38 protein-coding genes and 1 riboswitch (1 of these 39 running past the window's edge) are annotated in these 57,671 nt (G+C 68.2%); of the genes, 18 read left to right on the top strand and 20 right to left on the bottom strand.

Annotation, left to right across the window (positions count from 1 at the left end; translation table 11 throughout):
* A protein-coding gene (locus CEP50_RS13500; RefSeq protein WP_106114309.1) for a hemolysin family protein crosses the window boundary here: on the top strand, positions 1-686 show its 3' portion. Its footprint begins 682 nt before the window's first position; the window shows 686 of its 1,368 coding nt (coding positions 683-1,368); its start codon lies off the left edge, out of view; its stop codon occupies positions 684-686.
* The gene (locus CEP50_RS13495) at positions 683-1,723 is read left to right on the top strand and encodes a hemolysin family protein (protein WP_106114308.1); all 1,041 of its coding nucleotides are present in this window, start codon (positions 683-685) and stop codon (positions 1,721-1,723) included. Before CEP50_RS13500 ends, CEP50_RS13495 begins: the two co-directional genes overlap by 4 nt.
* A gap of 95 nt (positions 1,724-1,818) precedes the next feature.
* Here CEP50_RS13495 and CEP50_RS13490 read toward each other — a convergent pair whose 3' ends face one another.
* Positions 1,819-3,024, bottom strand: a complete 1,206-nt coding sequence (locus CEP50_RS13490; RefSeq protein ID WP_219905467.1) for a M20 metallopeptidase family protein — start codon at positions 3,022-3,024, stop codon at positions 1,819-1,821.
* 148 nt (positions 3,025-3,172) lie between these two features.
* On the opposite strand from CEP50_RS13490, the gene CEP50_RS13485 reads away from it, so the two are divergent.
* Positions 3,173-4,039: a 3-methyladenine DNA glycosylase gene (locus tag CEP50_RS13485; RefSeq protein WP_106114307.1), complete on the top strand. Its 867-nt coding sequence runs from the start codon at positions 3,173-3,175 to the stop codon at positions 4,037-4,039.
* Positions 4,040-4,090: 51 nt separating this feature from the next.
* Here CEP50_RS13485 and CEP50_RS13480 read toward each other — a convergent pair whose 3' ends face one another.
* The 6 genes from CEP50_RS13480 to CEP50_RS13455 form a co-directional block, all read right to left on the bottom strand.
* Positions 4,091-4,375 carry a hypothetical protein gene (locus tag CEP50_RS13480; RefSeq protein WP_026449049.1) on the bottom strand — a complete coding sequence of 95 codons (285 nt, stop codon included), beginning with the start codon at positions 4,373-4,375 and terminating at the stop codon, positions 4,091-4,093.
* Positions 4,376-4,443: 68 nt separating this feature from the next.
* Positions 4,444-7,341, bottom strand: a complete 2,898-nt coding sequence (gene gcvP / locus CEP50_RS13475) for an aminomethyl-transferring glycine dehydrogenase (RefSeq protein WP_106114306.1) — start codon at positions 7,339-7,341, stop codon at positions 4,444-4,446.
* Positions 7,342-7,529: 188 nt separating this feature from the next.
* Positions 7,530-7,631: riboswitch (glycine riboswitch) on the bottom strand.
* 103 nt (positions 7,632-7,734) lie between these two features.
* A complete protein-coding gene (locus tag CEP50_RS13470) occupies positions 7,735-8,307 on the bottom strand; it encodes a MerR family transcriptional regulator (protein ID WP_106114305.1) in 573 nt (190 codons plus the stop codon).
* Positions 8,308-8,594: 287 nt separating this feature from the next.
* Positions 8,595-9,071 carry a bifunctional nuclease family protein gene (locus tag CEP50_RS13465; RefSeq protein ID WP_019854479.1) on the bottom strand — a complete coding sequence of 159 codons (477 nt, stop codon included), beginning with the start codon at positions 9,069-9,071 and terminating at the stop codon, positions 8,595-8,597.
* A gap of 344 nt (positions 9,072-9,415) precedes the next feature.
* Entirely contained in the window at positions 9,416-9,886 is a 471-nt protein-coding gene (garA, locus tag CEP50_RS13460; RefSeq protein ID WP_019854480.1) for a glycogen accumulation regulator GarA, read from the bottom strand.
* 267 nt (positions 9,887-10,153) lie between these two features.
* Complete coding sequence (locus CEP50_RS13455) at positions 10,154-10,828, bottom strand: CDP-alcohol phosphatidyltransferase family protein (protein WP_181188381.1); 675 nt, start codon at positions 10,826-10,828, stop codon at positions 10,154-10,156.
* A gap of 1,194 nt (positions 10,829-12,022) precedes the next feature.
* Between CEP50_RS13455 and CEP50_RS13445 the strand changes: the two genes are divergently transcribed.
* The 3 genes from CEP50_RS13445 (at position 12,023) to CEP50_RS13435 (ending at position 17,887) form a co-directional block, all read left to right on the top strand.
* Entirely contained in the window at positions 12,023-13,687 is a 1,665-nt protein-coding gene (locus CEP50_RS13445; RefSeq protein WP_181188380.1) for a sodium:solute symporter family protein, read from the top strand.
* A gap of 185 nt (positions 13,688-13,872) precedes the next feature.
* Positions 13,873-15,519, top strand: coding sequence for a beta-N-acetylhexosaminidase (locus tag CEP50_RS13440; RefSeq protein WP_106114302.1), 1,647 nt, complete (start codon positions 13,873-13,875; stop codon positions 15,517-15,519).
* 253 nt (positions 15,520-15,772) lie between these two features.
* Positions 15,773-17,887, top strand: coding sequence for a catalase (locus CEP50_RS13435; RefSeq protein ID WP_106114301.1), 2,115 nt, complete (start codon positions 15,773-15,775; stop codon positions 17,885-17,887).
* Positions 17,888-18,001: 114 nt separating this feature from the next.
* Here CEP50_RS13435 and CEP50_RS13430 read toward each other — a convergent pair whose 3' ends face one another.
* A complete protein-coding gene (locus tag CEP50_RS13430) occupies positions 18,002-21,130 on the bottom strand; it encodes a non-ribosomal peptide synthetase (RefSeq protein WP_106114300.1) in 3,129 nt (1,042 codons plus the stop codon).
* A gap of 34 nt (positions 21,131-21,164) precedes the next feature.
* Positions 21,165-21,848, bottom strand: a complete 684-nt coding sequence (locus tag CEP50_RS13425; RefSeq protein WP_106114299.1) for a hypothetical protein — start codon at positions 21,846-21,848, stop codon at positions 21,165-21,167.
* A 154-nt stretch (positions 21,849-22,002) separates the two neighbouring features.
* Here CEP50_RS13425 and CEP50_RS13420 point away from each other — a divergent pair, with 154 nt between their 5' ends.
* Complete coding sequence (locus CEP50_RS13420; RefSeq protein ID WP_106114298.1) at positions 22,003-23,865, top strand: non-ribosomal peptide synthetase; 1,863 nt, start codon at positions 22,003-22,005, stop codon at positions 23,863-23,865.
* Positions 23,865-27,500, top strand: a complete 3,636-nt coding sequence (locus CEP50_RS13415; protein WP_106114297.1) for a type I polyketide synthase — start codon at positions 23,865-23,867, stop codon at positions 27,498-27,500. Before CEP50_RS13420 ends, CEP50_RS13415 begins: the two co-directional genes overlap by 1 nt.
* A 43-nt stretch (positions 27,501-27,543) precedes the next feature.
* On the opposite strand, the gene CEP50_RS13410 is transcribed toward CEP50_RS13415, so the two are convergent.
* A complete protein-coding gene (locus CEP50_RS13410; protein ID WP_106114296.1) occupies positions 27,544-28,977 on the bottom strand; it encodes an MFS transporter in 1,434 nt (477 codons plus the stop codon).
* Positions 28,978-29,347: 370 nt separating this feature from the next.
* Here CEP50_RS13410 and CEP50_RS13405 point away from each other — a divergent pair, with 370 nt between their 5' ends.
* Together CEP50_RS13405 and CEP50_RS13400 are read left to right on the top strand one after the other, a co-directional pair.
* Positions 29,348-30,118: an enoyl-CoA hydratase-related protein gene (locus tag CEP50_RS13405; protein WP_106114295.1), complete on the top strand. Its 771-nt coding sequence runs from the start codon at positions 29,348-29,350 to the stop codon at positions 30,116-30,118.
* 111 nt (positions 30,119-30,229) lie between these two features.
* Entirely contained in the window at positions 30,230-30,412 is a 183-nt protein-coding gene (locus CEP50_RS13400) for a hypothetical protein (protein ID WP_106114294.1), read from the top strand.
* A 27-nt stretch (positions 30,413-30,439) separates the two neighbouring features.
* Here CEP50_RS13400 and CEP50_RS13395 read toward each other — a convergent pair whose 3' ends face one another.
* A complete protein-coding gene (locus CEP50_RS13395; protein ID WP_258175221.1) occupies positions 30,440-31,366 on the bottom strand; it encodes an NAD-dependent epimerase/dehydratase family protein in 927 nt (308 codons plus the stop codon).
* 307 nt (positions 31,367-31,673) lie between these two features.
* On the opposite strand from CEP50_RS13395, the gene CEP50_RS13390 reads away from it, so the two are divergent.
* From CEP50_RS13390 to CEP50_RS13365, 6 genes are all read left to right on the top strand, one after another.
* The gene (locus tag CEP50_RS13390; protein WP_106114292.1) at positions 31,674-32,543 is read left to right on the top strand and encodes a hypothetical protein; all 870 of its coding nucleotides are present in this window, start codon (positions 31,674-31,676) and stop codon (positions 32,541-32,543) included.
* The gene (locus CEP50_RS13385; protein WP_106114291.1) at positions 32,543-34,168 is read left to right on the top strand and encodes an amidohydrolase; all 1,626 of its coding nucleotides are present in this window, start codon (positions 32,543-32,545) and stop codon (positions 34,166-34,168) included. The genes CEP50_RS13390 and CEP50_RS13385 overlap by 1 nt, the downstream gene beginning before the upstream one ends.
* A 167-nt stretch (positions 34,169-34,335) precedes the next feature.
* Complete coding sequence (locus CEP50_RS13380) at positions 34,336-36,039, top strand: aldehyde dehydrogenase family protein (protein ID WP_106114290.1); 1,704 nt, start codon at positions 34,336-34,338, stop codon at positions 36,037-36,039.
* Between the two features lie 23 nt (positions 36,040-36,062).
* Complete coding sequence (locus tag CEP50_RS13375; RefSeq protein ID WP_106114289.1) at positions 36,063-36,986, top strand: LysR family transcriptional regulator; 924 nt, start codon at positions 36,063-36,065, stop codon at positions 36,984-36,986.
* Positions 36,987-37,067: 81 nt separating this feature from the next.
* Positions 37,068-39,275: a thiamine pyrophosphate-dependent enzyme gene (locus tag CEP50_RS13370; protein WP_106114288.1), complete on the top strand. Its 2,208-nt coding sequence runs from the start codon at positions 37,068-37,070 to the stop codon at positions 39,273-39,275.
* Positions 39,272-39,709, top strand: coding sequence for an ester cyclase (locus CEP50_RS13365; RefSeq protein ID WP_106114287.1), 438 nt, complete (start codon positions 39,272-39,274; stop codon positions 39,707-39,709). Before CEP50_RS13370 ends, CEP50_RS13365 begins: the two co-directional genes overlap by 4 nt.
* A gap of 97 nt (positions 39,710-39,806) precedes the next feature.
* Here CEP50_RS13365 and CEP50_RS13360 read toward each other — a convergent pair whose 3' ends face one another.
* The 7 genes from CEP50_RS13360 to CEP50_RS13330 form a co-directional block, all read right to left on the bottom strand.
* Positions 39,807-40,700 carry a methylenetetrahydrofolate reductase gene (locus tag CEP50_RS13360; protein ID WP_106114286.1) on the bottom strand — a complete coding sequence of 298 codons (894 nt, stop codon included), beginning with the start codon at positions 40,698-40,700 and terminating at the stop codon, positions 39,807-39,809.
* A 97-nt stretch (positions 40,701-40,797) separates the two neighbouring features.
* A complete protein-coding gene (gene ahcY / locus CEP50_RS13355; protein ID WP_106114285.1) occupies positions 40,798-42,261 on the bottom strand; it encodes an adenosylhomocysteinase in 1,464 nt (487 codons plus the stop codon).
* Positions 42,262-42,319: 58 nt separating this feature from the next.
* The gene (metH, locus tag CEP50_RS13350) at positions 42,320-45,925 is read right to left on the bottom strand and encodes a methionine synthase (RefSeq protein ID WP_106114284.1); all 3,606 of its coding nucleotides are present in this window, start codon (positions 45,923-45,925) and stop codon (positions 42,320-42,322) included.
* Between the two features lie 20 nt (positions 45,926-45,945).
* Positions 45,946-46,920 carry a carbohydrate kinase family protein gene (locus tag CEP50_RS13345; protein ID WP_106114283.1) on the bottom strand — a complete coding sequence of 325 codons (975 nt, stop codon included), beginning with the start codon at positions 46,918-46,920 and terminating at the stop codon, positions 45,946-45,948.
* Between the two features lie 158 nt (positions 46,921-47,078).
* Positions 47,079-48,272, bottom strand: a complete 1,194-nt coding sequence (gene metK / locus CEP50_RS13340) for a methionine adenosyltransferase (protein ID WP_106114282.1) — start codon at positions 48,270-48,272, stop codon at positions 47,079-47,081.
* 65 nt (positions 48,273-48,337) lie between these two features.
* Positions 48,338-50,035 carry a glycine/sarcosine N-methyltransferase gene (locus tag CEP50_RS13335; RefSeq protein WP_106114281.1) on the bottom strand — a complete coding sequence of 566 codons (1,698 nt, stop codon included), beginning with the start codon at positions 50,033-50,035 and terminating at the stop codon, positions 48,338-48,340.
* An 817-nt stretch (positions 50,036-50,852) separates the two neighbouring features.
* The gene (locus CEP50_RS13330; RefSeq protein WP_181188379.1) at positions 50,853-52,595 is read right to left on the bottom strand and encodes an AMP-binding protein; all 1,743 of its coding nucleotides are present in this window, start codon (positions 52,593-52,595) and stop codon (positions 50,853-50,855) included.
* A gap of 214 nt (positions 52,596-52,809) precedes the next feature.
* On the opposite strand from CEP50_RS13330, the gene CEP50_RS13325 reads away from it, so the two are divergent.
* Positions 52,810-54,675: a glycoside hydrolase family 2 protein gene (locus CEP50_RS13325; RefSeq protein ID WP_258175215.1), complete on the top strand. Its 1,866-nt coding sequence runs from the start codon at positions 52,810-52,812 to the stop codon at positions 54,673-54,675.
* Between the two features lie 89 nt (positions 54,676-54,764).
* Positions 54,765-55,598, top strand: a complete 834-nt coding sequence (locus tag CEP50_RS13320) for an alpha/beta fold hydrolase (protein ID WP_106114279.1) — start codon at positions 54,765-54,767, stop codon at positions 55,596-55,598.
* A gap of 39 nt (positions 55,599-55,637) precedes the next feature.
* On the opposite strand, the gene CEP50_RS13315 is transcribed toward CEP50_RS13320, so the two are convergent.
* Both CEP50_RS13315 and CEP50_RS13310 read right to left on the bottom strand, forming a co-directional pair.
* A complete protein-coding gene (locus CEP50_RS13315) occupies positions 55,638-56,297 on the bottom strand; it encodes a response regulator transcription factor (RefSeq protein ID WP_106114278.1) in 660 nt (219 codons plus the stop codon).
* 216 nt (positions 56,298-56,513) lie between these two features.
* Positions 56,514-57,641, bottom strand: coding sequence for a glycosyltransferase family 4 protein (locus CEP50_RS13310; RefSeq protein WP_258175220.1), 1,128 nt, complete (start codon positions 57,639-57,641; stop codon positions 56,514-56,516).
* Between the last annotated feature and the right edge of the window lie 30 nt (positions 57,642-57,671).

Below are 57,671 nucleotides of genomic sequence, written 5' to 3'. Positions count from 1 at the left end.
GGGTGCGGGTGGAGTCGCTCGAGGTCACCGACAACGTGCTCGAACTGCTCGGCAAAGCCCGGCGCACCGGCTTCTCACGTTTTCCGGTGCACAGCGGCGACCTGGACAACGTGCACGGCGTGGTCCACGTCAAGCAGGCCTTCGGGGTGCCGCTGGAGGAACGCGCCGAGACCTCCGTCGGAGGGCTCACCAAGCCCGTTCCCACCGTCCCGGAAACCCTGGAGGGGGACGCACTGCTCGAACGGTTACGGGGCTCCGGGCTGCAACTGGCCCTGGTCGTCGACGAGTACGGCGGCACCGCGGGCATCGTCACCCTGGAGGACGTGGTCGAGGAGATCATCGGGGACGTGCGGGACGAGCACGACCCGAGGGAGGCCGCTGCCGTACGCCGCACCGGCGGAACGAGCTGGACCATCTCCGGGCTGCTGCGGGCCGACGAGGTCGAGGAAGCCACCGGCTTCGCCATGCCCGACGGGGACTACGAAACCGTCGCGGGACTGGTGCTCGCCCGGTTGGGGCGTATCCCCTCCCCCGGGGACCGGATCCGTGAGGGCGAGTGGACGCTGACCGTGGCCGCGATGGACCGGCACCGGATCGCCGAGCTGCGACTGCAACGCGTTCCCACCGACCGCGAACCGCGTGAGTTACCCACTCAGGAGAGCCGGGCACGGGAGGTGGCCCGATGACCGACGGAACGGCTATCGGCCTCACGGCGCTGCTGCTGTTGCTGAACGCGCTGTTCGTCGGCGCCGAGTTCTCCCTGCTGTCCTCCCGGCGGGACCGGCTGGAGGCGCTGCGCGAGCAGGGGGTGCACCGGGCCAGGACCGTGATCCGGGCGAGCCAGGAGGGCTCGCTGATGCTGACCAGCGCACAGCTGGGGATCACCCTCTGCTCGCTGGGGCTGGGACGGCTCGGCGAGCCGGCGGTGGCGCACCAGCTGGAGCGACTGCTGGGGCCGGTTCCCGTTCCGGCCGTGCTGCTGCACACTGTGGCCTTCGCGGTCGCGCTGGCTGTGGTGGTCGTGCTGCACGTGCTGATCGGCGAGATGGTGCCGAAGAACTTCGCGATCGCCGAACCCGAGCGGCTGGCGCTGTGGCTGGTCCCGGTGCTGGTGGGCTTCGTCAAGATCGCCCGACCGTTCATCGCGCTGTTCAACATGCTGGCCAACGGGGTGCTGCGGCTGCTGCGCGTCCAGCCCAAGGAGGACCTGGAGACCGCATACACCTCCTCCGAGCTGGCCGAGCTGCTCGTGGAGTCCCGCAGGGAGGGGCTGCTGGACCAGTCCGAGCACCGCAGGCTGGCCAAGACGCTGTCCTCGGTGGAGAGCACCGTCGCCGACGTGCTGGTTCCCCTCGGGGAGCTGACCACGCTTCCCGGTGAGCCGACGCTGGCCGACGTGGAGCACGCCGTCTCCTCCACGGGCTTCTCCCGCTTCCCCGTGCGGGGGCAGGACGGCAGACTGTTGGGCTACCTGCACGTCAAGGACGTGCTGGACCAGGCGGACCAGCCCGCCCGCACACCCGTCTCCCCCGCGCGGGTGCGGGCCCTGCCCAGTGTGCGCACCGGGGACCGGCTCGACGACGCGCTGACGGCGCTGCGCCGCACCGGCAGCCATCTGGCCACCGCCGTCGACGACGGCGGCAGACCGCGGGGCGTGGTCGCCCTGGAGGATCTGGTCGAGGAGTACGTGGGCACCGTCCGCGACGGCACCCACGTGGCCTGAAAGGGCTGCCGTCACGGCACAGCCCCGCTACGGCGGTGCGGGTCACGACCGACGGCGGGCCGCCGGTGTCGCGGCGACGAACCCGGACGGCGCCCTCAGGCGGCTCCGGCGGCCGCGGCCAGGCGGCGCTCGGCCAACTCCACCAGCAGGGCCACCCCCTCGGGCATCACCGCCTCGTCGAAGACCGCCAGCGGCGAGTGGTTCATCGCCGCGCTCGCCGGATCGGTGTTCTCGGCGCACGCCCCGAGCCACAGGAAACAACCGGGAACCCTCTCCAGGACCCTGGAGAAGTCCTCCGAGCCCATCATCGGGTTCTCGGCACGCACGAAGTGCTCGTCGCCGACCACCTCCGCCACCACGTGCTCGGCGAACGCGGTCTCGGCGTCGTCGTTGGCCGTGACCGGATACTCCTCGGCGTAGTCGACCTCGGCCGTGAGGCCGTAGCCTTCGGCGATCGAGTGGATCAGGCCCGTGGTGGTCTCCCTGAGCCGTGCCCGGGACTGCTCGGAGAACGAACGCACCGTCGCCTCGAACCGGGCCGCCTCGGGGATCACGTTGTGCCGCGAGCCCGCGTGCAACGAGCCGACCGTGAGCACCACCGGGTCGAACGGATCGAAGGTGCGGGTGAGCATCGTCTGCAGGGCGGTGACGATCTCGCAGGTCGCCGGAATCGGATCCTTGGCCAGGTACGGGGAGGATCCGTGCCCTCCCGCCCCGCGCACCGTGACCGTCAGCCGGTCGGAGGCCGCCATCCACGGCCCCGGCCTGGTGACGAACGTGCCGCGCGGGTACAGCCCCGAGGCCACGTGCAGGCCGTACGCGGCCACCGGGGGTGCTCCGGCGGCCTCCAGCACCCCTTCCTCGATCATGTGGCTCGCGCCGTCCCACCCGGACTCCTCTCCGGGCTGGAACATGAACACCACGTCGCCGACCAGTTCGTCGCGCCGCGCGGCCAGGAGCCGGGCCGCTGCCACCAGCATGGCCGTGTGCAGGTCGTGCCCGCAGGCGTGCATCGCCCCGTTCGTGGCGGCGTAGTCCAGACCGGTCCTCTCGGTCACCGGCAGGGCGTCCATATCGCCGCGCAGCAGCACGCACGGCCCCCGGCCACCGCCGCGCAGCACGGCCGTCACCGAGCTCAGGCTCTCCCCCGTGCGGATCTCCAGTCCCAGCCCCCGCAACGCGGCCAGCACCTTCTCCCGGGTGCGCGGCAGCTCCAACCCCACTTCCGGCTCGGCGTGCAGCCGACGCCGCAGGTCGACCATGTCCCCCTGGATCTCCCGCGCCTGCTGGTACGAGTTCACGCGCGCACCTTCCGGACACCACGAGCAACGTCACCGTCGAGGACATCCAACGTCACCCACCGCCGCCCACGCAAGATCATCCACGGTCGGTCGCGGTGTTTGCCGCCTGCCTCACCCGCCTCGCGAACAGGCCCCTAGGCTGGGAGCCATGACCCCCACGGTGCTTTCCGAGCAGGAATGGCGCGCCCGCGCGAGCGAGCACCAACGGCGTGTCCGGCGCTGGACCGAACCGCACCGCCAACGACGGGAGCGGGGCGAGAAGCACCCGGTGATGGACTTCATGTTCACCTACTACACCCAGCGCCCCTCCCGCCTGGAGCGCTGGCAGCCCGGTTTCGGGGTGGCGCTGGAGAACGGCGAGGACTTCCTGCGGCGCAAGGGCTACGTCCGAACACCACACGGGGTCGTGGTCGATCCGGAGGAACTGACGCCCCAGCGGCGTGAGACCGTGCAATTCGTCCATCGACTGCTCAGCGCCACGGAATCGCGCCCACCGCAGCTGGGCTGCTTCGGGCTGCACGAATGGGCGATGGTCTATCGTCTGCCCCACGACGATCTCAGGCACTCCGAATGGCCGTTACGCCTCGGAAGCAGGGGAACCGACGAGTTCGTCGAGTCCATGCGCATCCAGTGCAGCCACTACGACGCGTTCCGCTTCTTCAGCCGGCAGGCACGCCCGAGGAACACGCTGCAACCGACCCAGCGGGACCGTGTGCGTCTGGAACAGCCCGGCTGTCTGCACAACAACATGGACGTTTTCAAATGGTGCTACAAACTCGACCCGTTCGTGCCCGCCGAGCTGATGGCCGACTCCTTCGAGCTCGCCGCCCGCATCCGGGAGCTCGACATGAGGGCCAGCCCTTATGACCTGCGCGAGCTCGGCTACTCACCGATCGAGATAGAGACCCCGCAGGGCAGGGCCGAGTACGTCCGCCAGCAGCGGGACTTCGGCCTGCGAGCCTCACGGCTGCGGGAACGGCTCATCGAGCTGTGTGAACGGCTGCTGGACCAGTAGGCGGGGCGGTCGTTCGTCGTCCCGACCGCCCCGCCGGCACACTGTGCGGGCTCACCCGCTGACCGTCAGGCCCAGTTCCCCGTTGTCGTCCCGCTCGGCGTCCAGGGTCTTGTCGCCGAGCACGACGGCGGCCTGCTCGTCCAGGAAGACGCGCACACCGCTCTGTTCGACGACCTCGTCGTTGTCCTCGGGGATGGTCGCGACCGTCGCCTCCAGGCTCTCGGCCGCGGCCTGCCCGTCCGGCGAACTGATACGCAGACCGGCCCCCTCGGGGGACTCTCCGCCGACCAGGATCAACTTGATGACCTCGGCCGCGTTTTCACTGATGGTGAGCATGCTGCTCCTACCCCTCTCGGAGTCGGTCACGTAAAGCGTCCACCGTAGTAGACGAGCCGCCGTCGCGCTCACTGGCCCTCGTAGGCCGACAGCGGCGGGCAGGAGCACACCAGGTTACGGTCCCCGCGTGCCTGGTCGATCCGCCGCACCGGCGGCCAGATCTTGCTCTCCGGCACGCCCATCGGGTAGACGGCTTCCCACCGACCATAGGCGTGTTCCCAGTCCCCCGCCAGCGCCGAGGCCGTGTGCGGGGCGTTGACCAGCGGATTGTCCTCGACGGGCCAGGATCCGGCCGCCACCTTGTCGATCTCCGCCCGGATCGCGATCATGGCGTCGCAGAACCGGTCCAGCTCCTCCAGGTTCTCGCTCTCGGTGGGCTCCACCATCAGCGTCCCCGCCACGGGGAAGGACATCGTCGGGGCGTGCAGTCCGTAGTCGGCCAGTCGTTTGGCCACGTCGTCCACACTCAGCCCCGCGTTCTTGGTGACCTCCCGCAGGTCGAGGATGCACTCGTGGGCGACGAAACCACCCTTGCCGGTGTAGAGCACCGGGAAGTAGTCGTGCAGCCGCCGTGCCACGTAGTTGGCCGCGGCCACGGCGGTGAGCGTGGCCCGGCGCAGCCCGTCCTCACCCATCATGCGGATGTAGGCCCAGGAGATCGGCAGGATCGAGGCGCTTCCCCACGGGGCCGCGCTGATCGGCCCCACCCCGGTCTCGGGGCCGGCCTGCGGCTGGAGCGGGTGGTTCGGCAGGAAGGGGGCGAGGTGCTCGCGCACCCCGATCGGCCCCACACCGGGTCCGCCGCCGCCGTGCGGGATGCAGAACGTCTTGTGCAGGTTCAGGTGGGAGACGTCGGCGCCGAACTTGCCCATCCGGGCCAGGCCGATCAGCGCGTTCAGGTTCGCGCCGTCCACGTAGACCTGCCCGCCTGCGTCGTGCACGAGCCCGCAGACCTCCTGGACGGTGTCCTCGTAGACACCGTGGGTGGAGGGGTAGGTGACCATGATCGCGGCCAGGTCGTCGCGGTGCTTGTCCACCAGCTCACGCAGGTGGTCCATCTCGATGTTGCCCTCGTCGTCGCAGCGCACCACGACCACCCGCAGCCCGGCCATCACGGCGCTGGCCGCGTTGGTTCCGTGCGCGCTGGCCGGGATCAGGCAGACCTCGCGCTGCTGCTGGCCGCGCTGGCGGTGGTAGGCGCGGATGGCCAGCAGCCCGGCGAACTCGCCCTGGCTGCCCGCGTTCGGTTGCAGGCTCACCGCGTCGTAGCCGGTGATCTCGGACAGCCAGTTCCGCAGGTCCTCCATCACGCTGAGCAGTCCGGCCGCGTCCTCGGCGGGCGCGAAGGGGTGCAGCTCCGCGATGGAGGGCCAGGTGATCGGCTCCATCTCCGCGGCGGCGTTGAGCTTCATGGTGCACGAGCCCAGCGGGATCATGCTGCGGTCCAACGCCACGTCGGAGTCGGACAGCCTGCGCAGGTAACGCAGCAGCGCGGTCTCCGAGCGGTGCCGGTGGAACACCGGGTGGGTCAGGTACTCGCTGTCCCGCAGCAGGCCGCTCGGCAGGGCGTCGGGCACCTCCGTGTCCAACCGGTCCACCGGCGTGCGGTCGCCCTCGGCGAGGCCAAAGGCCTCCCACACCAGCGCCAGCCGCTGCCGCGTGGTGGTCTCGTCACAGCTGACGCCGACGTGGTCGGCGTCCACCCTGCGCAGGTTGACCCCGTTGCGACGGGCGGCGGCGACGATCTCGTCGGCCCGGCCCGGAACCCGGGTGAGCACCGTGTCGAAGAACCGGTCGTGGCGGACCTCAACCCCGCCCCGACGCAGCTGCTCGGCCAGCACGGCGGCCATGCGGTGCGTGCGCGTGGCGATCGAGCGCAGCCCGGAGGGACCGTGGTAGACAGCGTACATCGAGGCCACCACGGCCAGCAGCACCTGGGCGGTGCAGATGTTACTGGTCGCCTTCTCCCGGCGGATGTGCTGTTCCCTGGTCTGCAGCGCCAGCCGGTAGGCCTGATTGCCGTCGGCGTCCACACTGACCCCGACCAGCCGGCCGGGCAACTGCCGTTCCACGCCCTTGCGGACAGCCATGTACCCCGCGTGCGGGCCGCCGAAGCCCATGGGAACGCCGAAACGCTGGGTGGTTCCCACCACCACGTCCGCCCCCATCTCGCCGGGGGCGCGCAGCAGGGTCAGCGCCAACAGGTCCGCCGAGACCACGGCCATGCCCCCACGCCGGTGGATCTCGGCGATGACCTCCTCGTGGTCGCGGACGGCCCCGGAGGCACCGGGGTAGGCGAGCAGCGCCCCGAAGAACTCCCCCTCGGGCAGTCCCTCGACACCCCGGGAGAGGTCGGCGCGCACGATCTCGATACCCAGCGGCTCGGCCCGGGTCTCGATCACCGAGAGGGTCTGCGGGAAGGCGTCGGTGTCCACCACGAAACGGGGGGACTTGGAACGCCCGGCGCGCCGGACCAGGGTCATCCCCTCGGCGGCGGCCGTGGACTCGTCCAGCATCGAGGCGTTCGACACCGGGACACCGGTGAGGTCGGCGACCACGGTCTGGAAGTTCAGCAGCGCTTCGAGCCGCCCCTGGGAGATCTCGGGCTGGTACGGGGTGTAGGCCGTGTACCAGGCGGGGTTCTCCAGCACGTTGCGGCGGATCACCGGCGGGGTGACGGTCGGGTAGTAGCCGAGCCCGATCATCTCCACGTGCGGAGTGTTGCGCTCGGCCAGCCGGGTCAGCTCCTCCAGCGACTCGGCCTCGGTGGCCGGCTCGGGCAGATCCAGTCGCCCGTCGCGTTCACGGATACCGGCGGGTACTGCCTGTTCACCGAGCTCCTCCAGCGAACCGACCCCCACCACGTCGAGCATGCGCGCCAGCTCGGCGGGCATGGGACCGACGTGACGATCCGCGAAAGGAGTTCCGTGTTCCAGGGCAGCCAGCGGTATACGGTCCTCCGTCATCGCCAAAACCTCAATCGTCGCGGGCATCTCGGACAGAGCAGACGGCACTCCACGCGGAAGTACCGGCCTCCCCCTCTGTCAATGCCCGCGCGAAGCGGACGCCTGAGAGCTTCGCCCATGCATCCGGGCTTGCACCGTCGGCGGGGTTCCACCACTCCGTTGTGGCGAAGCCCTCTTTCCAGAGGTATCTCGCCCGTACGGTCCCATGGCCTGAGAGGTTATCGGGGAGGGGTTGCTCCTTCGGCGCCGTACCGGAGCCCTTCCGGCACGGACTCTCCCGTACGGGGTCAGCGACAGCTGTGAGCGTACCTCATTCACGCCGGCTCGGAAATCGTACGAGGTCTCCTCTCGGCACCGTTTTCCCACAGTCCGGACCGCGGATCCGGCCGACGGTCACGAACTCTCCGGCTGACGCGTCCGTCGCCTGCGCGAGAGCTCGTCCTCGGTCTCGCTGTCCCGTCCGGCCTCGTCGGCCCGCTCCGCGGGAAACTCACTGATCGTTCCGCTGATCTCGCGCATGGCACCGCTGACCGCTATACCGAACACCCCCTGTCCGCCCCGCAACAGGTCCACGACCTCCTCGGCCGAGGTGCACTCGTAAACGGTCGTGCCGTCGCTGAACAACGTCACCCCGGCCAGGTCGCGCACTCCCCGGCTGCGCAGGTGTTCGACGGCGGTACGGATGTTGTGCAGCGACACCCCGGCGTCGAGCAGTCGCTTGACGACCTTGAGCACGAGGATGTCCTTGAAGGAGTACAGTCGCTGCGAACCGGATCCCTCGGCCAACCGGATCGAGGGCCCCACCAGGTCGGTGCGCGCCCAGTAGTCCAACTGCCGGTAGGTGATCCCCGCGATCTGACAGGCCGCACGCCCGCGGTAACCGACCAGTTCGTCCGGCAACGCGGCGTCCGGGAAAAGTTCGTCCCCGCCCTGCTCGGTGTCAAGCCATGATGCGTTCTCGACCACGCGCGCCTCCCCTCGGCCGCTGCACCGGCGACTGCCGGATCAGGAGGAGGCAGCACATCCTCCCTTGGTCCCGGAGCCGGGCCCGTCGTCGCCCCGTCCGCCCGAACACCGTGCGCACGACCTTCGCGTGTCCTTCGACAGTAGGACCGTCGGCGAACAGGGTCAACGCGACGCGCGGCTCGTCGGATCCGACCGGAGAGGAACTCCCCCACACGTCTCGGAACGTGTCGTCGTCCGGAGGCACGGCGGCGGGCCCGTCACCGCCGTGACCGGCCGTGCCGAACGCCTCAGGTGTCGGCTCCCCGAAAGTCCTCGGGCGAGACCGAGTCCAGGAACTCCTTGAACTTCTCGACCTCGTCCTCCTGCTCGTCGGGGATCAGCAGCCCCGCCTCGTCGAGCACGGACTGCTCGGCGTGGATCGGAACTCCCGTGCGCAGGGCCAGAGCAACGGAGTCGCTCGGCCTCGCCGAGACACGCACGTCCCCGTCGAAGACCAGCTCCGCGTAGAACGTCCCCTCTTGGAGATCCGTAACTCGCACCTGCTCCAGTTCCCGCCCGAGTGCGCCGATCACGTCCTTGAGCAGGTCATGAGTCAGCGGCCTCGCGGGCCGGACCCCCTGCTGTTCCAGAGCGATCGCGGTCGCCTCCACCGATCCGATCCAGATCGGCAGATACCGCTCGCCGTCGGTCTCGCGCAACAGCAGGATCGGCTGGTTGGCCGGCAGTTCCACTCGCACGCCGACGACGCGCATCTCGCTGCTCATCGTCAAATCGCCTCCTCCAGCGCGCCGAAGCGTGACATCTCCTTCGAGGATCGCGCACCGACGCCTTCGACGCTACCCGCGATACGGCGAAGACGCCGCCCACGGGACACACGGCTGCTCCCCTCGTTGCCCCGGATCGCCCGATGGGACGCGCCCAACCGTGGTTCCGAGCCACTCGACGGGAACACATCGCGCACCCGGGCCGGGGTGTCTTCCTCCGGACGTCGCGCACGAGTCCGCTGCCGCACGTGCGTCACCACGCCACGCCCGGCAGCCGTATCAACGGCCCTGGTTCCCCGTGACAACACGGCGGTGTCCCTCCACCGCTCGCGTCCGGGCTCTGCTCATCGGGTTTCCTGCTGACCACCCTCGGCCGACGCACCGGTCAGGAACACCAGACGGAACTTGCCGATCTGAACCTCGTCCCCGTTGGCCAGCACCGAGGTGTCCACGGGCTCACGGTTCACATACGTTCCGTTGAGGCTTCCCACGTCGACGACGACGTACTCGGTCCCCTCCTTGCGGAACTCGGCGTGCCTGCGGGAGACGGTGACGTCGTCCAGGAAGATGTCGCTGTCCGGATGCCGTCCGGAACTGGTCGTCTCCCGGTCCAGCAGGAAACGGGATCCGGCGTTGGGACCACGCTTGACCACCAGGAGGGCGGACCCGGCTGGCAGCGCGTCGACACCGGACGCGGCGGCCTCAGAAGGTGCGCTCTCGGCGTTCTCCTGTTCCGAGAGGAAGGGCTTGAAGACCGACGTGGTCTCCGATGACTGCTCCGGCGGTACGTCGCCGGGCCCGTCGTTGGTGCTCACCTGAGCTCTCCTCCTGCGCATGGGTCGTGCCAGTGCCATCAAACGTACCGCGCCACGCAAAGCTCTGGACGGCCTGTCCCGGGATCCGTACCGGCTCATGTCGAGATCACCGCCCTATTCCCACAGTAACCGCAACGAAGATCACATCCGTGTGCCCGATCGTCGCCGCACACCCGGTTCCCCGGTCTCACCGGCAACCGGACCTCGCGGACGCGAGACGGCCACCTCGGTACACGACAGCACCCCGTGGAACAGGGGCCCCGGGTGTCAACTGCGTACCCACGACGATCGTACCGCGCTGATCACCTGGCCCAGATAGAGCACACCTGCCCACAGATAGAGCGCCCCGCCCCAGCAGGTGAAGGCGTAGGCCACCGGACGGGCCAGCCAGTCCAGCGCGAAGTCGCCCTGCACCAGCAACAGCAGCGGAAAGGCGTACATCAGACAGAACGTGGCCGCCTTGCCCAGGTAGTGCACCTCGGGCGGTTCGTAGCCATGGTAGCGCAACACCGGCAGGCACAGGGTCAGCACCACGTCACGTCCGACCAACGCGGCCGCAGCCCACCAGGGGATCACTCCCCTCAACACGAACGCCACCAGGGTGGCCACGATGTAGAGCCGGTCGGCGGCGGGGTCGAGCAGTTGCCCCACCCTGCTGTACTGGCCGAGCCAGCGGGCCAGTTTCCCGTCCAGCCAGTCGGTGAGGCCGCTGAGCACGAGCACCAGCAGGGCGAGCAGATCCCAGTGCGGCCCGAGCAGCAGCCACAGGAAGGCGGGCACACCGGCGAGTCGGAGGGCGCTCAGCGCGTTGGGCAGGGTCCACCACGGGTCTCTCCAGACGTCCGCGGCGACCTCCTTGAGACGGTCGATCCCCTGCTCGGGAGGTCTGTCGTCGCCGTTCGGCGCCGATCCCGTAGTGGCGCCGTCGGCGTCCTGCACCACGAGACCCTCCCCTGCACACGCACGGGCCCGAAGCCTGCGGCCGGACCCGCCCTTCACGGCACCGCCCGGGAGGGTCGTCTTCGGAAGCCCCGCCGGACCGCCTTCCCGGGACGCCGTACCCGTCTCACTCTAGTCGGAGGCGACGCCCGACGACGAACGGGCCCACCCCAGTCACCGGGTGGGCGGAGTCCAACCCCTGCGCCGGAGGTCGGCGTCACTGAGGAAGCGTGGACGCCCCTTATCGTCCACTCCCGCCCAGCACCAACGCCCTCCGAGCCCTTCGAGGACGAACGGATGCCCCTCACTCCACACCACGGAGCACGGGGCGGTGGGAAGTTGCCGTTCCCCCGGGGCGTCACCGTCGTCCGCCTCCGGGACCTGTGCCGCGTCACCGCGCATCCGAGCCAACACCTCCGCCGACTCCGGGCTTGTCTCTCACCGCTTTCCCCGCCGATTGTGCGCGGTCGAACCTCCGGTGTCCTGGTGCAACACGTAACACCGCGCCGAGCGGTGGCGCCCGTGCGCCGAGAGGGTGCGGGCCCGAGCGTGGCGCGCCCGTTCCGACCCGCCGGGGTGATCGGCCCCACCCGAGGCGGAGACCTCCCGCGCCGGAGAAGGACGATTCCACTTCCCTACCAGAAAATTGTCGACAATCCGCAATAATCAGGGCCATCGCACGGATCGACCACGGAGACACCCCGCGGAAGCCTTCCGCGGCGACCGAAAAATCAAAAAACTCCGAGTAATTGGCCGAATACGATACGTGGGAAAACAATCCGACGAACGGATGTCGCAAACCCCGGGCAAAACGTTTTCACAAGCATTGGTGACACAGAACACACACTCGTTTTTCCCGTGAGGACCACAACAGTGCACCCCTTGTGCGCCGCCGCTCCGGTCGAGGCCCGAACACGGCCGACCGAACACGAAGAAACGAATCGAAAGTTTTCTGACCTGGTATTTTGACTATCAGGATCACGTGCGAGCACCGAGCGAACACGGCACGGACAGGACGGTCGACAACAAGAGTTCGTTATCCCGACGTAACTAGTACATCTGTACATCCAAGCTATTTCTGGCTATGGTGCCGAACCGTTCTGGCACCAACAGGAAGGGATGAACGTGCCTGCCGAAACACGTACGAACGGTGACGACAGCACCCGACCACCGGTTACTGGCGGGGGCAAACGTGGCATGTTGAAGATCGGCATCTTCGTGACCGTTCTGGCTTTCGCCCTCGGCTACGTGGCCATCGCGGAGCCGAATGTTTCCTGGCCAGGACTGATCGCCATGCTGGCGTTCTACGCCCTGTTCTACTGGCTGGGTGCTTTCGTGGCCGCCCGACGCGGAGGCGGGCTCGGCGACACCATGGTCGCGGGGCGCAACATGCCGCTGTGGATCGGCGTGTTCACGATGACGGCGACCTGGGTCGGTGGAGGCTACATCAGCGGCGCCGCCGAGAGCACGTTCAGCAGCGGCATGGCCTGGGCCCAGGCCCCCTGGGGTTACGCGCTGAGTCTGCTGATCGGCGGTCTCTTCTTCGCGAAGAAGATGCGCAGGGGCCGGTTCACCACGATGCTGGACCCCATCGACATCCGCTTCGGCAAACACGTCGCCGGACTCGGTTCGATCCCGGCGATCCTCGGGGAGATCTTCTGGACCGGTGCCATCCTCACGGCGCTGGGAACCACCTTCGGCACCATCATCGGTCTGGACTTCACCGTCTCGATCATCCTCTCCGCCGTCATCGCGATCGCCTACACGGTGGTCGGCGGCATGTGGTCGGTGGCCATCACCGACGTGGTCCAGGTCGTGCTGATCTTCGTCGGTCTCGTCGTGGCCGTTCCCTTCGCCGCCTCCGCCGTCGGCGGCATGGGAGACGCCTGGGCGAACTATCCCTCGAACTTCGACTTCGAGTCCTACGCCTCCCTCTTCCCGCCGTTGACCGGCTGGGACGATCCGGGCTGGGGGCACGCCTACTGGACCTGGTGGGACTCCGGTCTCGCCCTGATGCTGGGCGGTATTCCCTGGCAGGTGTACTTCCAGCGGGTGCTCTCCTCCAGCAGCCCGCGCAACGCCCGCAGGCTCTCGATCGGCGCCGGCGTCATGTGCGTGCTCGCGGCCATCCCGCCGGTGCTCATCGGGATCGTGGCCACGGCGGCCAACTTCCAGGCGGAGGGGGCTCCCCCGCTGGACAACCCGTCCATGGTGCTGCCCTACGTGCTGCGCTACCTGCTTCCCACCGGGGTGGCCGCCCTCGGGCTCGGCGTGCTCGCCGCCGCCGTGATGTCCAGCGTCGACTCCTCCGTGCTCTCGGCCTCCTCACTGACCGGCTGGAACGTGTACCGCCGCCTGGTGAACCCCAGGGCCGATTCCGACCAGGTGCAGAAGATGATCCGCAGGCTGATCGTGATCATCGGCGCGGCGGCGACCCTGATGGCGCTGCGGGCCAGCAGCGTCTACGACCTGTGGTACCTGGCCAGCGACCTGATCTTCGTGATGCTGTTCCCGATGCTGGTGTGCGCCCTGTTCGTGCCGTGGGCCAACCGTGTCGGGGCCGCCTCCGGCTTCGTCGTCGCCGTGGTGCTGCGCCTGTCCGCGGGCGAGGACCTCTTCGGGATCTCGCCGTTCCTCCCCTGGCCCTGGTACGAGGACGGGGCGGTCCAGTTCCCGTTCCGCACCGTGACGATGGTGGCCTCCCTGCTGACCATCATGGTGGTCTCGGCGATCACCCGACGCAGGAGTGCTCCGGTGCCGATGGCGGCCCTCGAACCGGACACCCCGGAACGCGCCGAGTGGGGCAACGACCTCGACGAGGAACCCTCCCGTGAGGAGAAGGTCTCCCCCGTCAGGGTCTGAACCGGCCCGACCCGTGCGGAGCTCGGCACCGTGGCGCCCGGTAGGGCGAACGGTGCCGAGCTCTTTCGTGTCCGGCGGGTTACTGGTTCCGCGGCAGCAGGCCTACTCCATCCGGGTGATATACCGCACCCGTCACTTTGGTCTATACCTTACCCAACCGTTTCCGAAGAAAGGTACAGACCACCATGAAACGACCTCGGGAGAACACCCGAAAACACCGTCACCGACTGCCCGCCACCCTCGCCCTGGCCACGAGCGCCCTGCTGGCCTGCGGCACGGTCTCGGCCGCGGCACCCCAACCCTCCCCGGACCGGGGTAACGACCAACCTCCGAACGGGGGATCCACGGCGCTGGGCGACGTCATTCCCGCCCCGACCTCGGTCGATCCGATCCCGGGACAGAGGTTCCACATCAGGTGGAACACCGGCATCCACACTCCCAGCGGAAACACGGAAGCCACCGAGGTGGGCCGTTACCTGCAACGACAACTGCGTCCCTCCACCGGTTACGGGCTGTTGCTCAACCGGGGCGAACCCGACCGGGGCGACATCGTGCTGAAGCTGGACGGTTCCGAACGGCGACTGGGCGAGTCCGGCTACCGCATGGACGTGCGGAAACACCGGCTCACGATCCACGCGACCAGTTCCGAAGGGCTCTTCTACGGAACCCAGACGCTACGACAACTGCTGCCCGCCAAGGCCGAAAGCGACTTCCCCCGGCACGGTCCCTGGCCCGTGCCCGCCGGAACGATCGTGGACAAACCACGCTTCGAGCACCGCTCGGCGATGCTGGACGTGGCACGCCACTTCTTCGGGGTGGACCAGCTCAAACGCTATATCGACCAGATCGCCCAGTACAAGATCAACTACCTGCACCTGCACCTGACCGACGACCAGGGCTGGCGGATCCAGATCGACAGCTGGCCCAGGCTGACCACCCACGGAGGAAGCACCGAAGTGGGGGGCGGTGACGGCGGCTACTACACGAAGCGGCAGTTCACCGAGATCGTCCGCTACGCGGCCGAACGCAACATCACGGTGGTCCCCGAAATCGACATGCCCGGGCACACCAACGCGGCGCTGTCCTCCTACGCCGAGCTGAACTGCGACGGCGAGGCCCCACCGCTGTACACCGGGATCGAGGTCGGGTTTAGCTCCCTGTGCGTGGACAAGGAGATCACCTACCGTTTCGTCGAGGACGTCATCCGCGAGGTCGCCGAGCTGACTCCGGGCCGCTACCTGCACATCGGCGGCGACGAGGCCCACTCGACCACCGACGAGGACTACCAGCGGTTCATGTCCCGCGTGCTGCCCCTGGTCGAGAAGTACGGCAAGACCCCCGTGGGATGGCACGAGTACGCCAAGGCCACTCCCTCGAAGGAGGCGATGGTGCAGTACTGGGGCACCTCGACCTCGAACGAGGAAGTCGCCGAGGCGGCCGAACGCGGCAATCCGATCCTGCTCTCCCCCGCCAACCGGAGCTACCTGGACCAGAAGTACAACGAGGACACCGAACTCGGACTGGACTGGGCCGGACCGACCACCGTCCGGGAGGCCTACCAGTGGGACCCCGGCACACACATGGAGTCCGTGCCGGAAAGCGCCGTGGCCGGAGTGGAGGCCCCGCTGTGGAGTGAAACCCTGACCACCTCCGACCACATCGAGTTCATGGCGTTCCCCCGACTGCCCGCCGTCGCCGAGCTCGGGTGGTCCCCGGCCAGCGCACACGACTGGGAGTCCTTCCGGACCCGGGTGGCCCACCAGGCTCCCCGCTGGCAGGAGCAGGGGATCGACTTCTACCGCTCCGAACAGATTCCCTGGTCGGACAACTGACCGTTCCGTTCCCGGACGGAAGGGTCCCCGGCGCATCCCGGCAGGAGGTCGGGATGCGCCGTTTTCGGTCCCGCCGCCCGCGCCGGAAAACGATCACCCGGCCTCCGCAGCACCCCTCCCGGTAGTCTTCCCGGGGGAACACCGACTCCTTCCCTCCCGGAGGGGGCGGAGCTCTCCGTGGGCCACGAATAACGAGCACACCGAGTGGGAACCCGGGACACGAGTCCCGTGTCCGCACTCGGAGGTGACACACATGGCGTCCCAGGACCGGCAGGACGACAAGCAGAACCAACTCGACGGGGTCCGCAAGGATCCCCAGGACGGGTACCTGACGACCCAGCAGGGAGTACGCGTGGACCACACCGACGACTCGGTGTCGGTCGGCGAACGCGGCCCGACCCTCCTGGAGGACTTCCACGCCAGGGAGAAGATCACCCACTTCGACCACGAACGCATCCCCGAACGAGTGGTGCACGCCAGAGGGGCCGGGGCCTACGGCCACTTCCAGCCCTACGACACCTGGTTGGCCGACTACACCACGGCCGGGTTCCTCACCGATCCGGGCAAGCGCACCCCCGTGTTCGTGCGTTTCTCCACCGTGCAGGGCTCCCGGGGATCCAACGACACGGTACGGGACGTTCGCGGGTTCGCCACGAAGTTCTACACGGAGCTGGGCAACTACGACCTGGTCGGCAACAACATGCCCGTGTTCTTCATCCAGGACGGCATCAAGTTCCCCGACTTCGTGCACGCCGTCAAGCCGGAACCGCACAACGAGATCCCCCAGGGGGCCTCCGCGCACGACACTCTGTGGGACTTCGTCTCCCTGCAACCGGAAACCATGCACATGATGATGTGGTTGATGTCCGACCGGGCCATTCCGCGCAGCTACCGCATGATGCAGGGCTTCGGGGTGCACACCTTCCGGCTGGTCAACTCCGCGGGACGGGGAACCTTCGTCAAGTTCCACTGGAAGCCCATGCTGGGAACGCACTCCCTGGTGTGGGACGAGGCCCAGAAGGCGGCCGGCAAGGACCCCGACTTCAACCGGGCGGACCTGTGGGAGGCGATCGAGTCCGGCAACTACCCCGAGTGGGAGCTGGGCGTACAACTGGTCGACGAGTCCAGGGAGTTCGACTTCGACTTCGACCTGCTCGACCCCACCAAGATCATCCCCGAGGAGGAGGTCCCGGTACGGCCGGTCGGGCGCATGCGGCTGGACAGGAACCCCGACAACTTCTTCGCGGAAACGGAACAGGTGGCCTTCCACACGGCGAACGTCGTCCCCGGCATCGACTTCACGAACGACCCGTTGTTGCAGGCCCGCAACTTCTCCTATCTGGACACCCAGCTCATCCGCCTCGGCGGTCCGAACTTCGCGCAGATACCGGTGAACCGCCCCGTCGCCGAGGTGACCAACAACCAGCGGGACGGGTTCGCGCAGACGAGAATCCACCGCGGCCGCACCAGCTACTACGACAACAGCCTCGCCGGGGGCTGCCCGGCACTGGCCGGAGCGGAGAACGGGGCCTTCTCCCACTACCAGGAGAAGGTGGAAGGGGCCAAGATCCGCAAACGCAGCGAGAGCTTCAAGGACCACTACACGCAGGCGACGCTCTTCTGGAACAGCATGGCCGACTGGGAGAAGGAGCACATCGTCGCCGCGTTCCGCTTCGAACTGGGCAAGGTCGAACACACCCACATCCGGGAGCGCACGGTCGAGCACCTCAACCACGTCGACCACGATCTGGCCACCCGCGTGGCCACCGGTATCGGGGTGAGCCCTCCGTCGGCTCCGGCCACCACCAACCACGGGCGCAGCTCACCGGCGCTGAGTCAGGCGAACTCGGCGACCGACTCCATAGCCACCCGGAAGGTGGCGGTGCTGCTCGCCGACGGTGTGCAGGCCGAGGCGGTCGACCAGCTGCGGCGCTATCTCGCCGAACGCGACGCCACGGCCGAACTGCTGGCTCCCCGGGACGGCACGCTGCGCTCGGCCTCCTCCACCGAGGTGACCGTGAACGGGGCGGTCACCACCACCTCCTCGGTGCTGTACGACGCCGTGTTCGTGCCGGGCGGGGCGGACAGCGTGGAGACGCTGCTCGCCGACGGTTATGCCGTGCATTTCGTGGCCGAGGCCTACAAGCACGCCAAACCGGTCGCCGCCAGTGGCGAGGGCACGAGACTGCTGCGGCGCGCCGGTGTCGAGGTGCGCCAGGCCGAGGGACCGGACGTGGTCACCGACCAGGGGGTCGTCACCGTGGCCGAAACCGAGGGCTCCGTCCCCTGGGGATTCCTCTCCGAGTTCGCCGAACTCCTCGCGGGGCACCGGGTGTGGAGCAGGGACACGGCGGCTGTCGTCGCCTGAGGGTCCGGACGGCCGCCCAGCACGCGCCCCGGGGAGCCGGAACGCACCGTCGGTCCCGCCCGACGAGCCGCGGACCCGCCGGGCGGGACCGTGTACCGCCGCGAGAGGGCGTGTTCAGCCCTCCGCTCGAGAACCGTCCGGTTCGGACGGTTCGACCAGCCTTCCCCGGGGGTCCGAGGACATGGCGTCGAGCGCCCGACACATCAACCGTGACGCCCTGTCCACGGTGGAGGCCCCCACCGGGGAGGTCACTCCGGAACGGGCGGTCACGACGGTGGAGTCGCCGATCGGCCCGTGCTGCACCTCGACGCACAGTGGGAAGTTCGTCCTGTTCACGAAAACCCAGTCGTGTTCCCGTGGGGAAGCCCCCTCCGAGCCGCCCAGCACACGAAAGTCCGTGTAGTTGAGCACCACGTGGAACAGCTCGCCGCCCTGTCGGGAGACCAGCTCCGAAAGCGGCGTCCAGCGGTGGGGAAGCAGCTCGACCTCCTGCTCGAAGACGCCGCGCACCAACTCCTCCCACCGCGTGTCCTCGGCGACACGGGCCCCCACGGGAAGCACGTTGAGAAACATCCCCAGCACGCGGTCCCCGTCTCGGGTTTCCGGACGCTGGTGGGTGACCGTACCGACCACCGGGTTCGGATGCCCCGTCAACACCGCCGTGGTCCACAGGCCGGCGGCGAGATGAACCGTTTTCGGTGGCACCGAGAGCCGGCAGGCCGTCTCACGCACCGCAGCGTCGACCTTCGGATCCAGTTCCGTCCGTGTCTCCGCGGGAACGCCCACACCGCCGCCCTCCTCAGCCGGAAGAGGCGGCCCCGGGTCGAGCGAAGCCAGGCGTTGTTCCCAGAAACGACGGCTTCCCTCGTCCCGGCGGGCCCGGTGTTCTTCCTCGACGTGTGCCCGGGGATCCGCGGTGGGGGCTTCCGGCAACGGTGCCGTGGTCTCACCGATGTGCAGCCGGTAGGCGTGCAGCAGTTCCGTGCCGAACACGGCCGTGCTCCACCCGTCGAGCAACGCGTGGTGCACGACCAGGGCCAGATACCAGTCCCCGTCGCAACGGGGCAGCACGTGGCAGTGCAACGGTGGGACTCGTTGTCGGGTGACACATGCCGCCCATGCCCGCTCCCACTCCCGCACCAACCGCTTCCTGAAGTCCTCCTCCGACCCCACGACGGGGGAGACCGACACCGGAATGTGAGCCCGGCAGGAGTCAGACCACCGGAACACCCCGCTTTCGTCGAGTTCGAAGAAACCACGAAGCGCCTCGTGGCGTGCCACCAGGTCCGCCAGTGCGCGTTTCAGCGCGGCGATGTCCGCCCGACCACTCAGCCACACCGCGGCGAGCACCCTGTAGAGGGTCGGATCGTCGACCAGTTCGCACTCGTAGAGAATTCCCCGCTGGGTGCCGGACAGCTCGGACGTCCGCGTGCCCTGTTCCGGTGGGAGCTCTCCCTGGGGGGAGCGTCGGGAACCGGCCGCGACCAACCGCCGGACCGTGGGGTGGGTGTAGACGGCGGTGACGCTCAGTTCCACCCCTCGCTGTCTCGCGGCTGCCACCAGTCGGGTCGCGCGGACGGAATCGCCCCCGAGCGCGAAGAAGTCGTCGTCGGTGCCCACCCCGGGCAGGTCCAGCGCCTCCGACATCGCATCGACCAGCGTCCCGGTCAGGGAGTCGTCACCGGTGTCCCGCTCGGTCGACGGACGGGGTGCCGGAGCCGACCACGGCGACGGCAACGCGTCCACGTCCAGCTTGTGCTGCGCCGTCATGGGCAACGAGTCGACCGCCAGCACGGCTGTGGGCACCATGTGGGAGGGCAGCCGCGTCGCCAGGCGGGCGCGGATCTCCTGCGGCTTAGGGGTGGTTCCGTCGGTGGGAACAACATAGCCGACCAGCGCGAGGTCCCCACGTGGGTCCTCGCGCGCCACCACGGCGGCCCGGCTGACCTCCGGAAGCTCCCGCAACGCGGTCTCCACCTCACCGGGTTCCACGCGGAAACCGCGCAGCTGGACCTGTCGGTCCGCTCTTCCCCGGAACACCAGTTCGCCGTCCGGTCTCCGACACGCCAGGTCTCCCGTCCGGTACACCCGGGCTCCCGGGGGGCCGTCCGGGTCGGGCAGGAACCGTTCCGCTGTCAGGGCGGGGCGTCCCACGTAGCCGCGTGCGAGCCCGGCCCCGCCCACGTACAACTCCCCGGTCTCACCGGGAGGGACGGGGCGCAGCTCCCGGTCGAGCAGCCGCAGGGTCAGATCCTCGAGCGGAGCTCCGAGAGGACTTTCCGCGCTGTCGGCGTCGCGGGCATCCAGCGGGCGCAGGGTCACGTGGACGGTCGCCTCGGTGATCCCGTACATGTTCACCAGGCGCGGACGCTCGTCCCCGTAGGCCTCGAACCACGGTTTCAGCATGCTCGGTCCGAGTTCCTCCCCGCCGAACACCACCAGGCGCAGTGAGGTCCGGGGGAAACCGTTCCGGCGCGCCGCGTCGAGCAACCGCGCGAAGGCGGTGGGGGTCTGGTTGAGCACGGTGACCCGTTCGCGTGCGAGCTGTTCCCAGAAACTCTCCGCATCCCGGGTGCACTCGTGCGGCACGATCACCAGGCGCCCTCCGTGGGCGAGCGCTCCCCACATCTCCCAGACCGAGAAGTCGAAGGCGTGCGAGTGGAAGGCCGTCCAGACGTCGGAGGAGGTGATCCCCATCCTCTCCCTGGTGTGAGTGAACAACCGCACCACGTTCGAGTGTGGGATGTCCACCCCCTTGGGAACTCCGGTCGAGCCCGAGGTGTGGATCACGTACATGGAGTCCTCCGGACCGGGCACCGTGTTCGGGTCGTGCTCGTCCTCTTGGAGAAGATCGTGCTCGTCCAGGCTGACGAACCCCGTCCGGTCGACCGGAGCCGTGTCCCGGTACCGGCTCTCCCCCACCACCAGAGGTGCCCCGCACTCCCCGACCACCCGTCGTAGGCGTTGGGCCGGCTGGCCCGGATCGAGGGGGACGTATCCGCTGGAGGTCTTGAGCACCGCCAGCAACGCGGTGATCAGTCCGCTGCCGCGGTCGGCCAGAACACCGACCAATCGTCCCGGCCCCGCTCCCGCTCGGGTGAGTCGGTGAGCGAGCCTGTTGGCCCGGCGGTTCAGCTCGCCGTAGGAGACGGATCCGTCCCCCTCGGTGATCGCGACGCGGTCGGGGTGCTCGCTCGCCCGGAGTTCGAACTCGCGATGCAGTGGGCGCCAACTCGTCGACACGGCTCTACCCTCCCGTCAGGAACGCGGGCGCGAATCACTGTGTGGGTGCGGACATGAAGCGCAGGACGCTGGTTTCGGCCAGTCGCGCGGCCACCAGAGCCGTCTTCCGGTCGTCTCCCGAACGCAGCCCCTCCTCGGCGGCTTGCAGACACACCCGCAGCACCCGCTCCGGAAGTTCCGCGAATCTCCGGAAAATCATGACGAAATCCTCCGGAGGGGGGTGTTCCAGAGACATGATTCGCTCCACGAGCGAGACACAGACGTGATGCCAAACCAGCAGTCCCGCGTAGGCCCCCAGCCCCGACTGCGCCCTGTTCCCCAGGGCACCGAGCCAGAGAAGGTACCAGGGCATACTGTAGGCGTCGAAGGGCAACAGCGTGCTTCCCTCCGGTTCCACCCTGCTCCCGAGCGCGGAAGCGGCTCGGCGTATCAGTTCCCGGGCGTTCAGTTTGATCTCGGCGAACTCCATGAACGGATCCGCCGTCGGCTTGTGCGGAAACCGGGCCACTCCAATTCCGTACCCGGCCACCTGGCTGTCCAACGAGAGATCCAGGTATCGGATCAGACGAGAATAGTGCTCGTTCTCCGCTCCGCCCGACTCGACCAGGCGGGCGAAGTCGTTGTGGTAACCGTTCAGCGGGGGAACCAGTTCTGCGAGAACCTCCCGAGATCGGGGGAAATCCTCGGAACACCGGTGTTCGGAACCGGATCCGGTCATGTCGTACTCACTTTCGGCGCGGAGAACGTGTTCGTGCTCAACCTAGGTGGCTGTTCCCCGTTTCTCACGCTTTCGTTCCGCACGACGGAACGGAAACTTCGCCGAGTGGGCATTCTCCCCGCACCGTGTTCGGGAAACGGCGGGAAGGAGACCCATGGAGTCGAAGACAGCGAACGGCACCACCGGGACCACGAGGGACCTCGCGCCGAGGGAGCCAGCGGGCTCGGAGCTGTTGCACGAGGCGATACTCGCCCGCGCCGCAGAGATTCCGGATGCCGTGGCCGTGACGACACACCGACAGGAGATCACCTACCGGGAGCTGGGGGAACGGATCACGGGGCTGGGCCGACGGCTGCTGTCGGCCGGCATCGGACCGGAACGACTGGTCGGGGTCACCATGCGTCGCTGTCCGGAGCTGGTGGTCGCCCTGCTGGGAACCGCGGCGGCCGGTGGGGTCTACGTCCCGCTGGATCCCGCCTATCCTTCCCCACGACTGGCGGAGATGTACCGGGACTGCGCTCCGGCCGGAGTGGTTCGGGGCCCGGGGGCGACTCCCCTGGAGGAACTGGGTGGTGGTTCCGGCGACACGGTGGTGGACGTCGACGAGGTCCACCCGTCCGGCGCGGCGGACAGCGCGCTTGCCGCCCTGTCCCCGGACAACGCGCTCTACGCGATGTACACCTCGGGGTCGACCGGCACCCCCAAGGGAGTGGTCAACACCCACGGCTCGGTCGTGGAGATGCTGCGCTGGATGCGCTCGGAGTTCCCGCTGGACGGGGACTCGAAGGTACTGGTGAAAACACCGTTCGGTTTCGACGTCTCCGTGGTGGAGATGTTCTGGCCCCTGGTGTGCGGCGCCCGCCTGGTCCTGGCCGGACCGGAGGAACACCGAGACCCGGCGATCCTGGCTGAGACGGTGTGTGAGCAGGGTATCACCGACATCATCGTCGTCCCGACACAGCTTCCCCACCTCCTGCGGGAACTCGGATCCTCCCGAGGTACCTCGTTGCGCCGCCTGTTCACCGCGGGCGAGGACCTTCCGGTGGAGCTGTTGCGACAGTGCCGGGAGAGGTTGCCGGACACGGAGGTGATCAACGCCTACGGACCGACGGAGGCCGCGGTGGTCACCCTGATCCACCGCTGTACCGCGGACGACACGGCACGAGCGCGGGTGCCGATTGGCGTTCCCCTGGGACGTACCCGTGCTCACGTGCTGGACCCGGACACGCTTCGGGAGGTTCCGCGAGGGGAACGGGGCGAGCTCTTCCTCGGTGGGCCGCAGCTCGCCCGCGGCTATCTCAACCGTCCGGAGACCACGGCGGAACGTTTCCTGCCCGACCCGCACGCGGACCGGTCCCCTCCCGGAGACCGGCTCTACCGGACGGGGGATCTCGTGCGACGCGCCCCGGACGGGCTGATCGAGTTCCTCGGTCGTCAGGACCGCCAGGTGAAGATCCACGGCAACCGCCTCGAACTCGGCGAGGTCGAGGCAGCACTGCGTGAGCTGCGGATCGTCGACGACGCCCTGGTCGACGTCCGCACCGACCCCTCCGAGGGAGGCCCGGTCCTGGTCGCCTGGATCACCACCGACGACCCGGACGAGTCCGTGGCCCCGCTGGTGCGGAAACAGCTGTTCAAACGGCTTCCCGGGCACATGGTTCCCGGTCACGTCGCGGTGCTGGAGTCCTTCCCCGAGCTGCCCAACGGGAAACTCGACCGCAACGCGTTGCCCGAACCGGTTCCCGAACACACGGAACCTTCCGCCGCCACGGAAGAAGGACGTTGCCGGGAAGGGACGGTACGAGAGGTCTGGGAGAAGGTGCTGCACCGCGACGGCTTCGGCCCCGAGGACGGTTTCTTCGACGTGGGAGGGAACTCGATGCTGCTGCTGAAGGTACGCGCGGAACTGCACGCCCGGGGGCACACGGACATCACCCTGCTGGACCTGCTGGAGAACCCCACACCACGAACCCTGGGAACGCTGTTGGGCGAACGCGAGGCGAGGAAGGAATCCTGATGCACCAGGACGTGGCGATCGTCGGCATGGCCGGACGTTTCCCTGGTGCCGCCTCCCCGGAAGAACTGTGGACGACGGTGGGGCAGCGACGGGAGACACTGTCCACACTCACCGAGCAGGAGGCCCACACCGCTGGGCTCTCCCCGGAGGTGACGGGCCTGCGTAACTACGTCTCCCGCACGGGGGTGCTGGACGGCGTGGAGCTGTTCGACTCCGGATTCTTCGGTATCGGCCGCAGGGAGGCGGACCTGTTGGATCCCCAACAACGGATCCTGCTGGAGTGCTGTTGGGAAGCCCTGGAGAACGGAGGATGTCCCCCGGACTCCTTCCCCGGTGCCATCGGGGTGTTCCTCGGCGTGGGGGCCTGTTCCTACCTCCTGCTGGAGAGGGACGGGCACGCGTTCAACCTCGGACGGGCCGAGGACACGCTCCGACTGATCACCTCCGACAAGGACTTCGCCGCCACCAGGATCGCCCACCGACTGAACCTGCGCGGACCGGCGATAACCACCCAGACCGCCTGTTCCACCTCGCTGGTGAGCGTGCATCTGGCCGTACGCAGCCTGCTGGACGGAGACAGCGACGCGGTGCTGGCGGGAGGAGCCTCGGTACGGATCCCACACCGGGCCGGTTACCTCCACGAGCCCGGTGGCATCCTCTCCCCGCGGGGGCGCTGCCGTCCCTTCTCCGCGGAGGCGGACGGGACGGTGCCGGCGAGCGGTGCCGGCGTGGTGCTGCTCAAACGACTCCCGGACGCGGTGGCCGACCGTGACCACGTCCACGCCGTGATCACGGGGTCAGCCGTGAACAACGACGGGGGCGGCAAACTCTCCTACACCGCCCCGGCGATCGACGGCCAGGTCGAGGTGATCACCACCGCTCACGAGCGGGCCGGGCTGGACCCCACCGCGATCGACTATGTGGAAACCCACGGCACGGCCACACCACTCGGGGACTCCATGGAACTCGCGGCTCTCCGGCGAGCCCTGGGCGCGGACTCCGCCCCCGCCGGGCACTGGGCACTGGGGGCGGTGAAGGCCAACATCGGTCACCTCGACGTCGCCGCGGGTGTCGCGGGGCTGATCAAGGCCGTCCTGGCGCTGCGCCACCGGACGATCCCCCCGGCCTTGTACGACGGTCCGAACGAGGAGCTGTCCGAAAACGACGCCCCGTTCCGCCTGACCGCCACCACCGAACCGTGGCCCTCCCCCCACCGTCCCCGGCGCGCCGCAGTCAGTTCCTTCGGCATCGGAGGGACCAACGCCCACGTGGTGCTGGAGCAGGCTCCGGAACCCGAACGACCGGAACACCCACGCCCCCACCAGCCGTTGTTGCTGTCCGCGCGGGACCGGACCTCGCTGACCCGACTGGGGACCGACCTCGCCGATACCCTCCCGGAAGTCACGCTGGGTGCGGCGGGTCGGACGCTGCTCACGGGACGTAGTGCGTTCTCACGACGCTGGTCCACGGTGGCCGACGACGTGACGGAGGCCCGCGAGGCGTTGCGCGGCATCGGTGACAGGAGCCGGACTCCGGCCACAGCGCACCCGGCGACGGCCTTCCTCCTACCGGGCCCTGGTGCGCAGTGGGCGGGCATGACCTCGGAGCTGTGTGCTCACGAGCCGGTGTTGCGCTCCGAGCTGGACCGGTGCCGTCGGATTCTGCTGCCGGTACTGGACCGCGACATCGGTGAGCTGCTGCACCCCGCTCCCGAATCCACCACGGCGGCCTCCCGGGACCTGCACCGCACCTCGGTGGCGATGCCGGTGGTCTTCGCCGTGGAGTACGCGCTCACACGGCTGTTGGCGCACTGGGGAATCGTACCGGACGCGCTGCTCGGCCACAGCCTCGGAGAGTGCGTGGCCGCCTGCGTGTCAGGGGTGCTCAGCCTCGAAGACGGTCTCAGGTTGGCCGCGCGCAGAGGCGCGTTGTTGGACCGCCTGCCCCGGGGAGCCATGCTCGGCGTCGAACTGTCAGCCACGGAGCTGAGGTCCAGGCTGTGCCCCGACACCACGGTCGCCGTCGAGGTGGGACCGGACCGTTCGTTGGCCTCCGGACCGGAGGATGCCGTGTCGGCGCTGCGGAACGAACTGGAGGCAGCGGGGGTCCGGTGTCGGCTCGTTCCCGTGACGTACGCGGGCCACTCCGGCGAACTCGATCCGATTCTGGAGGAGTTCGGTGATTTCGTGGCCACCCTGGAACTCTCCCCACCCCGCCTTCCGTACCTGTCGAACGTCACCGGAACCTGGATCACCACAGCCGAAGCCACCGAACCGGAGTACTGGGTGCGACAACTCAGAAGTACGGTGCGCCTCGACGACAACCTCACAACACTGGCGGAGACGAACCCGCTGCTGCTGGAGGTGGGTCCCGGCCGAACCATGGGTTCCTGGGCGGCCAGACACCCCGCCACCGGAGCCACGAGCACGTTCCCCACCCTGGGAAGTTCGGGGGAAGCCGCACCCGCCTACCGTCGGCTGTTGGAGAGCGTGGGAAGGCTGTGGGAACACGGCGTTGCCGTGGACCGTGCCGCCCTGCAGGGGGAACACGGAATCAGCAAGGTCCCGCTGCCCACTCATCCGTTCCAACGCGAGGTGCACTGGATCAGCGGTTCGACCGAACCCCCTGCGGGGAGCTCCCGGCCGACACGGACCACCGTGCCCCTCTCCACCTCCCCCGACGTCGAGGAGGACACCGCGAGCCGGCTGGTTCGGATCTGGGAACGGGTCCTGGAGGTGTCCGGCCTCTCGGTCGAGGACGACTTCTTCGCGCTCGGTGGGGACTCCCTCATCGCCGTCCAACTGGCCTCGGCCGTCAACGAGGAGCTGGGAAGCACGATCGGAGCGCAGGACATCCCCCGCACGCCCACGCCACGCGGTCTGGCCTCCGAACTGGACCATCGGGACACCGAGGGCGGCTCGGCGACGAGTCTGACCGGACTGTGCGATCCCGTCTACACGGATACGCTGCCGTATCCGCCACTCTATCTGGTACACCCCATCGGAGGGGGCGCCCTGGTCTACCGTGAACTGGCCGAGTGCCTCCGCGACTCGTGCGTGGTGAGAGGCTTCACCGCTCGCGGGTTCCACGGCAGTGACCAGCCCCCGCGAAGTGACCTCGTCGAGATGGCCCACGCCTATGCCGAGGAACTGAGGAGGGAACTGTCCGGTTCCGGGTTCTGTCTCGGTGGCTCCTCCTTCGGAGGAGTGGTGGCCTTCGAAATGGCCCGCGTGTTGGAACGCGACGGGACTCCCCCGGCGCTGACGGCGCTGATCGACTCCCCTTGGCCGCCCCACGTCTCCCCGGAACAGGACACCGCCCCGACCCTACCCGCCGACCACGTTCCCTCCGAGGTCCGCGAAGGGCTGTCCCGGCTCCTCCGCCATCACGTCACGGCGCTGTGCGCCCACGAGCCGGGTCCCGCCCCGGCCCGGAGCCGGGTGCTGTACGTACGCGCCGCCGAGGAGGCGGCCCACGGCGGTGACCGACCGGAGCTCTCCTGGCGTACGGTCGCGCCCTCCCTGCGTGTCGCCACCTCCTCCGGGGATCACTACTCGATGCTGCGGAGTCCGCACGTGGAGGGGTTGGCGCGGCTGCTCGTCGAGCACATGCCAGCCGCGGACACCGGGGCGTGATCCCGATCCCGACTTCGGGCACCGCGCCGGGGCCGGGCGACTGTCACCGTTGCCGGGACAGTGCCAGCTCGGCCAGACCGACGACCATCGCGGCCGCGACGAAGCAGACCGAGGCCACCAGACCGTGGGAGATGGCCACGTCGTAGTCCCCGGGAAGCTGGGAGAAGAACAGGCCGGAGGCCGTGGCGGTACCGATGGCGGTACCGATCCGTTGTCCCGTCTGCTGCACCCCCGCGGCGGTGCCGCCACGGGTGACCTCCACTCCGCTGAGGGTGACGGTCTGGTTCGGCGAGATGACCATGCCACTGCCCACACCGGCCACCAGCAGCGGTAACGCGGTGACCACTCCGGCGGAGTTCCCGAGCCGCCCGGCCAGCAACAGCTGGGTGGCCAGCAGCCCGAGCAGTGCCCCGGACAGCCCGAACAGCACCACACGTCGACCCATCCGATGCACCGCCCGTCCGCTGAAGGCGGAGGAAACCGCCGATCCCACGGCGAAGGGAGTCAGCGCCAGTCCCGCCTGCAACGCCGAATACCCCAGTCCGCGTTGGAAGTACACCGCGAGCACGAAGAAGATGCCGGTGAAACCGGCGAAGTACAGCATCCCGAGCGCGGAGCCGAAGCTGTAGCTGCTGATCCGGAACAACCGCAAGTCGATGAGGGGAGATCCCCTCTTGTTCGTGTAGCGGTGCTCCCACCCGACGAACAGTGCCAGCAGGACCGGAGCGGCGGCCCACAACAACCAGCTCAGCCTTCCGAGGTCCTGCCTGTCCACCAACGGAAGCAGCAGGCACACCGTTCCGGATCCGAGCAGCAGCACGCCGGGCAGATCGGTGCCGCGCAGCTCCGCGGACCCCCTGGAACGGGGCATGAACCGGAGGGCGGCCAGCAGGGCGATCACCCCGATGGGGATGTTGACGAAGAACACCCACCGCCACCCCTGTTGCACCCCGGCCAGCTCGATGATCAGTCCGCCCAGCAACGGGCCGACCGCCGTGGAGAGGCCAACCACCGCACCGAACAGGCCGAAGGCGGTGCCGCGTTCCCGACCGTGGAACTGCTGCTGGATGAGTCCGATCACCTGGGGGTTGAGCATGCCTCCGGCCGCCCCCTGCAACAACCGGGCCAGCACGAGCCACAGCGGGTTCAACGCCATGCCGGCCAAGGCACTGGCCAGCGTGAACAGCGCGAGCGCGACCAGGAACATCCTGCCACGACCGTGGGCGTCACCGAGCTTGCCCATCGGCACCAGCACCAGCCCGAACGTCAACGCGTAGCCGGACACGACCCAGGACAACGCCACGTGCGGAGCCTCGAGTCCGTGTTGGATCGAGGGCAGCGCGACGTTGACGATGCTGACGTCCAACAGGGTCATGAACCCGGCCAGCAGACACAGGACGAGCACACGCCAGCGGTGCTCGTCGGTGCTTTCCCGTTGCTCCGGGGGCGTGGGAGATCCTCGTTCGACTCGACTCACCACTCACCTCGTCGGGGGACATCGGGACCGGCCGGTCCAGCTCATCACGAAGCACCCGGTCCCGCCCGCCGGGCCCGAGACGGGACGAACCCGTCCGCAACGGCTTCCACCTGCGTGGAAGTCGTTGCGGGTGGAGCACTGCGCACGGCGTCACCGCCCCCTCGTGTCCATCGTCACCCCGCCCCACCTCCGGTTTCCGACAAAACCGACCCGGTGACGGAGAGTGGGTCGGACCGTTCCCGCCCCGGAAGGGCCGGAGCGGGTGGCACCTCATCGACCGGCCGGGGTCACTCACCCGTCCGGAGTCAGCGGGCTTGTGATGAGTCACAGGGCTGGGTAGGTTTCGACCAGCCCCGGCGGAGGTGATCGCATGGCGAATACCGACGAGGTCCTGGCCGAGCATCACGACGCGGTACTGCTGTTGACGTTGAACCGGCCCGAACGGCTCAACGCGTGGACCCCGACCATGCGGGACCGCTACTGCGCCCTGCTGGAGGAGGCCGACCGGGACCCCGCTGTCCGCTCGATCGTGGTCACGGGAGCCGGCAACGGCTTCTGCGCCGGCTCGGACATCACGGCTCCCGGAGTCGAACACTCCGTCCCCGCGGACACCTCCCGCGGCCCGAACCTGAGCATGAGCCTGGGCAAGCCCGTTATCACCGCGATCAACGGCACCGCCTCGGGAGCGGGGCTGGCGGCCGCGCTGTTCACCGACATCCGTTTCACTTCCCCCGAGGCCAGTCTGACCACGGCGTTCGGCCGCGCCGACCTGGTGGCCGAACACGGGGTCGGCTGGCTGCTGCCGAAACTGGTGGGCATCGACCGTGCGATGGACCTGCTGTTGTCCGCGCGGAAGGTGACCGGCCTCCAGGCCCGTTCCCTGGGGCTGGTGGATCGGGTCGTACCGAGGCGGAAGGTGCTGCCCAGCGCACTGGAGTACGCGCGGACTCTCGCCCTGGAGTACTCGCCCGCGGCGATGGCGGAAATCAAACAGCGGATCTACAGTGGTCTGGAGACCTCCTCGGAACTGGCCGCGTACACGGCCCACAACCGGATGATGACCGTCCTGCGCGGGAACGGGGACTCCCAGGGCAGGACAGGGCCGGGGCGGGACGGGGCGCGTTCCTCGTCGCTGGACTGATCCGACGGTGCCTCGGCGGAGCCGGTTCGACCGGGGTGCCGTGTCGAGGAGAGTCACCCGAGGCCCCAGTACGGTTGACCGATCCACGTGGAGTCGGCAGGAGTGAGCGCCATGGATTTCGAAAAACCGGAAGGGGACGTGGCCGAACAGGCCCAGTACTACGGAGATCCCGCCGAGGAGAACGAACTCCCGTCCGCGTCGGCGGAGTCGGAGCTGCATCCGGACGCCGATCCCGCGGACCTGGTCGAACAGGAGATCGTGGTTCCCACCGAGGAGGACTACGAGCAGGGATGAGCCCGCCCTCGGAGCCGTAGTACCGGCTCAGGAGGGCCACAGGCCGAACAGCTCCGCGAAGCCCTCCCGCCAGGTGGGCCACCGTGGCCGCCACCCGGTCGCTTCGCGGAAGCGGAAGTTCGTCGCGCCGCGCTGTTCGGCCAGGCGGTGGACCGTCTCCCAGTCGAGTTGCCGCCTCGCCTGCTCCGGGGTGAGCGAGACGGGTTCCGGGGCTCCGATCATCCCGGCGTAGGCGGGCAACCACTCCGCGCTCTCGGCCGGCTCGTTGTCCACGATGTTGTAGACGGCCGGCTCCACCTCGTGCGAGGCCAGCAGCACGGCCCGCGCGGCGTCCTCGACGTGGGTGAACGAGGTCACTCCCGAACCACGTCCCACCAACGGAAGCTCACTGGCCTTCACCCGGTCGTGCAGGTGGCCGTGCCGGGCGTAGCACGTCCCGACGCCGTACAGCTCACCCAGACGCAGGACCACCGTCTCCAGCTCGCTGGTGTCGAACAGCAACTCCTCCAGGCGTTCGGCGGCCCGCACCGCCTCGCCCCAGTGTCCCGGGGCGGCGGTGAACAGTGGTGTACGTTCGTCCGCCACTCCCGTACCGCCCGGCTCGTACGCGGCCACGCTCTGCGCCACGATCCTGCGGGCACCGGCGCGGAGGGCGGCAGCGACGAGATTGCTCGTCCCCTGTTGCCGCAGTCGCGCGGTGCGTCGCATTCCGACCGCGGGTTCCCGCTCCCGGAAGCCGGACGCCACGTGCACCACCACCTCCGGGGCCGCGTCCTCCAGGATCCCGCACAACCGCTCCGGTTCGAGAAGGTTCCCCCGCACCAGTGTGTCCGCGGTTTCCGGAACCGGCGACGGGGCGTTCTCGTGTACCAGTGCCGTCACCCGGTGGCCGTGTGCCGCCAGCCTCGGCAGCAGACTGCGTCCGATCACTCCGCTCGCTCCGGCTACGAACACACGCAAGGACAAGACCCCCGCACCACGGTCGACGACGCCCTCATGAACCCTAACGCGCGGACCCTCACCGCCTTGAGTGAATTCGTGTTCGTATTTGAACACGGAGTGTTCACCCCTCGTTCTCCGACGCACGCGGTCGAGCCGAGTGTTCGTCGGCTATCGGAAGTACCTCCCGTCAGGACCCACCCCGGCAGCTCGTTCCGCAACGACCCCTAAGCTTCCGAGCGGGCTGTTCCCGTCGCACGCGAGGTGCCGGGCGATTCGCGGGAGCAAACGGATGCGGCATTCGACTGGGAGGATGTCAGGTATGAGCCAACCGGAATCACCGAACACCACGGGGGCGGGCGCTCCGGGGACGCTGGACGAACAGGCCCAGCAGGAGATAATTCAACGGATCGGCCGTACCCTCGTACAGGCGCTTCCCCCCGGATGGAGCCAGGTGAGCGTGCGGTACCGCTCCGTCGGAGCACACCGTGAGCTGGACGCCGAACTGACGGCACCGAACGGAACCGAGATCCCGTTGGCCCCGCCGGCCGAGCTCGGCGAGCTGTTCGCCCGCCTGCGCCACGGCATGTACCGCGAGAACCGCGGGACCTGGACCAGCGCGACCTACCGCCTCAGTCGACCGGCGAGCTACAGCGTCGATTTCGACGGCGAACACGAACCCTCCTGGGAGAACCATCCCCCTCACGCCGAGTTCGCGGCGGAACTCCGCCTGTACCCGCGTGCCGTGCACAACATTCCCGGCTGGCTCGCCGAACGCGCCGGTGTGCGGGTGCCCGAAACCGCCACGGCGGCCGACCAGCTCCGCAGGGCGGAGGTGTTCGACGGAACCGACGCGGTGGGACGACCGGTGAACAACCGGCCCGCCCTCGCCGCCGACGAACGGGACAGAGTGCTGGAGTACCTGGAAAGGGCCCCGGTGGTCCTCGCCGCACGCGGTTACGACAGCGACAGGCTCGACCCGACGGCCGGCTCCTCGGTTCCCCTCACCTTCCACACCGACGGAAGCTGGATCTGGCCGGGTGCCGTCTGCTACTACCTGCGCACCCACGGCCTGTCCCCCCAGCCGGAGCTGGTGGACCACATCCGCCGCCGCGACTTCCAGCTCCCCTACGTCGGGGACGAGGCCCGTGAACTGGCCGTGGCCGCCATCACGGAGGAGCAACAGTCCTGATGCCCGCTGCCGACACGGTATTCCTCGGCGGTCCCGTCGCCACGATGGACCCGGCCGGTTCGTTCACCGACGCGGTGGCCGTACGGGAGGGCAGGATCGTCGCCCTCGGGCACGCGGAGACAACCGCGCTCGTGTCCGGACGCACCGAGGTCGTCGAACTGCGCGGGCGTCTGCTTCTGCCCGGGCTGCAGGACGCCCACGTGCATCCGCTCTACGGCGGGCTCCAACGGATCCGCTGCGATCTGACCGACAGTGCGAGCGAGGCCGAGTGCCTGCACCGGGTGGCGGAGTACGCGGCGGCGAATCCTCGGGTGGAGTGGATCCTCGGAGGCGGCTGGGAGATGGGGCTGTTCGCCGGGGGATGCCCGAGCAGCACGGCCCTGGACGAGGTGACCGGTGACCGCCCCGCCCTGCTGATCAACGAGGACCAGCACGGGGCCTGGGTGAACTCGGCGGCGTTGCGCAGGGCCGGAGTCCATCGGGACACCCCCGATCCGCCGGGTGGGCGCGTGGAGCGCGACCACCACGGCAGGCCCACCGGGACGCTGCACGAGACGGCGGTCGACCTGGTCAGCAGACACGTTCCCCCGACACCGGACTCCGAGTACCTGCGCGCGCTGTCGGAGGGACAACGTCACCTGCACGAGCGCGGGGTGACCGCCTGGCACGACGCGATCCTCGGCTCCTATCTCGGCTATCCGGACCCGCTGGACTACTACCGGCAGCTCGACGGAAGGCACCTGCTCACCGGCAGGGTGACCGGTTCCCTGTGGTGGAACAGGACACGTGGTCTGGAGCAGGTCCCGGAACTGACCCACCGGAGCAGAACCGCGGTGGGGAACCGTTTCGGCACCCGTTCCGTCAAGATCATGCTCGACGGAGTCTGCGAGAACTTCACCGCCGCCATGCTGCGTCCCTACCTGCACGGCCACGGCCACGGCATCGCCTATGTGCCCCAGCCCGACCTCGACGAGGCCGTCCGGGTTCTCGACGCGGCGGGGTTCGGTGTGCACTTCCACGCCGTGGGGGATCTCGCCGTGCGTCAGGCGCTGGACGCCGTCGAGGCCGCCAGAAACGCCAACGGTCCCAGCGCGAACCGACACCAGATCGCTCACCTGCAGGTGGTGGATCCCGCGGACCTCCCCCGTTTCGCCGAGCTCGGGGTCGTCGCCAACATCCAGGCGGAGTGGGCCCACAACGACACCGCGATGCTCGAACTGACCGCCCCCTACCTCGGCAGGGAACGCTACGACCAGCAGTACCCCTTCCGGACCCTGCTCGACTCGGGCGCACTGCTGGCCGCCGGCAGTGACTGGCCGGTTTCGGAAGCGGCTCCCATGCGTGCCGTGCACACGGCCGTCAACCGCACCGAACCGGGAGACGACCGGTGTCCGCTGCTGCCCGAACAGTCCCTCGAGCTGGCCGACGCCCTGGCGGCGACCACCATCGGCAGCGCCCGCGCCCATTACCTGGAGGGACACACCGGTTCCGTGGAACGGGGCAAGTGCGCCGACCTGACCCTGCTGGACCGGAATCCCTTCGAGGTCCCTCCCAACGAGATCGGTGAGACCGGTGTGGACCTGACGATGGTGGGGGGACAGGTGGTTCACAGTTCCGGTCGGTGATCGCTCTTCCTCGCCTTTCGGCCGGTGCGGGTTGGTGTTCCGTTTATTTCATTCAACACTGAAAATACTATCGCCGCAAACATGTCGGTCTCCGCCCGAGGCGTTTCCTCGACGACGCACCGCACCGGCAGACCAAGGAATTCTCGTGCTCGACACGAGCAGGAATCATGCTTCTGGTCCTCGGCGCCGCGCCGCACACCGTCTACGGTGACGGCACGGGGTGTGCTACGGCACACACCGAACGTCCGAACACACCGGTGGAAATGGGGTGCCCCGTGGAGGCCACGCAGTGCGGATCGGTGATCGGTTCCGTCGACTCCACACGACAGGCCACGTCCGAGGAGGGATACGGACAGCAGTATCTCTCGCGCAATCCGGCGGAGTGGGACGACGTGGTCGCCCGGGTCCGTCTCGACGGACCGGACACGCTCGTCTCCGCCGCCCGTCAGGCCCGCCGGGCCCAGCGGGAGTGGGCCAGGGTTCCCGCTCCCGTGCGGGGACGTGTCGTCTCCGGCTTCGGCCGGCTCGTGGAGTCCAACAAGGAAGCACTGGCGAGCCTGGTGACCCGCGAGATCGGCAAGCCCTACACCGAAGCTCTCGGCGAGGTACAGGAGATCATCGACACCTGTGACTACTTCGTCGGCGAGGGACGGAGACTGTACGGGCAGACGGTCCCCTCCGAGATGCCGGACAAACAGCTGTTCACCTTCCGCGCCCCCGTGGGGGTGGCCGCCGTCATCACCGCGGGCAACTTCCCGGTGGCGGTGCCCTCCTGGTACCTGGCCCCCGCACTCGTCTGCGGCAACGCCGTGGTGTGGAAACCGGCCGAGTACGCCGCCGCCACCGCGCGCGCCCTCGCGGAACTGGCCTGGAGAGCCGGCGTCCCCGAGGGGGTACTGAACCTCGTCTACGCGGAGGGCGAGGCGACCTTCGAGGGACTGAGTGCGGCCCTGCGGGAAGGGCTCGTGGACAAGGTCGGATTCACCGGATCCAGTCGGGTGGGCCGCGAGATCGGCGAACTCTGCGGACGTCACCTGCAGAGCCCCTGTCTGGAGCTCGGAGGCAAGAACCCCATGGTGGTGGCCGCCGACGCCGACCTCGACCTCGCCGTGGAGGGCGCCCTGTTCTCCGGGTGGGGAACAGCGGGGCAGCGCTGCACCTCGCTCGGCAACCTCATCGTGCACCGGGACGTCCACGACGAGTTCGTCCGACGGCTGGACCACGCCCTGCGGGAGGCCACCATCGGCAATCCCACCCAGGACGTGCTCTACGGCCCGATGCTGGACCGCAAGTTCGCCGACCGGTTCGAACAGGCCCTCGCGGAGACGGCCTCCCACCACCGTGTACTCGGTTCGGAGTCGACGGGGCGGATCACCGACTCCAACCCCCGCAAGGGATTCCGCGGCGACCACTCCACGGGGCTGTACTACCACCCGGTGATGGTGGACGGAGTACGTGCGGACGACTTCCTGTTCCGCAACGAGGTCTTCGGCCCGATCGTCGGAGTCACCACCTTCGAGACCCTCGACGAGGCCGTCGAACTGGGCAACCTGCCGGGATACGGCCTCTCGGCGGCCGTGTACACCACGGATCCGGGTACCGCCTTCCGCTTCCGCGAAGGCATCAACGCCGGAATGGTCAGCGCCAACAACTCCACCTCCGGGGCCGAGGCCCACCTGCCCTTCGGAGGCAACGGCGAGTCCGGCAACGGCAGCAGGCTGTCCGGCATGTGGGTGATCGACCAGTTCACCCGCTGGCAGTCGCTGAACTGGGACTTCTCCGGGAGGTTGCAGAAGGCCCAGATGGACGTGGGAGCCGTGGAGCCCGAACTGGACTACCGGCTTCCCACCGAACTCCGTGGACACCGCTGAGACCACCCACCGGGACACACGACGTGCTCAATCCGATACACCTGCGCACCCTGCAGGAGTGCGTGCGCACCGGTTCGTTCGCCGAGGCCGGCCGAATACTCGGGTACACGGCCTCGGCCGTCTCCCAGCAGATGGTGCTGCTGGAACGCACCCTCGGTGCGAACCTGTTCGAACGCACCGCGCGCAGCATCCACTGCACCCCCCTCGCCGAACGACTCGCCCGACGTGGCAGGGAGGTGCTCGGGGAGCTGGAAACACTCGAACGCGAGATCCGTGCCATGGCCGTGGGCGAGGAGGGCAGCCTGCGGCTGGCCAGTTTCGCCACGGCCAACGCCCGGGTGCTCCCCGAGGTGCTGGCGGCGCTGGTGTCCGAACGTCCCCACGCACGGGTACAGCTCGACGAGGGGGAACCCGACGAGGTCCTCGGGGACGTGCTCGAAGGGGTCGTGGACGCCGCCGTGGTCTTCGAGTACGACCTGGATCCCCGGTGCTGGCCCTCGGAGCTGCGGACCGAGGAGCTGCTGGCCGAACCGCTCCGCCTGGCCCTGCCCGAACAACACCGCCTGGCCGACAGGGACAGCGTGGCGCTGGACGAACTCGCCGAGGACTCGTGGATCTGCACCAGGGACGACACCGCAGGAGGGCGAGTGCTGGTACGCCTGGCCGCCGCGGCCGGTTTCGTGCCGAACATCGTCTTCCGCAGCAACGACTACGGCGTGATCCGCGACCTCGTCGTCCGCGGTCTCGGAAGCGCGCTGCTGCCCGCGCTGGCTGTCCCCGACGAACAGCTGTGCGTCAAGCGGATGTCGGGTGAGCAACCCTGCCGCAGGGTCAAGGCCATATACCGGCCGCACAACACCAACCCCCTGCTTCCCCTGGCTCTGGACCGTCTCGCGAAGTCCTGTGCCGCGCTGAGCGCGAACTGGCCCCCAGCAGAACCGGAGTGACCGAAATCCCGCGCCGGGGTGCCGAACCGGACGTCCGGACCTCGGCGCGTCCGGACAACGCCTCCCCTGATCGGAAGAGAGATGTCCCCGTCAGAGCACCAGCGCACCGAACCGGTCGACGACAACTTCCCGCGCAGGGTTCGGGAGCTTTCCGCTCCGGAGCCCCCTTCCTTCCCCCCGGGAACGGAACGGGCCGCACAGCTGCTGGACCTCTTCGACAGCCAGTGCGGCAGCAGACACCTGGACCTGGAAGCTCGTGAACTGGGAAAACGCGGGGTCGGCTATTACAGCATCGGTTCCTCCGGGCACGAGTCGAACGCGGCGGTGGCCGCGGCGTTGCGGCACACCGACCCGGCACTGCTGCACTACCGCTCGGGGGGATTCTACCTGCGCAGGGCGGCCCAACTGCCGGGCAGTCAGCCGCTGCGCGACGTGCTGCTCGGCGTCGTCGCCGCCGCCGAGGAGCCGATCGCGGGTGGCAGACACAAGGTGTTCGGCAACGCCGAGCTGAGCGTGCTGCCGCAGACCTCCACCATCGCCTCCCACCTCCCCCGTGCTGTGGGGCTGGCCTTCGGCCTCGAACGAGCCGCCAAACTGGGGGTCGAGTCGGAGTGGCCCCGGGACTCCGTGGTGGTGTGCAGTTTCGGCGACGCCTCGGTCAACCACTCCACGGCCACCGGCGCGATCAACACCGCGTTGCACTGCGCCTACCAGCGCATCCCGCTACCGTTGCTGCTGGTGTGCGAGGACAACGGGATCGGGATCAGCGTCGCCACCCCGCGGGGTTGGGTGAGTCGGACCTTCGCGAACCGTCCGGGGCTGCCGTACTTCGCCGCCGAGGGCCACCACCCGCTGGAGTGTCTGGAGACCGCCGAACGGGCCGCCGCGTGGGTACGCGAGCAGCGGGCCCCCGCCTTCCTGCACCTGCGCACCGTCCGTCTCATGGGGCACGCGGGCTCCGACGTGGAGTCCGGCTACCGCTCCCGGGAGGAGATCCTCGCCGACTACCCGCGGGACCCGCTGCTGGCCACGGCCGAGGCACTGGTACGACACGGAGTGCTCTCCCCTGCGGAGGTGATCGACCGTTACGAGGCCAAGCGCGCCGAGGTCGCCGAGACCGCCGAGTGGGCCCTGGGCAGACGCAAACTGACCGGATTCGCCGAGATCGCCGAGCCGATCGCCCGGAACACCCCGGGGGAGGTCCGCTCACGGGCACGGGAGCTCTCCGTCCCGACAACGGACTCCTCCGCGCAGCAACGGCCGGAACTGACCCTGGCCCAGAGCATCAACCGCTCCCTCGAAGGAATCCTGGCCCGCGACGGACGCACCCTGGTGTTCGGACAGGACGTCGCCCGCAAGGGCGGTGTCTACGGGGTGACTCGCGGGCTGCACCGGAGGTTCGGAGCGGGACGTGTCTTCGACACCGTGTTGGACGAACAGAGCATCCTGGGAACCGCGCTGGGCAGCGGGCTGGCCGGGCTGCTGCCCATCCCCGAGATCCAGTACCTGGCCTACCTGCACAACGCCGCCGACCAGATCCGTGGGGAGGCCAGCACCCTGGGGTTCTTCTCGCGGGGCCGCTACCGTAACCCCATGGTGGTGCGGGTGCCCGCCTACGCCTACCAGAAGGGGTTCGGGGGACATTTCCACAACGACAACAGTGTGGCCGCGCTGCTGGACGTCCCCGGGATCGTGGTGGCCTCCCCGTCACGCCCGGACGACGCCGCGGCCATGCTGCGCACGTGTGTCGCCGCTGCCGCGGTGGACGGCAGGGTCTGCGTGTTCCTGGAGCCCATCGCGCTGTACCACACCCGCGACCTGTACGAACCCGGCGACGGGTCCTGGACGGCCGCCTTCCCCGAGGAGGGGGAGGTGGAACTCGGGTCCGCTCGTCGGTACCTCGACGGTTCCGACCTCACCCTGGTCACCTCGGGCAACGGTCTGGCGATGAGTCTCCGGGTGGCCCGGCGCTTGGGGCGGCACGGCATCGGGGTCCGTGTGCTGGATCTGCGCTGGCTGGCTCCCCTTCCACGCGAGCGGCTGCACGCGGAGGCGGCGGCCACCGGCAGAGTGCTGGTGGTCGACGAGACCAGGGCCAGCGGCGGCATCTCGGAACGCGTGGTCACCGCGCTGGTCGACGGCGGGTTCTCCGGCCTCCTCCGGCGGGTGACCAGCGGGGACTGTTTCGTCCCCCTCGGGGAGGCCGCCTACCGGGTGCTGCTGGACGAACAGACCGTCGAAAAGACCGCGCTGGAGATGGTCCACTCGGAAGAAGGGGGGCGAGGATGACCGAACACACGCCCGGTGGGCTCTACCGTCGTTGGCTGCACGAGCTGTGGTCCGGCGAGCGGGACCACGAACGCGTGGCCACGGAGCTGGTCACCCCGGACTTCGCCATTCACCACGGCAGGATCCGTCCCGGCGGTGCGCAGGAGCTGAGCGGCCCCTCCGGACTGGTCGAACTCGTCCGGCAGGGCCGGGCCCCTTTCTCCGAACTGGCGTTCGACATCGAGGTCGGCCCGGTGGTGGAAGGGGATCTGCTCTGCGCCAGATGGTGCGGCCGGGGACGCTACGCGGGCGGTGTCCCCGGTGCGAGCGCTCCGGTGGGTACCGCGGTGGAGTTCAGCGGCAACGAGATACTCCGCTTCCGCGAAGGACGCTTCGTGGAGTACTGGGTCTGTTCGGACGGCCCCTGGCTCATGGAGCAGCTCGGGGTCACGTGACGGCGCCGTGCCCGTGGGAGCTCCGTCGTCCCCTGACGACACCGGCCCGGAGGCACCGCCGTGTGGGCGGCACGGCGGCGGCACCTCCCGGGTTGGTTCAGACCGGTTGCGGTACTCCTTCGGCCAGGCCGAGGTTGTCCACCACCTCGCGGGTGGCCTTGGCCCGGTTGAGACTGTAGAAGTGCAGCCCGGGAACCCCTTCGGAGATCAGCCGCTCGCACAGTCGGGTGATCAGCTCGATTCCCGCCGCCCGGAAGGCCTCGGGCTTCTCGGCCAACGGATCGAGTGCCGCGGACACCTCGGAGGGCACCGGAACCCCCGCCAGGTGTTCGAACTTGCTCAGCACCTTCGGGGTGGTGATGGGCATGACCCCCGGGATCAGGGGGACGTGGCAGTTCCGCGCGGCGAGACGGTCCCGCAGCCGGAGGAAGTACTCCGGTTGCAGGAAGAGCTGCGCGACCGCGAAGTCCGCACCGGCGCGGATCTTGTTGACCAGGTGATCGGTCTCGGTCTCCACGTCCGTGGAGCGCGGGTGCATGTGGGGAAAGGCGGCGACCCCCACCGAGAAGTCCCCGCAGGAACGGACCAGCCGTACCAGTTCGTCCGCGTAGAGGATGCCGTGCGGATGCGGGATCCACTCACCCATCGGGTCCCCGGGCGGGTCCCCCCGGATCGCCAGGATGTTGCGGATCCCCTCGTCGGCCAACGAGCCGACGACGTGCCGCAGTTCGTCCTTGGAATGGTCCACACCGGTCAGGTGGGCCATCGGCAGCATGGTGGTCTCACGGGCGATACGCCCGACGGTGCGGATCGTGCGGTCCCTGCTGGAACCGCCCGCCCCGTAGGTCACCGAGACGTAGGCGGGGTTCAGCGGCTCCAGTTCGCGCACGGCCTTCCAGAGGATCTGCTCTTCGGCGTCGCTGCGCGGAGGGAAGAACTCCACCGAGAACACGGTCCTGCCCGGCTGTAGCCGGTCCACGACCCGAGTCACGTTCAGGCCTCCTTGTTGTCCTGGGGTCCACACACGTGGGTGGCCACCACGATCAGTGGTGGCCACCCGTGTCACACGTGTTCGTGCGCGGAGCGGATCAGTAGCGGTAGTGCTCCGGCTTGTACGGCCCCTCGACGTCCACACCGATGTACTCGGCCTGAGCCTTGGTCATCTTGGTGAGCTTGACGCCGAGCGCGTCGAGGTGCAGCCGGGCGACCTTCTCGTCGAGGTGCTTGGGCAGCATGTAGACGTCGCGGTCGTACTCGTCGGTCTTGTTGAACAGCTCGATCTGGGCGATCGTCTGGTTGGTGAACGAGTTCGACATCACGAAGCTCGGGTGGCCGGTGGCGTTACCGAGGTTGAGCAGCCTGCCCTCGGACAGCACGATGATCGCGTGCCCGTCGGGGAAGGTGTACTCGTGCACCTGGGGCTTGATCTCGGTCTTCTTGATACCGGGGATCTTCTCCAGACCGGCCATGTCGATCTCGTTGTCGAAGTGGCCGATGTTGCCCACGATGGCGTTGTGCTTCATCCGCTTCATGTGGTCAGCGGTGATCACGTCGAAGTTGCCCGTGGTGGTGATGAAGATGTCGGCGGTCTCGACCACGTCCTCCATGGTCTTGACCTCGTAGCCCTCCATCGCGGCCTGCAGCGCGCAGATCGGGTCGATCTCGGTGACGATGACCCGGCAGCCCTGGCCACGCAGGGACTCGGCCGAGCCCTTGCCGACGTCACCGAACCCGGCGACCACGGCGACCTTGCCGCCGATGAGCACGTCGGTGGCACGGTTGATGCCGTCGATCAGCGAGTGGCGGCAGCCGTACTTGTTGTCGAACTTCGACTTGGTGACCGAGTCGTTGACGTTGATCGCCGGGAACAGCAGGTCACCGGACTTGGCCAGCTCGTAGAGACGGTGCACACCGGTGGTGGTCTCCTCGGTGACGCCCTTGATCTCCTTGGCGGCCTTGGTGAAGCGCTGCTTGTCGTTGGCCAGGCTCTCACGCAGCACCGAGAGTACGACCTTGAACTCCTCCGGGTCGTCCTCGGTGGGCTGCGGGACGGCTCCGGCCGTCTCGAACTCGACGCCCTTCTGGACCAGCATGGTGGCGTCGCCACCGTCGTCCAGGATCATGTTCGGGCCCCGGTTGTCGGAGAAGCCCTGGAACAGCTGGTTGGTGCACCACCAGTACTCCTCCAGGGTCTCGCCCTTCCAGGCGAAGACCGGAACACCGGCGGGGTTCTCCGGAGTGCCGTTCGGGCCGACCACGACGGCCGCGGCGGCCTCGTCCTGGGTGGAGAAGATGTTGCAGGAAACCCAACGTACCTCGGCGCCGAGCTCGACCAGCGTCTCGATCAGCACCGCGGTCTGCACGGTCATGTGCAGCGAGCCCGCGATACGCGCGCCCTTCAGCGGTTTGCTGTCCGCGTACTCACGCCGAGTCGCCATCAGGCCCGGCATCTCGTGCTCGGCCAGCCGGATCTGGTGCCGGCCCTGCTCGGCCAGCTTCGGATCGGCGATAGCGAATTCGATGCCGCCTGCCTTCTGCAACTTCGGGCTCATGATTTCCCTTCCTCGTTTCCTCTATCGGGCAGCTTGTGCGGCCTTGACGGCCGAGTCTTCAGGTGTTGAAGTACTTGGCTTCGGGATGGTGTGCCACGAACGCGTCCGTGGACTGCTCCGGATGCAGCTGGTACTCCTCGGAGAGTTCCACACCGATGTTCTCCGCGCCGAGCAACTCGACGATCTTGGCGCGATCCTCGAGATCGGGGCAAGCGCCGTAACCGAGCGAGAACCTCGCACCGCGGTAGCCGAGCTTGAAGAACTCCTCCACGTTCTCCGGGTCCTCGGAAGCCACGGTCAGACCCGAGGACCACTGCAGCTCACTGCGGATGCGCCGGTGCCAGTACTCGGCCAGCGCCTCGGTGAGCTGCACACCGAGCCCGTGGATCTCCAGGTAGTCCCGGTAGGCGTCGGCGGCGAACAGTTCGTTCGCGTAGTCGGCGATGGGCTGCCCCATCGTCACCAGCTGCAGCGGCAGCACGTCGACCTGACCGGTGGCCTCGGCCTTCTCCCGCGAGCGGTAGAAGTCGGCCAGGCACAGCCTGCGGTCACGCTTCTGCCGGGGGAAGTTGAACCGGAACCGCTCCGGGGCGTCCGGGGCGTCCTTGTCGAGCACGACCAGGTCGTTGCCCTCGGACACGCAGGGGAAGTACCCGTAGACCAGCGCCGCGTGCTGCAGGATGCCCTTGGTGGCCAGTTCGTCCATCCAGGCACGCAGCCGCGGACGTCCCTCGGTTTCCACCAGTTCCTCGTAGCTGGGGCCCTGTCCCTTCTTGGCACCGCGCAGACCCCACTGTCCGAAGAACGTCGCGCGTTCGTCGAGCAGCGCCAGGTAGTCGTTGCTGGACAGCCCCTTGACGACCTTGGGTCCCCAGAACGGCGGGGTGGGCACCGGCACGTCGGGGTCGACGTCCGAACGCACGCTGTCGTCCCGCTCGTCCGGTTCCGGCCCCTGCTCGGCCTTGCGCTTCTCCGCGATCCGGTTGGAGCGCTCGCGCCGGGCCTTGCGTTCGGCCTTCTTCTGGCGCTCCGCCTCGTCCTCCTCGGGGGACTCGCCGTTCTTGGCCTGCATGATGCGGTCCATCAGCTTGAGGCCCTCGAAGGCGTCCTTGGCGTAGCGCACGTCGCCCTGGTAGAGCTCGTCGAGATCGTTCTCGACGAAGGACCTGGTCAGCGCGGCACCACCGAGCAGCACGGGGTACTTCTCGGCCAGTCCCCTGGAGTTCATCTCCTCCAGGTTCTCCTTCATGATGACCGTGGACTTGACCAGCAGCCCGGACATGCCGATCGCGTCGACCTCGTGTTTCTCGGCCTCCTCGAGGATGGTGTTGATCGGCTGCTTGATGCCGATGTTGACCACCTCGTAGCCGTTGTTGGACACGATGATGTCGACCAGGTTCTTGCCGATGTCGTGCACGTCGCCCTTGACCGTGGCCAGCAGCAACCTGCCCTTGCCGCCGGAGTCCTCCTTCTCCATGTGCGGCTCCAGGTAGGCCACGGCGGTCTTCATGATCTCCGCGGCCTGCAGCACGAAGGGCAGCTGCATCTGGCCGGAGCCGAACAGGTCACCGACGGTCTTCATCCCGGACAGCAGCGTGTCGTTGACGATCTCGAGAGGCTTCTTCTCCTTCATCGCCTCGTCGAGATCGGCCTCCAGGCCGGTCTTCTCACCGTCGACGATGCGCTGCTCCAGACGCTCGAACAGCGGCAGGGCGGCCAGCTCCTCCGCCTTGGAGGCCCCGCTGGACTCCGCCGACTTGCCCTCGAACAGGGCCATGAGCTTCTGCAGCGGGTCGTAGGCCTCCTCGGTGTCGGTGGCCTCGCGCCGCCGGTCGTAGACGAGGTCCAGGGCGACCTGGCGAGCCTCCTCGTCGATCTTGTTCATCGGCAGGATCTTGGACGCGTGCACGATGGCGCTGTCCAGACCGGCTTCCCGGCACTCGTTGAGGAACACCGAGTTCAGCACCTGCCGCGCGGCCGCGTTGAGACCGAACGAGACGTTCGAGAGCCCCAGCGTGGTCTGCACCTCCGGGTGCCGCTTCTTGAGCTCCCGGATCGCGTTGATGGTCTCGATGCCGTCCCTGCGGACCTCTTCCTGGCCGGTGGTGATGGGAAAGACCAGGGGATCGATGATGATCGCGGACTTGTCCAGACCCCAGTTTTGGGTCAGGTCCTCGATGAGCCGCTCGGCCACGCGCAGCTTCCACTCCGCGGTACGAGCCTGGCCCTCCTCGTCGATGCAGGTGCACACGACGGTGGCACCGTGCTCGACGGCCATCTTCATGACGCGGTCGTAGCGACCGCCCTCCTCGGTGCCGTCCTCGTAGTTGATCGAGTTGATCGCACACCGGCCGCCGAGGTGCTCCAGGCCGACCTCGATGACGTCGGCCTCGGTGGAGTCGACCATGATCGGCAGCGTGGAGGCCGTGGCCAGCCGTGAGGCCAGCTCACGCATGTCGTGTGTGCCGTCGCGGCCCACGTAGTCCACGCACAGGTCGAGCATGTGCGCGCCCTCGCGGGTCTGCGCCTTGGCGATCTCGACGCAGTCCTCGTAACGTCCCTCGAGCATCGCCTCGCGGAACGCCTTGGAGCCGTTGGCGTTGGTGCGCTCGCCGACGTTGAGGATCGAGGCTTCCTGCTCGAACGGGATCGCCTGGTACACCGAGGAGACCGAGGGGACGATCTCGGGTTCGCGCGGGGCCGGGTTCAGGCCGCTGACCGCCTCGGCCACCTGGCGCACGTGTTCACCGGTGACACCACAGCAGCCGCCGACCAGGCGGGCTCCGTAGTTGTTGACGAAGTCGACCAGCGCCTCGGACAGTTCCTCCGGGGTGAGCGGGTACACCGCCCCGTTCGGGCCGAGTTCGGGAAGCCCCGCGTTGGGCATGACCGAGATCGGAACCCGCGCGTGGTCGGCCAGCACGCGCAGGTGCTCGCTCATCTCGGCCGGACCGGTCGCGCAGTTCATACCGATCATGTCGATGCCCAGCGGCTCGAGTGCCGTCAGCGCGGCACCGATCTCGGAACCGACCAGCATCGTCCCGGTCTGCTCCACGGTGACGTGGGCGATGATCGGCACCCACTTGCCCTGGTCCCGCATCGCGCGCTTGGCGGCGACGATGGCGGCCTTGGTCTGCAGCAGGTCCTGCGAGGTCTCCACCAGCACCACGTCGACGCCGCCGTCGAGCATGCCGAGGACCTGCTGGTGGTAGGCGTCCCGCAGGTCCGCGTACGGTGCGTGGCCGAGTGTGGGCAGCTTCGTGCCCGGCCCCATGGAGCCCAGCACGAAACGTGGCTTCTCCGGCGTGGAGTACTCGTCACAGCACTCCCGTGCCAGCGCCACTCCCTTCTCGGCGAGATCCCGGATGCGGTCCTCGATCCCGTACTCGCCCAGGTTCGGCAGATTGCAGCCGAACGTGTTCGACTCGATGGCGTCCGAGCCGTTCTTCAGGAAGCCCCGGTACACCGAACGGACGACATCGGGACGCGTCTCGTTGAGGATCTCGTTGCAGCCCTCGAGGTTGTTGAAGTCCTCCAGGGTGAGGTCGTGCTCTTGCAACGCCGTACCCATGCCGCCGTCCCCGACGAGCACGCGTTCGGCGATGGCCGTGAGAAACCCACTCGGGTCGTTGTCCCGACGGCCCGATTCTTCCTGTGTCGTCATCACGCTGCCTTCCGAACGCTTCAGCGAAGCACGGACTCGATCTCACTGGCGGCCTGGTCGCCGTACGCCTCGGCGAACCTGGCCACGAACGATCCCTTGTCCACCTCGTATTCCTGCGGCCCGTCGGTTTCCAGGGACGTGGTCGCCAGGGTGCATCCGAGCTGGATGGAACGCTCGAGTTCCAGCCCGTTGGCCAGTCCCGCGAGGAAGCCCGCACGGAGCGCGTCGCCGACGCCGGTGGGGTCGCCGACCTGCTTGGGCTTGACCGGAGCGATCTCGATCGTCGGTGCCGAGGCGGACTCGACACGCACTCCGTTCTCGCCCAGTGAGGTGACCCACATGCCGACCTGCTGCAGCACCTCCTCGTGGGCCATGCCGGTGGTCTGCAGCAGCAGGCTGTGCTCGTACTCGTTGGTGAACAGGTACTTGGCCCCCTCCACCAGCTTACGGATCTGCGGGCCGTCCATCCGGGCGAGCTGCTGGCCCGGGTCGGCCACGAACTGGTAGCCGCGCTCACGGCACTCCTGGCTGTGTCGCAGCATCGCCTCGGGGTCGTTGGCCGAGACGACCACGAGGTCCAGCCCACCGACGCGGTCGGAGATCGGCTTGAGCTCGATCTCACGGGCCTCCGACATCGCCCCGGGGTAGAACGAGGCGATCTGGTTCTGCACCTCGTCGGTGGTGCAGGTGAACCGAGCGGTGTGGGCGGTCTTGGAGGTGTGCACCGCGCTGGTGTCGACACCGTAGCGCTCCAGCAGCGCGCGGTACTCGGCGAAGTCCTCGCCGACCGCGCCCACCAACAGCGACTTCACACCGAGCTGGCCGAGCCCGAACACGATATTGCCCGCGACACCGCCCCTGCGCACCTCGAGTTCGTCGACGAGGAACGACAGGGAGACCTGGTCGAGCCGGTCCGCGATGAGCTGATCGGCGATCTTGCCGGGGAAAGACATCAGGTGGTCGGTGGCGATAGAACCGGTCACCGCGATTTGCACTGCGAAAAACTCCTTCACCAAGGCCGATGTCGGTGGCCCGTCACCGGCCGGCGGTCATGTGGGGGACGGAAAGAACCTGGTGTTGCTCGCCACGCCGCGGGGCGCGGGAGAACCGCGCCCCGCGGCGTCGACGACACGTCACGTCGCGTGTTCGGCTGTCAGAGGCCCGCGGCGTTCTTCAGGGCCTCGACACGGTTGGTGCGTTCCCAGGGCAGGTCCACGTCCGTACGCCCGAAGTGCCCGTAGGCCGCCGTCGGCGCGTAGATCGGCCGCAACAGGTCCAGATCCCGCGTGATCGCCGCCGGACGCAGATCGAACACCTCGTTGATCGCCGCCTGGATCTTGACCGGATCCACGTTCTCCGTACCGAAGGTCTCCACGAACAGACCCACCGGCGCGGCCTTCCCGATCGCATAGGCCGTCTGCACCTCGATCCGGCTGGCCAACCCCGCGGCCACCGCGTTCTTGGCCACCCACCGGGTCGCATACGCCGCCGAACGGTCCACCTTCGACGGGTCCTTACCCGAGAACGCGCCACCACCGTGCCGGGCCATACCCCCGTAGGTGTCCACGATGATCTTACGACCCGTCAGACCACAGTCCCCCATCGGACCACCCGTGACGAACCGACCCGTCGGATTCACCAACAGGCGCAGGTCCGTGGTGTCCAGTCCGACCCGCTCGATCTCGGGGTTGATGACGTGCTGGCGGATGTCGGGGGCCAGCATCGCGTCGAGGTCGATGTCCTCGGCGTGCTGCGTGGACAGCACGGCGGTGTCCAGCTTGACCGGCTGGTCCCCCGCGTACTCGACCGTGACCTGGGTCTTGCCGTCCGCACGCAGGTAGGGCAGCACGCCCTCCTTGCGGACCCTGGTCAGCCTGCGCGACATGCGGTGGGCCAGGGCGATCGGCAGCGGCATCAGCTCGTCGGTCTCGTTCGAGGCGTAGCCGAACATCAGCCCCTGGTCACCGGCGCCCTGCTGGGCGATCTCGTCGATGGCACCCTCGACGCGGGTCTCGTGGGCGGTGTCGACGCCCTGCCCGATGTCCGGGGACTGCGCGTCGATGGAGACGTTGATGCCGCAGGTGTTGCCGTCGAAGCCCTTGGCCGAGTTGTCGTAGCCGATCTCCAGGATCTTCTCCCGCACGATGGCGGGGAGGTCCACGTCGGCCTCGGTGGTGACCTCGCCGGCGAGGTGCACCTGGCCGGTGGTGATCATGGTCTCCATCGCCACGCGGGAGCGGGGGTCCTGGGCCAGCATCGCGTCCAGGATGGCGTCGCTGATCGAGTCGGCCATCTTGTCCGGGTGGCCCTCGGTCACGGACTCACTGGTGAACAACCTGCGGTTCATCTCAGTCACGGCTGAACTTCACCTCACTGCTGATTGCTTCGAACGTTCTTCGTACGCGACGGCTGTCATGCCCTGGCGTGGATGATGCCCCAGGCCAGGCTCCCGCCATTGCCGGCCTGCACCCAGTTGCGCAGCCCGGTCTTCATGTGGGTCCGGTACTCTTCACCGATGAACTCGGCGAGTTCCTTCTCCCGACTCTCCAACACTTCCAGCACCCGGCCGTAGTGGACGGGCAGATACTCGCTGAGGTCCTCGAACTCGATGTTCTGCAGCCCCAGCCGCGCCAGCTCCTTGCGGTAGAAACCGGGCGATCCGAGCGAGTCCAGGTGCAACCGGTCCAGGATGGGACCGAGGTCGTTCTTGTTCGCCGAGTCCGCGGCCATCGGGTCGGTGAACAGCACCGAACCCTTCGGCTTGAGAACCCTGACGACCTCTTCCAGAACCCTGCCACGGTCACCGCTGTGCAGGAAGGAGTCCTGCGACCAGACGATGTCGAAGGCGTTGTCCTGGTAGGGGATGTCCTCGAAGGAGCCGTCCGCCACCTCGATCAGGTGCTCGAGGCCCTCGGCCCTGGTGATCTCACGGTTGCGCTGGTTCTCGACCTCGCTGAGGTTGAGGCAGGTGACGTGGCACCCGTAGGTCCTGGCCAGGTAGCGGGCGGCCCCGCCGTAACCGGCTCCCAGGTCCAGAACCCTGGTCGAGGAGTTGATCTCCACCTTGTCCGCCATCCGCTGGACGGTGCGCTCGCTGGCGGTGGCGATGTCCTCCTGCGGGGTCTGGTAGAGGCCGACGTGGATGTCGTTGCCGCCCCAGACGTGGTAGTAGAAGTTGTCCGCGTCCTCCGAGTTGTAGTAGTCGCGTGCGGTGTGTACCGCACTCGAATACATGTCGATGAACTCGTCCTCGGTGCGGTAGCTCTTCTCCGCTATGTGAATGTAGAAGTCCGGCTCGTTCTCACCGTAAGTTTCCTGGAAGTCACCGTAGGTGTCAATCCGCTGGAAACCGACCTCACGCATGAGCCGCCGCATGTAGTCCTTCCGCAGCGGATACATGTTGAGGAAGAATTCGGACTTGTCCGGGAATGTGTACTTGAACCGCGCCAGACCGTCGTCGATGTAGTCTGGCTCCGCGGAAACGTCCTCACCAGCGTAGTAATAGGTGTGCTTGCTGGAGAACCCGTTGTCCAGAATCGAGTCGTAGTTCCGCTGGTCGATGATCAAGACACCGTCGTGCTTGAGCATCGCGTAGAACTCGGCCAGGGTCTTGCGGCGGTCCCGCTCCGAAAACAGGTGAGTGAAGGAGTTGCCCAGGCAGATGATCGCGTCGTACTCGCCGTGCACGTCCCGGTTGAGCCAACGCCAGTCGGCGTTGACCACACGCAGGATGTAACCACCGTAGGCCAGTCCGTTACTGAAGGCCTTGGCCAGCATCTGCGGGCTTCCGTCGGCACTGACGGTCTCGAACCCCTCCTCGAGAAGTCGAACCGAGTGAAAACCGGTTCCCGTCGCAGCGTCCAGCACGGTCTTGACACCGCGTGCGCGCAACTGATCGATGAAGAAGCTTCCTTCGCTTTCGTAGCGCTTCTTCCAGTCGATCAAATCATCCCACTTGTCGACAAAACCGCCGACGTACTCATGCGTGTAGTGATCAGTGTCGCGTACTTCCAACGGATTGTCGCCGAACGCCTGCTGCTCGCGGTACACCGGGTCCTGATCGTCCCCTTCCTGGTCACCACGGGCAAGATCGTCCACGCTCTTGGTCATACTCAGCTCCCACTCGCGTTGGTCAAGCGCCACTGCACCGCTCGGAACCGCGGCGAATTTCGCCGCCCCGAGCTTTCACGGGCGCGCCGGGTCACCTCACACAAGGGGCACGCCGGACCGATGCGGGCAGCCGCCTGACGGGCCGCGCACTGACACCGATCAGCACACTCGGTCGGCACCTTTGCCGTCCGATCCCGACGCAGATTCCGTACGCCGAGAACCCAACTTAGGCGCATTCACGAAAAATGCAACAGCAAATAGCTGTGACCCTAATCATAAAAATAGTAGGATCGCATGATTCACGCGATCACCCACCGTGAAAAAATCCGCTCTCACCTGGAGAGATTCGCTCTTTCGCCTCGCGGGTCACGATCTGACAAAGGCGCTCGATCCGCACTTGACGTACAATACGCGTGCGCAGCGTATAACACGAAAACCACGCGAGGCGCAAGCGTGCGATCGGACGAACCCGAGGCCCCGGCGAGGGGAATCTCCGCATTCCGTATTCGCTTCTGCCCGTTCCATCGCAGGAGAGTGCACGGATGTTACGCTCGTGCTCCGATGACGGTGAGACACCCCACCCCCAGTCGAACCGAAACCTCTTTTCGCAGCTCAGCGCCCCTTCGCGGGCCGCAGAACCCCGGAGAGGCCCTCCGTCTCCCCTAGCTCCGCACCTCCACGATCCCCTGATTCTTTTCTACTTTATTATTGTCGACAATCCGCATAATCGATTGTGCGGCATTCAGGATTTCGGCCCGCTGGTCCGAACGAGCGAAGCGTTCCCCGAACCGGAACGGAACGGGGAACGGAAGGAATCTCACCCCGTCAGCTCGCCGAATTCCTCTTCGCGGAACTCCTCGACGACCGCGTCCTCGTGGACACGACCCTGTTCCTTGTTGCGCAACTCCACGCGGCGGATCTTGCCCGAGATCGTCTTGGGAAGCTCGGCGAACTGCAGCCTGCGGATCCTCTGGTAGGGCGCCAGGTGCCGACGCGCGTGACGCAGCACACTCAGCGCCGTGTCCCGGTCGGCGGCGTATCCGGGCGCCGGCACCACGTAGGCCTTCGGCACGGCCGACCGCACCGGATCCGGAGCGGGGACCACGGCGGCCTCGGCCACGGCGGGATGCCGCAACAGCACGCTCTCCAGCTCGAACGGCGAGATGCGGTAGTCGGAGGCCTTGAACACGTCGTCGGTGCGTCCCACATAGGTGATGTAGCCGTCCGCGTCCCGCCGACCGACGTCCCCGGTGTGGTAGTAGCCGTCCCGCATCACCTCGGCGGTTTTGCCCTCCTCGGAGTAACCGCTCATCAGCCCCACCGGTCGGGGGTCGAGCGCCAGACAGATCTCCCCCTCGTCGGAGGGGTCCCCCGTGACGGGGTCCACCAGCACCACGTCGAACCCGGGAAGGGGCCGTCCCATCGCCCCCGGACGGACGGGCTGTCCCGGGGTGTTGGCGATCTGGACGCTGCTCTCGGTCTGCCCGAACCCGTCACGGATCGTCACCGACCACTCCTCGGAGACACGGTCGATCACTTCGGGATTCAACGGTTCCCCCGCACTGACCACTCGTCGCGGTGGGTCGGCCACTCGTCCGAGATCACACTGGATGAGCATGCGCCAGACCGTCGGGGGAGCGCAGAAGCTGGTCACACCACACCGGGACATCTCGTCCAGCAGCCGCTCGGGATCGAACCGCTCGTAACCGTGCACGAACACGGTCGCCGCCGCGTTGAAGGGGGCGAACAGGCAGCTCCAGGCGTGCTTGGCCCAGCCGGGAGAGGAAATGTTGAGGTGCACGTCACCGGGCCGCAGCCCTATCCAGTACATGGTGCTCAGATGCCCCACCGGATAGGAGAGGTGGGTGTGCTCGACGAGTTTGGGCAGCGCGGTGGTTCCCGAGGTGAAGTAGATCAGCAGCGGATCCTCGGCACGGGTTCTGCCCCGGGGAACGAACTCGGACGAAGCGCTCGCGCTCTCGGCGTAGTCCCACCAACCGGGCCGTGTCCCACCCACGGATATACCGGTGTACTCCCCACCGATCCCGGCGAACTTGGGAACGTGTTCGACGGAGGTCACCACGTACCGGACCCTTCCCCGGTCGAGGCGGTCCCCCAACTCCTCCGGGCCCAGCAAGGGGGTGGCCGGAATCGTCACCGCCCCCAGCTTCATCGCGGCCAGCAGGGTCTCCCAGAGTTCCGCGCGGTTGTCGAGCATGAGCAGCAGCCGGTCCCCACGGCTCACCCCGAGTCCGCGCAACCAGTTGGCCACCCGGTTCGACCGCGCGGTCAGCTCCGCGTAGGAGACCCGCTCGGAGTCGCCTCCCGGACGGGTGATCCAGAGCGCCGTCCGGTCCACCTCGCCGCCTATGGTGTCGAACCAGTCCAGCGCCCAGTTGAAGTACCTCGGTTCGGGCCAGCGGAACCCAGCGCGTGCCGCCTCGTAGTCCTCCGCGTTGCGGAGCAGGAAGTCCCGGGCTGAGCGGAACTGCTCGGTCGCGGTGCCCTCCTCCGGTCGCTCGGACCACGACGTCCGTCCGGAGGCTGTGCTCTCCGTCATCCTCGATCACTCTCCACTGTCGTGTTCTCCCGCCACGGCACGTGCGGGGGATCTCACAAGCTAACCGCCTCACCCCTTCGGGGCCACAGCGTTCCTCCCCCCGGGTCAACCACCGGGGCGGCGCGTTGACCTCACCCGTGTTCTCGGTCACTAATGTCGACCGCTGGTGTCCGACAGTCCGTCGGTGCTCGCCGGCGACCTCGAAGGAGGCCCCATGCTGTCGTCGCGGCCGAGATGTCTTCGCCATCCCCTGCGGACCGCCGGTGGAGTGGCCCTGGCCGGTGTCCTCGTGCTCTGTGCCACGCCGGCGACGGCCACTCCCCCGGAGGAGGGGTGGCGTCCGGAACGGCCGCCCCTGAGCACCCCGTGGACCGAACGGGTCGGTCCGGACAACGCACTGCCGGAGTACCCCCGTCCGCAGCTGAGGCGTCCCCGCTGGAGGAACCTCAACGGGGAGTGGAGATACGCGGGCGGCGACACCCCGCCGGATCGGCGGCAGCGCCTTGCCGAACGGATCCTGGTCCCCTACCCGGTGGAGTCCGCGCTGTCCGGGGTCAGCAGGCACGACGACCACATGCTCTACCGGAGGGAGTTCCGCGTTCCCCCCGGTTGGGGACAGGACCGGGTGTTGTTGCACTTCGGCGCGGTGGACCAGCGGGCGACGGTGTGGGTCAACGGCAGCCGGCTGGGCACTCACGAGGGAGGGTTCACCTCGTTCACCCTCGACGTGACCGAAGCACTGCGTCCCCGGGGGAACCAGCGGCTGACCGTGGCGGTCACCGACACCAACGAACGGGGGGCCTATCCGCTCGGCAAACAACGGGACCGACCCGGCGGGATCTTCTACACGGGGTCCTCGGGTATCTGGCGCACCGTCTGGCTCGAACCGGTCTCACCCACCCATCTGGCGGAGTTGAACATCACTCCCCGCCTGGAGGACGAGAGCTTCCGGATGACCCCCGAGATCCGGGGTGGGAACGCCTCCGCCGTGGAGACCGTGGTCACCCGTCCGGACGGTGCGGTGGTGTCACGCACCCGCACGCCGGCCGGGAAACCCGTACGGGCACCCGTGCCCGACCCCCGCCCGTGGAGCCCGGGTGATCCGTACCTCTACGGACTGACCGTGCGGCTGCTGGGACCGGACGGGCGGGAGCTGGACCGCGTGGACAGTTACGCGGGCATGCGTTCGATCGAGCTGGTCACCGACTCCCGGGGGCGACAGCGCATGGCGCTCAACGGCCGGATCCTGTTCCAGCAGGGCCTGCTCGACCAGGGTTTCTGGCCGGACGGTCTGCACACCCCTCCCACGGACGAGGCGCTGCGTCACGACCTCGTCCAGACCCGCCGGATGGGGTTCAACATGGTGCGCAAACACACCAAGGTGGCCCCGAAGAGGTGGTACTACTGGGCCGACAGGACGGGAGTTCTGGTCTGGCAGGACATACCCTCCCTGGACTCGGACAGCGGCGGAACCAACGGCCCTCCCAGCCCGGAGGCCGCCAGGGCCTTCGAACGGGAGATGACCACGATCGTCGACCAGCTGGACAGTGTGACCTCGCTGGTGACCTGGGTCCCGTTCAACGAGGGATGGGGCGAGTTCGACACCGCCCGCGTCGCGGACGAGGTCCGAGACCTGGACCCGAGCAGGTTGGTGAACGCCTCCAGCGGCGTGAACTGCTGCTCGTCCCTGCCGGACACCGGCGCGGGTGACATCTACGACGACCACACCTACGTGGGTCCGGGAACACCGGAAGCCACCGCCGAGCGCGCCGCCGTGGACGGCGAGTACGGCGGTCTCGGTCTGCTCGTACCGGGGCACCTGTGGCCGGGAGACCCGCATGCCTACGAGATGGTCGACACGCGGGAGGGACTCACCCGCCGGTACGAGGAACTCGGACGCTCCCTGATCGACGCGATCGAACGCGGAGGTCTCTCGGCAGCGGTCCACACCCAGCTCTCCGACGTGGAGAACGAGGTCAACGGCCTGATGACCTACGACAGACGGGTCGTCAAACCGCTCGTGGAGCGGGTCGAACGGGTCAACGAGGCCGTGATCGAGACCGGCACGGCGGCCCCGTGACCGGAGTGGGACGCAACCGGTGCTCCGTTTCCCCGTTCGCGTGAGCCGGGTTCTGGATCTCGGTCGCGGATCGCGCGTATGGTGGCCGTGTGCCGGACCACGTGACGATTCCCACCGCGGCGGGCAAGTTCGACGCGTTGCAGGCGGGGCCGCCCGCCGCTCAGGGCGTGCTGCTGCTGCACGGTTTCCCCCAGTCGGCTCTGCAGTGGCGGAGCCAGCTCGCGGCTCTCGGCGGGGCGGGCTACCACGCGGTCGCGCCCGACCAACGGGGCTATTCCCCCGGTGTGCGTCCCGAGGGGGTGGAGGCGTACCGGATGGAGGAACTCGTCGGCGACGTGCTGGCGATGGCCGACCGGCTGGAGTGGGAACGTTTCGACCTGGTCGGTCATGACTGGGGATCAGCGGTGGCCTGGGCCACCGCCGCCGCGGCACCGGATCGGATACGGACGTTGTCCGCGCTGTCCGTCCCCCATCCTGAGGCCTTCGGGCAGGCGATCACGCACGACCCGGACCAACAGCGCCGATCCGCCTACATGCGGCTCTTCCGCTCCGAGGACGCCGAGCGCACCCTGTTGGCCGAGGGCGCACAACGTCTCGAACAGTTCTTCGAGCAGCGCGTTCCCGCCGAGCACGTGACGAGCTACCTCGACCGGATGCGGGAGCCGGGCGCGCTCACCGCGGCGCTGAACTGGTACCGCGCCATGCGGCACGCCGGAGCCGTGGGAAGGATCACCGTCCCCACCCTCTACGTGTGGAGCACCGAGGACGCCGCCGTGGGGGCCAGGGCCGCCGAGGCGACGGCCTCCTACGTGACCGGCGAATACCGCTTCGAGGTGCTGCCCGGGGTCTCCCACTGGATGTCCGAAGAGGCTCCGGAACGGGTCAACGAGCTGTTGCTCGACCACATCGGCGGCCACCGCTGAGCCGAGCCCGGCCAGGCTCCCGTGTTTCCGGGGACGGTGTCACCGCTGTCGCTCGGCAGCGTCGCCGCTGTCGAGAAGACTGTGCCGGATGGCCAGTGTCACCGCCTCCAGTCGGGAGTGGACCCCCAGCTTGGTCAGCAAGCCCTGTACGTGGCTGCGTACCGTGGCGGTGGAGATGCCCAGGGAACGGGCCATGTTGGCAGTGTGCGCCCCCGTGGCCAGCAGCCGCAGACATTCGTGTTCGCGGGGGGTGAGTTCCTCCAACGGTGCCCCCCTTCCCCTGTCCTCACCGCAGATCCTGCGCTGCGCCAGGGCGGGCAGTCTGGTGACCGGTTGTCCGGAACACACCTTGCGTACCGCCTCCACCAGGGCGGTCAGCCCGCACATCTTGTTGACGTATCCCGCGGCGCCGGCCCGCATCGCACGGCGGACCGCCGCCGGCTCACGATCCGCCGTGAGCAGCACCACCCGCATGTGGGGCCCTCCGGCCGCCATGATCTCGTGCAGGAAGTCCAGGGAGTCCCCGTCGACGAAGAACCGCTCCACCAGGCACACGTCTGGTGCGTTGTCCCGGACCACGCCCACCGTGCCCTCGATGGTGTCGGCCGTGGCCAGCACCTCGATTCCCCGTTGGGGCAACACGGTCACCAACGCGTCCACGAAAACGGCGTGATCATCGCCCAGCACCAACCGAGCCATTGTCCCCCCTCGTCGCCGTGGCGTCCGCGCGACACACCCTGCACGGATTCCTCGCCCGTGCCCGCACGGGGCCGCGAGTCCGGACGCGCTCGGCCTGTCCGGTGGACACTCGCGAACGGCTCCCGAACCTCCGTTCGGTGCATCCGCTCCGGACTCGCCGATCCGATACCCCAGTTGTACACGGTCACCACAAAGCTTGCACAATGAGTGAATAATTCACTTCGCTCGGTGTTCATCGTGTTCGAGGCGGTAGGCGCGCTCCGTCTCGTCGCAGTGCGCGGCCAGGTCGAAACGCTCGTCGATCCGCCGGCGCGCAGCCTCCCCTGTGCGGGCACGCCGGACGGGCGACTCCAGCAGCTCCGACACAGCGGCGGCCAGGGCGTCCGGACGTTCCGGCGGCACCAACAGCCCCGTGTCCGGCGGAACGACCAGGTCGGGAACCGCGTTGACCGCCGTGGCCACCACGGGCAACCCGCACCACATCGCCTCGACCAGGGCCAACGGCAGGCCCTCGTACCTGCTCGGCAGCACGAACACGTCGAAGGCGGGGAGCAACCGCAGCACGTCCTCCCGTTCACCGGTCAGCAGGAGTCCGTCCCCGAGTTCTCTCCGCGCCAGCGCGGCCACGGAGCCACGAAGCTCCCCGTCCCCCACCCACACGCCGCGGACCTCGTGCCGCTCCGAGAGCAGCCGTAAGGCGGTCACGAAGTGCTCCGGGGCCTTCTGGTACGTCAGCCGTCCCACCGCCCCGACCAGCAGTCCGTGTTCGGCGACGCCCAGTTCGCGCCGCGCTCGGGCCCTCGTCACGGCATCGGCGCACGGCACCTCACGGGAAACCGGCACCCCGACCGTACGGGCGCGGCCCGGTGGCACCAGCCCGCGTTCCACCGCCTCGGCGGTGACCGACTTCCCCACGCAGAGCACGGTGTCGGTGAGCGGACCGAGCAGGCGTTCGATCCGGACGTAACTCTCCCGGACGAACCCCGGTTGGAAGGGGTGAAACGGGAAGCCGTGGTAGGTGTGCACCACCCGAGGGACCCCTGCCAACCGGGCGGCCAGCCTTCCCACCGCCCCGGCCTTGGCGGTGTGGGTGTGCACGACGTCGACCCTCTCCCGGAGGAACAGGCGGGTCAGTCGGAACAACGCCGTGAGATCCCGCCACGGCCGGATCGGCCTGCACAGACTCGGCTCCACCACCGTGGGCACCCCCGCCCGACGCGCCCGTTCCAACAGCCCGCCTTCGACGCCGGCGACGATGGTCACGGCGTGGGAACGCGCGAGCAGCTCCACCGCCGACCGTAACGCCACGACCCCCGCGCCCCCGTCGAGGCGTGTGATGACCATGAACACCCGCGGTCCGCGCTTCCCCCGCCC

The sequence above is a fragment of the Actinopolyspora mortivallis genome, assembly GCF_003001495.1.
Classification (GTDB): domain Bacteria; phylum Actinomycetota; class Actinomycetes; order Mycobacteriales; family Pseudonocardiaceae; genus Actinopolyspora; species Actinopolyspora mortivallis_A.
This window is presented reverse-complemented; position numbering and strand designations above follow the sequence as displayed.

Coding starts and splice junctions, on each gene's coding strand:
- CEP50_RS13495 (WP_106114308.1), top strand. CDS start 683: ATGACCGACGGAACGGCTATCGGCCTCACGGCGCTGCTGCTGTTGCTG.
- CEP50_RS13485 (WP_106114307.1), top strand. CDS start 3,173: ATGACCCCCACGGTGCTTTCCGAGCAGGAATGGCGCGCCCGCGCGAGC.
- CEP50_RS13480 (WP_026449049.1), bottom strand. CDS start 4,375: ATGCTCACCATCAGTGAAAACGCGGCCGAGGTCATCAAGTTGATCCTG.
- gcvP (WP_106114306.1), bottom strand. CDS start 7,341: ATGACGGAGGACCGTATACCGCTGGCTGCCCTGGAACACGGAACTCCT.
- CEP50_RS13465 (WP_019854479.1), bottom strand. CDS start 9,071: ATGAGCAGCGAGATGCGCGTCGTCGGCGTGCGAGTGGAACTGCCGGCC.
- CEP50_RS13445 (WP_181188380.1), top strand. CDS start 12,023: ATGTTGAAGATCGGCATCTTCGTGACCGTTCTGGCTTTCGCCCTCGGC.
- CEP50_RS13440 (WP_106114302.1), top strand. CDS start 13,873: ATGAAACGACCTCGGGAGAACACCCGAAAACACCGTCACCGACTGCCC.
- CEP50_RS13435 (WP_106114301.1), top strand. CDS start 15,773: ATGGCGTCCCAGGACCGGCAGGACGACAAGCAGAACCAACTCGACGGG.
- CEP50_RS13425 (WP_106114299.1), bottom strand. CDS start 21,848: ATGACCGGATCCGGTTCCGAACACCGGTGTTCCGAGGATTTCCCCCGA.
- CEP50_RS13420 (WP_106114298.1), top strand. CDS start 22,003: ATGGAGTCGAAGACAGCGAACGGCACCACCGGGACCACGAGGGACCTC.
- CEP50_RS13415 (WP_106114297.1), top strand. CDS start 23,865: ATGCACCAGGACGTGGCGATCGTCGGCATGGCCGGACGTTTCCCTGGT.
- CEP50_RS13405 (WP_106114295.1), top strand. CDS start 29,348: ATGGCGAATACCGACGAGGTCCTGGCCGAGCATCACGACGCGGTACTG.
- CEP50_RS13400 (WP_106114294.1), top strand. CDS start 30,230: ATGGATTTCGAAAAACCGGAAGGGGACGTGGCCGAACAGGCCCAGTAC.
- CEP50_RS13390 (WP_106114292.1), top strand. CDS start 31,674: ATGAGCCAACCGGAATCACCGAACACCACGGGGGCGGGCGCTCCGGGG.
- CEP50_RS13385 (WP_106114291.1), top strand. CDS start 32,543: ATGCCCGCTGCCGACACGGTATTCCTCGGCGGTCCCGTCGCCACGATG.
- CEP50_RS13380 (WP_106114290.1), top strand. CDS start 34,336: ATGCTTCTGGTCCTCGGCGCCGCGCCGCACACCGTCTACGGTGACGGC.
- CEP50_RS13370 (WP_106114288.1), top strand. CDS start 37,068: ATGTCCCCGTCAGAGCACCAGCGCACCGAACCGGTCGACGACAACTTC.
- CEP50_RS13365 (WP_106114287.1), top strand. CDS start 39,272: ATGACCGAACACACGCCCGGTGGGCTCTACCGTCGTTGGCTGCACGAG.
- ahcY (WP_106114285.1), bottom strand. CDS start 42,261: ATGAGCCCGAAGTTGCAGAAGGCAGGCGGCATCGAATTCGCTATCGCC.
- metH (WP_106114284.1), bottom strand. CDS start 45,925: ATGACGACACAGGAAGAATCGGGCCGTCGGGACAACGACCCGAGTGGG.
- metK (WP_106114282.1), bottom strand. CDS start 48,272: ATGAACCGCAGGTTGTTCACCAGTGAGTCCGTGACCGAGGGCCACCCG.
- CEP50_RS13335 (WP_106114281.1), bottom strand. CDS start 50,035: ATGACCAAGAGCGTGGACGATCTTGCCCGTGGTGACCAGGAAGGGGAC.
- CEP50_RS13330 (WP_181188379.1), bottom strand. CDS start 52,595: ATGACGGAGAGCACAGCCTCCGGACGGACGTCGTGGTCCGAGCGACCG.
- CEP50_RS13325 (WP_258175215.1), top strand. CDS start 52,810: ATGCTGTCGTCGCGGCCGAGATGTCTTCGCCATCCCCTGCGGACCGCC.
- CEP50_RS13315 (WP_106114278.1), bottom strand. CDS start 56,297: ATGGCTCGGTTGGTGCTGGGCGATGATCACGCCGTTTTCGTGGACGCG.
- CEP50_RS13310 (WP_258175220.1), bottom strand. CDS start 57,641: ATGGTCATCACACGCCTCGACGGGGGCGCGGGGGTCGTGGCGTTACGG.